This is a genomic window from Nocardia carnea NBRC 14403, assembly GCF_000308515.1.
Taxonomy (GTDB): domain Bacteria; phylum Actinomycetota; class Actinomycetes; order Mycobacteriales; family Mycobacteriaceae; genus Nocardia; species Nocardia carnea.
The window spans coordinates 55,762-113,432 of sequence record NZ_BAFV01000125.1; the positions used below are offsets into that span (position 1 = coordinate 55,762).

General features: G+C 68.6%; 41 protein-coding genes and 1 tRNA gene (2 of these 42 only partly in view). 18 read left to right on the forward strand and 24 right to left on the reverse strand.

From position 1 onward, the window contains the following. Positions 1 to 314 carry the start of a helix-turn-helix domain-containing protein gene (locus ON22_RS38295; RefSeq protein WP_033241956.1) on the reverse strand. The gene continues 484 nt to the left of window position 1, outside the view, so only the first 314 of its 798 coding nucleotides appear in the window; its start codon is at positions 312 to 314; its stop codon lies beyond the left edge, outside the window. 122 nt (positions 315 to 436) lie between these two features. Here ON22_RS38295 and ON22_RS33105 point away from each other — a divergent pair, with 122 nt between their 5' ends. The 3 genes from ON22_RS33105 (at position 437) to ON22_RS33115 (ending at position 2,302) form a co-directional block, all read left to right on the forward strand. Beyond that, the gene (locus ON22_RS33105; protein WP_033241957.1) at positions 437 to 793 is read left to right on the forward strand and encodes a VOC family protein; all 357 of its coding nucleotides are present in this window, start codon (positions 437 to 439) and stop codon (positions 791 to 793) included. A gap of 13 nt (positions 794 to 806) precedes the next feature. Next, positions 807 to 1,226 (forward strand): SRPBCC family protein, encoded by a 420-nt coding sequence (locus tag ON22_RS33110; protein WP_033241958.1) that lies wholly within the window; start codon positions 807 to 809, stop codon positions 1,224 to 1,226. A 242-nt stretch (positions 1,227 to 1,468) separates the two neighbouring features. After that, positions 1,469 to 2,302: a class I SAM-dependent methyltransferase gene (locus tag ON22_RS33115; RefSeq protein WP_033241959.1), complete on the forward strand. Its 834-nt coding sequence runs from the start codon at positions 1,469 to 1,471 to the stop codon at positions 2,300 to 2,302. A 63-nt stretch (positions 2,303 to 2,365) separates the two neighbouring features. Here the strand turns inward: ON22_RS33115 and ON22_RS33120 are convergent, their stop codons facing one another. Next, the gene (locus ON22_RS33120; RefSeq protein ID WP_033241960.1) at positions 2,366 to 2,551 is read right to left on the reverse strand and encodes a hypothetical protein; all 186 of its coding nucleotides are present in this window, start codon (positions 2,549 to 2,551) and stop codon (positions 2,366 to 2,368) included. A 295-nt stretch (positions 2,552 to 2,846) separates the two neighbouring features. Next, positions 2,847 to 3,194: a hypothetical protein gene (locus ON22_RS37065; protein WP_156052207.1), complete on the reverse strand. Its 348-nt coding sequence runs from the start codon at positions 3,192 to 3,194 to the stop codon at positions 2,847 to 2,849. Positions 3,195 to 3,881: 687 nt separating this feature from the next. On the opposite strand from ON22_RS37065, the gene ON22_RS37070 reads away from it, so the two are divergent. Both ON22_RS37070 and ON22_RS33130 read left to right on the forward strand, forming a co-directional pair. Continuing rightward, complete coding sequence (locus tag ON22_RS37070) at positions 3,882 to 4,661, forward strand: hypothetical protein (RefSeq protein ID WP_156052208.1); 780 nt, start codon at positions 3,882 to 3,884, stop codon at positions 4,659 to 4,661. Between the two features lie 9 nt (positions 4,662 to 4,670). Beyond that, positions 4,671 to 20,621, forward strand: coding sequence for a zeta toxin family protein (locus ON22_RS33130; protein ID WP_156052209.1), 15,951 nt, complete (start codon positions 4,671 to 4,673; stop codon positions 20,619 to 20,621). A 92-nt stretch (positions 20,622 to 20,713) separates the two neighbouring features. On the opposite strand, the gene ON22_RS37445 is transcribed toward ON22_RS33130, so the two are convergent. Further along, positions 20,714 to 21,118: a transposase gene (locus ON22_RS37445; protein WP_174375649.1), complete on the reverse strand. Its 405-nt coding sequence runs from the start codon at positions 21,116 to 21,118 to the stop codon at positions 20,714 to 20,716. A gap of 146 nt (positions 21,119 to 21,264) precedes the next feature. Between ON22_RS37445 and ON22_RS36200 the strand changes: the two genes are divergently transcribed. Continuing rightward, a complete protein-coding gene (locus ON22_RS36200) occupies positions 21,265 to 21,579 on the forward strand; it encodes a tyrosine-type recombinase/integrase (RefSeq protein ID WP_231508025.1) in 315 nt (104 codons plus the stop codon). Here the strand turns inward: ON22_RS36200 and ON22_RS33140 are convergent. Further along, positions 21,545 to 21,618, reverse strand: a tRNA-Pro gene (locus ON22_RS33140). The two genes, ON22_RS36200 and ON22_RS33140, sit on opposite strands and share 35 nt — an antisense overlap. A 355-nt stretch (positions 21,619 to 21,973) precedes the next feature. Between ON22_RS33140 and ON22_RS33145 the strand changes: the two genes are divergently transcribed. The 4 genes from ON22_RS33145 (at position 21,974) to ON22_RS33160 (ending at position 24,367) form a co-directional block, all read left to right on the forward strand. Then, complete coding sequence (locus ON22_RS33145) at positions 21,974 to 22,438, forward strand: MarR family winged helix-turn-helix transcriptional regulator (RefSeq protein ID WP_086007846.1); 465 nt, start codon at positions 21,974 to 21,976, stop codon at positions 22,436 to 22,438. Between the two features lie 59 nt (positions 22,439 to 22,497). Next, positions 22,498 to 22,875 (forward strand): DUF5313 family protein, encoded by a 378-nt coding sequence (locus tag ON22_RS33150; RefSeq protein WP_033241963.1) that lies wholly within the window; start codon positions 22,498 to 22,500, stop codon positions 22,873 to 22,875. Between the two features lie 283 nt (positions 22,876 to 23,158). Further along, positions 23,159 to 23,788 (forward strand): hypothetical protein, encoded by a 630-nt coding sequence (locus tag ON22_RS33155; RefSeq protein WP_051158398.1) that lies wholly within the window; start codon positions 23,159 to 23,161, stop codon positions 23,786 to 23,788. A gap of 120 nt (positions 23,789 to 23,908) precedes the next feature. After that, the gene (locus tag ON22_RS33160) at positions 23,909 to 24,367 is read left to right on the forward strand and encodes a hypothetical protein (protein ID WP_033241964.1); all 459 of its coding nucleotides are present in this window, start codon (positions 23,909 to 23,911) and stop codon (positions 24,365 to 24,367) included. 16 nt (positions 24,368 to 24,383) lie between these two features. Here ON22_RS33160 and ON22_RS33165 read toward each other — a convergent pair whose 3' ends face one another. The 6 genes from ON22_RS33165 to ON22_RS37075 form a co-directional block, all read right to left on the reverse strand. Next, positions 24,384 to 25,349, reverse strand: coding sequence for a hypothetical protein (locus tag ON22_RS33165; protein ID WP_033241965.1), 966 nt, complete (start codon positions 25,347 to 25,349; stop codon positions 24,384 to 24,386). 205 nt (positions 25,350 to 25,554) lie between these two features. Further along, positions 25,555 to 28,014, reverse strand: coding sequence for an ATP-dependent helicase HrpB (gene hrpB, locus ON22_RS33170; RefSeq protein WP_033241966.1), 2,460 nt, complete (start codon positions 28,012 to 28,014; stop codon positions 25,555 to 25,557). A 184-nt stretch (positions 28,015 to 28,198) separates the two neighbouring features. Beyond that, positions 28,199 to 28,741, reverse strand: a complete 543-nt coding sequence (locus ON22_RS33175) for an STAS domain-containing protein (RefSeq protein ID WP_157170456.1) — start codon at positions 28,739 to 28,741, stop codon at positions 28,199 to 28,201. Positions 28,742 to 29,174: 433 nt separating this feature from the next. Further along, on the reverse strand, positions 29,175 to 31,163 hold the full coding sequence (locus ON22_RS33185; protein WP_033241969.1) for an erythromycin esterase family protein: 1,989 nt from the start codon (positions 31,161 to 31,163) through the stop codon (positions 29,175 to 29,177). A gap of 69 nt (positions 31,164 to 31,232) precedes the next feature. Next, the gene (locus tag ON22_RS33190; RefSeq protein WP_051158399.1) at positions 31,233 to 31,952 is read right to left on the reverse strand and encodes a PAS and ANTAR domain-containing protein; all 720 of its coding nucleotides are present in this window, start codon (positions 31,950 to 31,952) and stop codon (positions 31,233 to 31,235) included. Positions 31,953 to 32,041: 89 nt separating this feature from the next. Beyond that, complete coding sequence (locus ON22_RS37075) at positions 32,042 to 32,203, reverse strand: hypothetical protein (protein WP_156052210.1); 162 nt, start codon at positions 32,201 to 32,203, stop codon at positions 32,042 to 32,044. A 259-nt stretch (positions 32,204 to 32,462) separates the two neighbouring features. Here ON22_RS37075 and ON22_RS33195 point away from each other — a divergent pair, with 259 nt between their 5' ends. Continuing rightward, positions 32,463 to 34,502, forward strand: coding sequence for a catalase (locus ON22_RS33195; RefSeq protein WP_051158409.1), 2,040 nt, complete (start codon positions 32,463 to 32,465; stop codon positions 34,500 to 34,502). A gap of 402 nt (positions 34,503 to 34,904) precedes the next feature. Here ON22_RS33195 and ON22_RS33200 read toward each other — a convergent pair whose 3' ends face one another. The 11 genes from ON22_RS33200 to ON22_RS33250 all read right to left on the reverse strand — a co-directional run bounded on the left by ON22_RS33200 (position 34,905) and on the right by ON22_RS33250 (position 47,439). Further along, entirely contained in the window at positions 34,905 to 36,221 is a 1,317-nt protein-coding gene (locus ON22_RS33200) for a UDP-glucose dehydrogenase family protein (RefSeq protein ID WP_033241970.1), read from the reverse strand. Beyond that, the gene (locus ON22_RS33205) at positions 36,214 to 37,164 is read right to left on the reverse strand and encodes a glycosyltransferase family 9 protein (protein ID WP_033241971.1); all 951 of its coding nucleotides are present in this window, start codon (positions 37,162 to 37,164) and stop codon (positions 36,214 to 36,216) included. The genes ON22_RS33200 and ON22_RS33205 overlap by 8 nt, the downstream gene beginning before the upstream one ends. Beyond that, the gene (locus tag ON22_RS33210) at positions 37,155 to 37,844 is read right to left on the reverse strand and encodes an SDR family oxidoreductase (protein WP_033241972.1); all 690 of its coding nucleotides are present in this window, start codon (positions 37,842 to 37,844) and stop codon (positions 37,155 to 37,157) included. The genes ON22_RS33205 and ON22_RS33210 overlap by 10 nt, the downstream gene beginning before the upstream one ends. Before the next feature lie 20 nt (positions 37,845 to 37,864). Then, positions 37,865 to 39,241 (reverse strand): PfkB family carbohydrate kinase, encoded by a 1,377-nt coding sequence (locus ON22_RS38390; protein WP_033241973.1) that lies wholly within the window; start codon positions 39,239 to 39,241, stop codon positions 37,865 to 37,867. Further along, positions 39,238 to 39,801, reverse strand: coding sequence for a D-sedoheptulose-7-phosphate isomerase (locus tag ON22_RS33220; protein WP_033241974.1), 564 nt, complete (start codon positions 39,799 to 39,801; stop codon positions 39,238 to 39,240). The genes ON22_RS38390 and ON22_RS33220 overlap by 4 nt, the downstream gene beginning before the upstream one ends. Further along, on the reverse strand, positions 39,798 to 40,841 hold the full coding sequence (locus tag ON22_RS33225) for a glycosyltransferase family 9 protein (RefSeq protein WP_033241975.1): 1,044 nt from the start codon (positions 40,839 to 40,841) through the stop codon (positions 39,798 to 39,800). Before ON22_RS33225 ends, ON22_RS33220 begins: the two co-directional genes overlap by 4 nt. Further along, a complete protein-coding gene (locus tag ON22_RS38395; protein WP_033241976.1) occupies positions 40,838 to 42,337 on the reverse strand; it encodes an HAD-IIIA family hydrolase in 1,500 nt (499 codons plus the stop codon). Before ON22_RS38395 ends, ON22_RS33225 begins: the two co-directional genes overlap by 4 nt. Next, positions 42,334 to 43,956, reverse strand: a complete 1,623-nt coding sequence (locus ON22_RS33235) for a carbamoyltransferase family protein (RefSeq protein ID WP_033242457.1) — start codon at positions 43,954 to 43,956, stop codon at positions 42,334 to 42,336. The genes ON22_RS38395 and ON22_RS33235 overlap by 4 nt, the downstream gene beginning before the upstream one ends. A gap of 170 nt (positions 43,957 to 44,126) precedes the next feature. Then, positions 44,127 to 45,119 carry a UDP-glucuronic acid decarboxylase family protein gene (locus tag ON22_RS33240; protein WP_051158410.1) on the reverse strand — a complete coding sequence of 331 codons (993 nt, stop codon included), beginning with the start codon at positions 45,117 to 45,119 and terminating at the stop codon, positions 44,127 to 44,129. A gap of 84 nt (positions 45,120 to 45,203) precedes the next feature. Beyond that, the gene (locus tag ON22_RS33245) at positions 45,204 to 46,424 is read right to left on the reverse strand and encodes a glycosyltransferase (RefSeq protein WP_033241977.1); all 1,221 of its coding nucleotides are present in this window, start codon (positions 46,422 to 46,424) and stop codon (positions 45,204 to 45,206) included. Between the two features lie 43 nt (positions 46,425 to 46,467). Next, positions 46,468 to 47,439 carry a glycosyltransferase gene (locus ON22_RS33250; protein ID WP_033242459.1) on the reverse strand — a complete coding sequence of 324 codons (972 nt, stop codon included), beginning with the start codon at positions 47,437 to 47,439 and terminating at the stop codon, positions 46,468 to 46,470. Between the two features lie 124 nt (positions 47,440 to 47,563). On the opposite strand from ON22_RS33250, the gene ON22_RS33255 reads away from it, so the two are divergent. The 5 genes from ON22_RS33255 (at position 47,564) to ON22_RS33275 (ending at position 54,048) form a co-directional block, all read left to right on the forward strand. Further along, complete coding sequence (locus ON22_RS33255) at positions 47,564 to 48,955, forward strand: aldehyde dehydrogenase family protein (RefSeq protein WP_051158400.1); 1,392 nt, start codon at positions 47,564 to 47,566, stop codon at positions 48,953 to 48,955. 289 nt (positions 48,956 to 49,244) lie between these two features. Then, positions 49,245 to 50,132, forward strand: a complete 888-nt coding sequence (locus ON22_RS33260; RefSeq protein ID WP_033242461.1) for a polysaccharide pyruvyl transferase family protein — start codon at positions 49,245 to 49,247, stop codon at positions 50,130 to 50,132. 281 nt (positions 50,133 to 50,413) lie between these two features. Further along, positions 50,414 to 51,550 carry a glycosyltransferase family 2 protein gene (locus ON22_RS33265; protein ID WP_231508027.1) on the forward strand — a complete coding sequence of 379 codons (1,137 nt, stop codon included), beginning with the start codon at positions 50,414 to 50,416 and terminating at the stop codon, positions 51,548 to 51,550. Positions 51,551 to 51,554: 4 nt separating this feature from the next. After that, entirely contained in the window at positions 51,555 to 52,451 is an 897-nt protein-coding gene (locus ON22_RS33270) for a glycosyltransferase family 2 protein (protein ID WP_033241978.1), read from the forward strand. Between the two features lie 64 nt (positions 52,452 to 52,515). Then, entirely contained in the window at positions 52,516 to 54,048 is a 1,533-nt protein-coding gene (locus ON22_RS33275; RefSeq protein WP_033241979.1) for an FAD-dependent oxidoreductase, read from the forward strand. An 87-nt stretch (positions 54,049 to 54,135) separates the two neighbouring features. Here the strand turns inward: ON22_RS33275 and ON22_RS38320 are convergent, their stop codons facing one another. Beyond that, positions 54,136 to 54,897, reverse strand: a complete 762-nt coding sequence (locus ON22_RS38320; protein ID WP_231508029.1) for a cytochrome P450 — start codon at positions 54,895 to 54,897, stop codon at positions 54,136 to 54,138. 124 nt (positions 54,898 to 55,021) lie between these two features. On the opposite strand from ON22_RS38320, the gene ON22_RS38325 reads away from it, so the two are divergent. Continuing rightward, entirely contained in the window at positions 55,022 to 55,759 is a 738-nt protein-coding gene (locus ON22_RS38325) for a hypothetical protein (RefSeq protein WP_231508032.1), read from the forward strand. Here ON22_RS38325 and ON22_RS33285 read toward each other — a convergent pair. After that, positions 55,708 to 56,547, reverse strand: coding sequence for a glucose 1-dehydrogenase (locus tag ON22_RS33285; RefSeq protein ID WP_033242463.1), 840 nt, complete (start codon positions 56,545 to 56,547; stop codon positions 55,708 to 55,710). The genes ON22_RS38325 and ON22_RS33285 overlap by 52 nt on opposite strands. Positions 56,548 to 56,780: 233 nt before the next feature. Between ON22_RS33285 and ON22_RS33290 the strand changes: the two genes are divergently transcribed. Then, on the forward strand, positions 56,781 to 57,671 hold the 5' portion of the coding sequence (locus ON22_RS33290) for a hypothetical protein (RefSeq protein WP_156052211.1). The gene runs 216 nt beyond the window's last position; 891 of the gene's 1,107 nt are visible here — the first part of the coding sequence; its start codon is at positions 56,781 to 56,783; its stop codon lies off the right edge, out of view.

The window sequence follows — 57,671 nt, forward strand, 5'->3', positions numbered from 1 at the left end:
GCATCGACGTAGACAGCCCGGGGGCCGACCTCACCTTCTAGAAGGCTGGGCTCGATGGTCACCGCGGTGCAGACGTCACCGCCGGCGGGGTGCGAGAATCCTTCCTCCTCACTCGGTGCGCCGAGGTAGCCGACAGTGCGGTCCAGATCGGCGAGTGCACCGTCGGCCTGGCGCCGGAACCGGCCTCGGCGCACGAGCACGAGCCGATGGTCGTCGCGGACTTCCGGAGCCGAGAAGTGGGTGTGGTCGGAGCGGCAGTTCACGGTGGTGACGGTGAACTCCGGCCGGGTGGCGAGGGTCGTGGCGGACAGCACTCACGAGAAAGTACGCCCTGGGTACGACAAGAAACTGCCCGCAAAAATCTTCAAGACCTACGCGGGGTCGGGCACGGATGCTGAGACGGCAACACCGACTACGTCAGGGAGATAAACGAAATATGACCGTCCACGCGAACCCAGTCGCGATCATCCTCGATTGTGCCTCACCGAAGGTGATGGCGGAGTTCTACCGCGAGGTCACCGGCTGGAAGATCACCCATCTGGACGACGATTCGGCCTACTTGGGTGAGGGCCCGATCCAGCTCGCGTTCCAGCGAGTCGAGGGATATCAGGGTCCCGGCTGGCCCGATACCGGCAAGCATGCCCACCTCGACTTCACGGTCGCGGATGTGGAAACCGCTACCGAGCGGCTGCGCACGTTGGGCGCGACCGTTCCCGAGTTCCAGCCGGGACAAGGGCAGTGGACGGTTCTCGCCGATCCCGAAGGCCATCTGTTCTGCCTCGCCGCTGCCTGATCAGGAGGATCCCATGGCATCCATTCACAAAGAATTCGTCGTCGACGCCACCCCTGAGCAAGTCTGGGATGTGCTCGCCGATTTCGGCGCGGTGCACGAGCGCCTCGCCCCGGGTTTCGTCACCGATACCCGCGTAGACGCCGACACCCGCACAGTCACCTTCGCCGACGGCACCATCGTCGCCGAACGACTCATCGATCTCGACCCGGTGAGCAAACGGGTCGCCTACTCGGTGGTCGGCGGGCATCTTCACCCCGCCCATCACCATGCCTCGATGCAGGCCCTGCCCGCCGAGAACGGCAAAACCCTGTTCGTCTGGCACACCGATGTCCTGCCCGAGGCCCTCGCCACACCGATCGCCGAATCCGTCGACCAGGGATCGACCGTCATACAACGGGCACTGGAGACGGCAGCAACCGCAGACCAGCGATAGTGGCGTAGCCACCGGCCGAGAGGTGCGGGCGGCAATCCGGGTCAGCTTTCCACCGCTATGGCGTCCATCTTCGCTGAGGCCGACAACGAAAGGGACCGAGATGCTCGAACAACCCAGTGCAGCACCCGAGGGGGCGCCGGGCGCGTGGCCTAGTGCGGCGAGCAGCGCCGGCGCCCTTGAACCGATATAGCCATTCGGGCAACCACTCGCAGAGTTCAGTTTGTGCACGGAGAATCGACCGTATGACTGGTCTCGTGCTCACGCCCGAACGACGAAACGAACTGGCTGCGTTGCTCGATGACGGGGAGCGGTTGAAGGACGAGTATCCGAAGGTCGCGGAGTATCTGGATACGGCTCCGATGCTTTCGGGTACTGAGAATCCGGAGGCCGATGCGGCGTTCGATCTGCGGTTCGTGCATTACCTGGCCGGTGGTGAGTCGGCGTCGGGGAATCCGTACTGGGATGTCGTCGGGCCTTCGACCGGGGTGGAGGGTGACCGCCGGGTGGTGAACGGTGGTAGCGCCAACGGCAGCGTTCGGCTGGGGTTCGCGCAGACGATCTTGCAGGCTGCCTATGCCTACGCGGTCCCGTCGCCGGAGACGATCGAGTGGATTGCGGCCTTCAGCGGCGGGCAGACGGTTGTCGAGCTCGGAGCGGGACGTGGTTACTGGGCTCGACTGTTGGCGGATCAGGGATCGACGGTCCGGGCGTTCGACTCCGAACCGCCGGATTCGATCGCGAACCCGTCGTTTCCCGGGGCCAGTGGGCAACGGGATGTCTGGTTCCCGGTGGAGGGCTTGGAAGGGTTCGATTCCGCGTTGGATGGCGACTCGGTTCTGTTTCTGTGCTGGCCGCCTGGATGGGGTGATCCGATGGCGTCCGAAGCGTTGAAGTTGTTCGAGTCGCGTGGTGGCCGGCGCGTGGTCTACGTCGGGGAGCCGAAGGGTGGTAAGACCGGCGATGACGCATTCTTCGATCGGCTGTCCGATGCTTGGATGATCGAATCGGAAGATTCACAGTATGTTTCGTGGTGGAACCTCGGAGATGTGGCTCGAGGCTGGGTGTTGCGGGGATAGGGCGGACAATATGAAGTATGGCCCGGTCGAACGCCAGAGCGCCCGCCGATGGCGCCGGGCCGCCTAACCGTTCGACAGTGCGGTGATCGCGGATTGCAGGCCGCGTGCGAGCGCGGTGATAGTCGTGGCCTCCCACAGCGGTGCGGCGTAGCGGATCTCGCCGTGGATGCCGGCCGGTCGCTCGTACGCCGCGACGGCCTGCTCGAAGCTGTCGAACTCGATCAGGATGGTGCGCTGTCCGCTGCGCAATCAGCGCTGGCCAGCGATGACTACGCGTCCCCATCGCTGGAAATATCGGGGGCGACGCAGGCACTGGCGCGGACCGATACTGTCATGCCGAATCGGCCTACTGTCGTTCGGTGGGCCGACGGTGATGCGGAACGTGCTGTGGAACTTTGGATGGGCACCGGTGTCGTGGTGGCCCACCTGTCGACAAGGGGTGCGGGATGGCCCGAAACGGCGGGGAGATTACGGGCGTGGTCGACGAGATCGCGCGAGGCTGCCGGCCCTCGCGCCGGCAGCGGCTGCCGGTGTGGCCGTTGGCCTACCTTCGGCGCGGCGCCGGACCGGCCCGGACCCAGGAGTCAGCGGCGGCGGGCCGGCCTGGCGGACTCGGGCGAGTAGCGGTATGACCGGCGAAATCGAGCTGGATCCAGATGAACTGCTGCGGCAGTCTGCCCGGCTGGCGGAACTCGGCGAGCGCGTCGGCCGCGCCGGCGCCGACCTGCGCTATTCGCTGGATCTCGCCCACGGGTGCTGGGGTGACGACTATATGGGCGACGCGTTCGCGAAAGACTTCACCCCCAATGCCGATAAGTTGCTGGCCGGCCAGCAGGCCATGGCGGACGGCTTGCGCGATACCGCCGAGGCGATCCGCAGTGCCGCTGATCAATTCGCGACCTACGACCGGGATGCCGGTCGGCGCATGACGCGGGCGCCCGGCCCCGGCGACGAGACGCGTTTCGCATCGGCTGACGCTGCCGACCCTTTCGTGTCCCGGCCGGTGGCCGAGTCCCAGGCAGCTCCGGACCGCCGAGCGATGGCGGAATCGCCAATCCTGTCGTGGACGGAGCCCGGTATCGGTGGCGCGCCCCCGGGAACAGCGCCGACCGAGGTGTCGAATTCCCGCGCCGCTGAGGCGCCGCCGCAGAGTGGGAGGCCGTCGGCTTCCGCTACCCCGGCTTCCGTTACCCCGGCTTCCGCTACCTCGGCCTCGGCTCAGGCCCGTGGAACCGGCCCCGTGGAGGCGTCGAGTCGTGGCAACCCATCCCGCTCGGTGCCGGTTCGCACGGCGACCGGTCTCCCGCTGCCACGGAACCCCGCGCCGGCGGGGCCGAACCGAGTCGACACCGGACCCCGTGCGGAGTCCGCCCGTCCGACTCTTCTCGGTTCCGGAGGGAGCCCCTGGAACGGACGTTTCCCGAATACGCCGGGCCGGCAGCCGCCGGTCGGTGCGAATCCGCAAAGCGGTTCGCCCCCACAGGGATCCCAGCCGCCGCGCGGTAACGGCCGCCGTTCCACACATGAGCGACCTACAGAGAACCCCGGTCGTTCGCACGTGTTGCCTTGGCTGGCGCAGATGCTCGCGCGGTCGCACGGTGTCGAGGTCGTCGGGTTCGACTTGCCGGACCTGGCGGAGCAGCCGATGCGGGAGTTCGCAGCGGCGGTCGACCGAGTGCTGACGGACTATCCGATGATCGTTGTCGATCGCGTCGCAGTGGCCGAGCTGGGCGACGATTCGGAGCCGGTGCAGTGGCGGCAGGAACGACGACTATCAGCGACGATCCGGTCGATAATCCTCGACGGCCGTGCGGCGCGCAGACCGGGCGGCCCGGAGACCGCAGTGTCGAGCGAGTTCGCCGCCGCGCAACCGGACAACACCGACGACACAGCCGACGTGCCATCGAGTGATTCTGCTCGTCCGCGATCGGCGCGCCCGACTCGGGAGCAATCAGGTGGCATTGCTGCCGGGGAATCGTATGGCACGGCCCCCGTCGCGATGGATGATCCGGCAGCAGGATCCGGTGGTGCGGGGATCTACGCGGAAACTGTTCGTGCCCTCGGTCCGGCGCTGGACAGCGCCGGTGGTGGCGCCGCCGGGGCCGGTGCGCGGCGGGCGCTGGTGGCCGACTACATGAAAGCAGTCGCGGGCCGCTACACGACGCTGGCCGAGCTGGTGCAGGGATTTCGCCGGTGGCGTGCCGAATTGGCCTGCGCGACAGACGAGTCGGGCCGATTCGACTTACAGCGGGCCATGCGTGCCGGGTTCGCCGAGGTCGTACTGCGGGGCGGCGAGGCGAGTGCGCCGGCCCGGACACTGCACGCGCTGCTGGTTGACGCCGCACACGGGCGGGACTAGGTGGCGCGGGTGTTCGATTCGACATTACTGAACCCCGTCGTCGCGCTGCGGGATGCGTTCGATGGGCTACCGGATTTCGTGCGGTTGCCGATCGAAATGGTGGTTTTCGGGGGGATGCTGCCGACTACGGACATCTCGCAGATGCGGTGGATGGCCGAGGAACTGCGCACCGATGCCGCCGCGCTCGGCGAATATGCCGAGGACGTGAAAAGTATGCTCGCGCAAGAGCATTCCATCGGCAGATTCGGTGACGGGTTTCGCGATGCGTTGGATCAGCAGCAGGACGGTGCGGGTTCGCTGCGTGAGCAGGCCGCGGCGTTGGCCGATCAGGCCGATGCGGCCGCCAACGAGGCGGAGAAACATCTGTGCGTGATGTTCGTCTTCGCAATCGATCTCGCGGTGCGCCTGGTCGGGATGCTGATGGCGGCGTCCGCGTCCGGTCCGGCCGGAGCGATGGCGGCGGCGCCCGCGGCGCAGGCCAGTCTGCTGGCCGGGCGGGCGCGGGTCACGGCCATGCGGGCGGCGTGGAAACAGGCGTATGAGCGCATCGCGGCAGATACCGCGGCGCGGATGCCGAAGGTAGGGCCGGGGCGGTTCGCGGTGGTGGGGGCAGTCCAGGCGGCGGGGTTGACCGCCGGGGTGGATGCTGGTGTGCAGGGGCTACAGGTGGCGGCCGGGCATCGCGATCCGCTCCTGATGGGCGCGGACGGTACCAACCCGACCGGGATCGACCTGAGGTCGATCGGATTGGCCGGCTTTGCCGGTGTGGCCGGTGCGGCGGGCGGTATGCTCGCGGCCCGATACGTGCCCACGGTATTCCCGGCGGTGGGCTCCAGCCCGATGCTGACGGGTCTGGTGCACGGCACCGCGGGTGCGGTGTCCGGTCTGGGTGCCACGGCGCTCGTCGCCGGCTGGCCGGAGCATTACACAGAGATATTGGGCGCCCTGGTCAACGGCGGATTCTCCGGGTCGATGTTTGCCCGCGCCGGCATGCAGGGGCCGGGGGGCACTCCACAGGCCGTGGACGGCAGCGGCGGTTTCGTTCACCCGGACGCCGGCACGGCCTGGGACGGGGGGCCCTCGGTGGCACGCGGGATTTCCCAGCAAGCCCGGGCGGAGTGGGCAGGTGCGGAAGCGGCGTGGAGCTCCGGGGAACGAGCCGGTGCGACGGTGCCGGATTCGGTGGTCTCGGCAGGCGGCAGGTCCGGTGTGCCCGCAGAGCCTTCGGCCGGCATGACCGCCTCCGCGGCCGCGGGTTCGGCTCCGGGAAGCGAGCCGGGATATGCCGAGAGGGCCGAGTCGGCCGGTCGTTCCGATCAGCCTGCGGCGGGCCGTCCCGAGTTCGCGTCTGCGGCAGCCCAGCCGTCGGAATCGGTCCCTGGTGCGGCGGAGCGCGCGGAACCGGTAGCCGCCCACGGCCCATCCGGACCCGAGGCCGTGGCCGACCGGATGTGGGTGTCGCCGGATGTGGGGGGAACCGAACCGGGTGCGGTTGCCGAACAACCGAATCCAGCCGCGGTGACAGCTGGTCCGGAGTCCGTAGCCGGTCGGGTCGAATCATCGGGTGCCGCGGTAGGTGCAGATGCTGCCGGGGCCGGGGGCCGTCCCGAGACCACTGGTGCTCCGGGCCGTCCCGCGACGGCGATGCCGGCCGGCCGGATCGACGCGCCGGCACTCGATGGTGCTCAGCGCAATCCTGTGGGGGGCCGGATACCGGGGGAAGCGACCCGGACGGTTTCGGCGGCCGGCGAAACGGCGCCACCACCGAGAGGCACGGACACCGCCGCGAACCGTCCGCACGCCTCGACCGCTGCTGCCTCGACCTCGACCTCGACCGAGCTTGCTTCGGCCGGCCCGGCGGCCGAAGCAGGCGATCGCCCGGTGCCGCAGGGCGCGGCCGGCGGTGCCGAGGCCGGCCGGAACGGGACGGGTACCGATGCTGCCGGGTTTCGCTCGTCCGGCGACGGACGCGCCACCAGCGCACAGGCGGAGACCGACGGCGGCGGAAACAAGCGTGCTACGGCAGGTGGGGAGAATACTTCCGGTGAGCGTGTGGGTGGAGCCGCCGCTCCAGTCGAAACCACAGGTGAGCCGGGTGTGTCCGGTGACCGCGCGGTCCCGGGTGAGTCCGATGCTTCCGGTCACCGTGCGCCCGCCGCGGAGGCCGAGTCGACGGGGGCGTCGGACGGTCGAGTCCCGGAAGGGCCGACGTCGCGCGAACGCGCCGAGGAGATCCTGGCCGATTTCCATGCCCGCTCGGCCGAGCACCTTCCGGCGAATCTGCGTTTGTCCAAGCTGTCCGACGAAGCGGTGGCCGCGGGGCTTTTCCACGGTGATGAGCGGGATTCGCTGATCGCGGGGATGGAGATCATTCGGCGCCAGACCGTGAGCGAGCAGATTCCCGGCGGCATGGTGGTGCGGCATACGCAGCTCGAGGGTGCGCTCGAGCTGGCGGCGGGGCGGCCGGTGGAGATGCTGCCGGGGCAGGGCAAGACGCTGATGTTCATGCTGCATTCGATGCGGCAGGCGGTCAGCGAGGGCTCGGTGCTGCTGGTCACGACCGCCGACGGGCTGGCGCATCGTGAGTTCACCGCGTACCGGCGGGTGCTCGAGCCCTTCGGTATCGACGTGGTGCGTGCCGATCAGGAGTCCGGGTTCGGGCACAAGCCCGGTCGCCCGTCGATCGTGGTGGCCACTGGCGAGACGGTCGGACATCTGTGCAATTCCGGTCAGCAGGCGCCGCCGCGCAGCGTGGTGATCGACGAGATGGACGCCGTCGTCGACCGCGGCGAGAAGACGTTCATCCGTTCGGAGAGCCAGTCGGAGGCGGCGGCACAGCCGACTGCCCAGGAGGTGTTCGACGCTCATGATTTCCTGGCCGGCGCGCTGGCGAAGGGGCAGTTGTCCCATGAAGATTTCGGTCTGAAACGCCTCGTCGAAGAAGTCGATATCGAACTGCCCGACGGAAGCTTCGAGATCGGGGCCGACTACTGGTACGACGGGCAGGCGAGTCTCACCTCTGCTGGGGTGGAGAAGGTACGGGCGCTACCAGGCGGGCAGCGCTGGCTGCAGGACATGGGGCGCTCGCGGCTGGAGATGGCTGCCGCCGCAGAGTTCACCACCCGCAACAAGACCCACTACGTGATGGATCAGGGCAAGATCGTCCTCATCGATCAGGGCGAACACGGTCTGCAGCGCAATCCGAAGACCTCGAGCGAAACCCGGTGGAGCGCCGAGGAGGGCAAGGCCGGTCTCGCCCAGGCCGTGGAGGCCAAGGAAATCCGCGCCGCCGAGACGATCGGGATGAGCGCCGAACAGCACGGGATCGTGGTTCGCGCCGACACCGACTCCGCCAGAAGTATCACCGCCGCCGAGATCTACGGCACCGATCGCTTCTTCGACCACGTCACGGGGGCCTCGGGTACCCTAGCCGACCTCGGTGGCGTCCTGAAAACCGTCTACCACCTCGACCCACCGCACCGGGTTGACCCCTACACCCCCTCGCGGCTGGTCGAGGGTGCCCCCGAGGTGCACGAGAACACCCGGGCAAAACTTCACGGACTCGCCGAATCCGCCCACGCCATGTGGGACGGCGGCCAGGGCCGGTTCCAGGAAATCCTCTGCCACCGTAACGATCTGGTGGAGAAGCAGGTGAACGCACTGGTGCGGGCCGGCGTGCCGCGCGAGGCGATCGAAGCCGTCGACGCCACCCGGATCGCGAAGTGGGGTGCGGAATGGGAAACTCGGCTGCAGAACGTTTTCGACGCCGCCGGTGCGCAGGGCAAGATCCTGGTGATCAATCGGCAGGGCCAGCGCGGCGTCGATATCTCCCCCTCTGACGAAGTGCTCGCCCAGGGCGGCATGCACGTCTGGATGACCGAGGTCCCCGAACAGTCCTACATCTACGAGCAGGGCAAGAACCGTACCGCACGCAACGGTGCCCCCGGCAGCACGCAGGCATTCATGTCCCCACAGGACGGGATCATCCGCAACGCTATGCACCTGAGCGGGGTCCGCGAAACCGTGGTGTCCTACGAACAGGCCGTCGGTGCACATCGCGCGAACCCGACCCGCGAAACACACCACGCTGTCGTCGAGTCCGCGGACGCGCTGGCCTCGCGCGTGCCCGGGCTGCAGGAACGCGCCCACCATCAGCAGACCGCGCAGTTTCTGCTCCGCTACGCCCCCATCTCCGAACCCGAGGCGCTCCTCGAGGCCGTCACACCGTGGCATCCGGACAACGCCGACATCGCAGGGCCCGATACCCTCGCCGACCGCTCGACCAGGCTGGCCGGCCTGCTCGGTGTTCCACCTTCCGCACTTGCCGCTGCAGCAGCGTCCACGCCCGAGAACGGCGCGATCCCCGGGGACGACTCCTACACCGAAGGGACGCCCGCCGGCAGCACCGACATCGTCGGCGCAGATCGTGGCTCCGCCCCTGTTACCGATACTGCTCGGGACACCGGCGCTGCCACCGACGAAACGACCCGCATTGCCGAAACTCGTACCGCCGAGGAGGCTGATCCGCTTCGCGAACTCCTGCGCCGTGCCGCCGTCCCTCCCGCAGCGGTCGAAGCTCTGCACCAGTACATCGATGCCACCGCACCCGGCCGTGCCGTCCGGTACGGGCTGCTCACCGACGAACAGGCCCTCGAACACCTCACCGTGCGCCGTGCACAGCTCGCCGCAGCCCTCGGCTGGGATGCTGTGGATATCGAAGGTGCCGAGGGACTTCGCCAGGTGGGCAACGCTGCAGCCGCCGCCCAGCGCGAACTGGCCCGGGCGCTGACGGCGGCGGCCGATCCCGGCCCTTCCTCCGAGCGCGACCCCGGCCCTTCCACCGACGTGTCTCCCGCACTCGCCGAGGTCAGCACTGCCATGGCCCGCGACATCCTCGGCGAAGCCCTCATGGGTGAGGCAGCCGGCAGTGCAGCGAACCGACAGTACGACCAGGAAACCGAAGTGGCAATCGTCCGCGCCGACCGTACTGTTCCCAGCGCGGAGGTCGTCGAAGGAGCCGCGCACTATCTCGCCACCACCGCCCTGCTCGACCTGGTCACCGAGATCCACCGCCGCAGCCCCAACAATTGCGTCGACAACGGTGTCACCGGTATGCGCGTGCTCTTCCCCGACAAAGCCGACCACTTCACCATGCCACCGGGCGGACTCGCTTTGCGGGGACGCGACTGGGCCACCACTCGACAATCGTTCCGCAACGGGGCACCGCAAGAGGCCCGCTCGCTCGACGACGCCGTCGCCTCGCTGAAACGACGCCCGGGAGGCGCCCAAGTCCTGGTCTACCGATGGAAGAACTCCGAGGGTCGCAGCACCGACGCCGAGAACCATCTCGTCGTACTGGTCAACGACAGCACCGACCCCGCCCGGCCGAATCTGAAAGCGGTCGACCTCGCCGCATCGCCGGACGGCGACTACACCAACGATTTCGGCCCCGAGCACCTCGCCGACCGCCGCGCCTTGCTCAACCGGGCCGTCCCCCTGGCCACCTGGCAGCGTGAGCAAGAGCGCTACCTCGGCAGGCTGCCGGCGGCCGACCGCCGCTTCTGGACCATCAACTTCGACACGGCCGGCGAACTCGTGCCCACCAGCCTGCCCGGCACCGCAGCCATGACCGAACGGCCGGATGTGAGTCCGGGACAGGATCGGCCAGTCGACGAAACGCCGGCGCCCGTGACCGAGGCACGGACACCACAGCAACCGGCCCGGCCACCCGGTTCGCGTATCGACGCTTCGAACTCCGTCCGCGGCGCAGAGCCCGCCCATGTCGGTGCCCGTCCATCCGAGGACGCTGTTGTAGCCCCTGCCGATCCCGCGACAACCGCACGGCGATCGCCGCCTGCGGACACCGGGATCAGTGCCGGGGCCGATGCAGGTGAGCCGAACTGGCGGGTGCGCCGTCTGCGGGACGAGCTCGAGCTGACGCGGTACCTATATCACAAGGAGGAGACGAAGCAGGCCGCGCGGGCGATGATCGTTCGCATGCGTGAGGTGCTCACCGTATTGCACCCGGATGCCACCGAGGACCAGATCGAACGCGCATTCCTCGCACCAGAGCGAGTCCTGGACGGAATGGTGCCGCGCTCGGTGTCGTTGGATGAGCTGCTGGCGGACGGAAACCTCCGACAACTGATGCAGGCGTTGTACAACCCGATCGTGCGCCGGGGTGATCTGGTGCCGGAGTTCGCCGGCACCGAGTACACCGTGCCGATGCTGTATGCCGGTCTCGCGCGTTTGATGAATGAACGCGGTAAGCAACAGAGCTGGGAAGGGAGAGCCCGGGATCTGGGACTCGATGATATCGCCCTGAAGGAGGTCCGAGACCGGATCACCGGTGGCGACCCACAGCGTGATGTCGGCGAAGGGGAGCTGAAGGACATTGTGAATCAGGCTCACGATGCCCCCGATCTCGACGATATCGTGGCCGAACGTACTTGGAGCAGCGCGGAGGAGCGCGAGTTCGGCCTGCGGCAGCAGGTGCGCCGGGGAATCACCGTCCAGGACTGGGCGCTGCTGGGAATGCCCTTGTCACGCTGGGAAATCCAGGCGATACCCGGGGAACTGGTCGCACTGCGCAAGAGCCGGCTCGACCCCCGCCGGGAACTGCGCCGCGACGAGCACGGACTCGTCCGCGAGGATATCCTCGAAGACCTCCTCCGCTTCGAAGATCAGCTCCGCAGTGGCAGCGGAATCACCGATGCCGTCGGGCCCGTGCGCTTTGTCATTGCCGCGTACGCCTATGACGACAACGGTCGCCGGATGCGGGACGAATCGGGCGATGCAGTGGTCACCGATGTCTTCGTCTACCGCGACGCCGGAGTGGTCGATGCCGAAACCGCCCTGGCGCTCGACCCTGGCGAGTTCGCCGTTCCGCTCCCCTGGGGGACCGGTTCCTCGACGGTGACGTTCGACAAGGAAGGCCGATTGTTCCGTGAGCTCGCTGTCGAACAGGGCATCCCGCTGCTGGCCGGGATCTCGGGCAGTGCCGCCCGGCTGGCTTCCGCCTTCCGGTGGCTGAGACCAGTGGACGTCGACCCCGTGGATTTCGCCGGGGCGATTCTGGCCAAGCTGTCACCGATCCACCATTCGATGTACGAGCAGCTCCGCGGTATGCAGTTGACCGGTCTGCGGCTGCCGCTGGTCGACGAAGCCGTATCACGGGCCCGCTACGGTGCCGTGAACGAGATGTTCGCGGCCCTGTCCGAACAATTCGACCGCCCCCCGCTACACCATGCCCCCGACATCGCCCCGGTCACTCTGCCCGATGATGGCGACACACCGCGAGTGATGACCGAACGCGATAATGCCGGGCCCTCTGGAGGTGCACTGTACGAGCCGGGTGGGGGCGATGCCGGGTCATCTGGGTGGATCGGGAGCAGACCCTCCGATTCCGGTGGTCTTGTACCACCCCGGCCGCATACCTCCCTTATCGACGCGGCGGCCGATCACGGTGCGCGGCAACTCGATCCGCCACCAGAGCTGATCGGCCGACGGCGAAGCCGGCAGGCTCCGGTCACCGACACCGCGAGCGAACTGTCCGGGCGGACACTGACGCCGTGGAGCAGGCCGCGACTCGGGGGTGATCGGTCCCCGGGAACAACGCTGGACGAGGGTCTGGTCGCACCGCTGCATCAACCCGGCTGGAGGGTTCGGGCACCGCAGCTCGGGGTCGATGCCGAGGCATTGGGGGCGGTGCGTGACCAGATCACCGGTGGGCCTGCCGGCGCGATCGGCCGGCGACCGGGTTCGGAGCCGGGCCCGGCGCAGGCGGTGGCGGAGGACTTCCTCCGGAATATGGCCGATGTGCTGTCCGGGCGGTGGGCCGCCGATGTTCGGTCCGGGAGGCGGAGCCCGGATCCTCAGGTTCTGGGGGTATTCGAAGCGGTGATCGAAAAGCTGGGGCTGGCCGGTCATCCGGATGTCAGTTATGAGCAGTGGTTGACGGAGTTGCCGGGGTACAGCCGTGCCGCGACGGGGGGCTCGCTGCGGCCGGGAGAGGCATTGGCCGAGGCCGGGATCCGGCATCAGCGAGCGGCGGAGCGCGATGAGATCGCGAGGCTGCCGACACCGGTTCTGCTGCTGAACCATCTGTTGACGGAGTCGGCGCGCAACCCTGAGTCGCCTCTGGTGAATCCGGCGACCTACCGATCCGCCGACGCGTGCCGGCCGGATACCTCGCCGGCGGAGCGGTTCGACCGAGTGCATGAAGTATTCGGCGACCCGGGACGGTCGGATGCCGGCGTAAAGGCCGAAGACTTCCCGTTGCCCGGGCGATTGGACCGGAAAACCCGCCCGCACACCGCCGAGGCCGCCGCCGAACTCGACCGGCTCGCCGAGTTCGCCCAGGACCAGGCCGACTGGGCCAACACCGTGGTCGCAGGTCTTCGTGGGCTCGAGCGTCCTCCCGGCCCCGCCGATTGGGAGCAAGAGTTCTGGAAGATCACCGATCAGCGCACCACGACAACGGCCTCGGAGGCCGGGCAGGACGCGCTGTCCGAAGCGATCGACCGACCCCGCCGTACCAGACTCGGAGAGATTCCCCGCTACGGTGACGGCCCGATCTGGATTCCGGGGAGGCAAAACCCGGTGGGATTGCCGACCTGGGCCCGGGAGACTTTCGCCGCCGCCGGTGCACGGGCCCCGCGGCGATTCACCGCCGAAGGCGTCACCGGAGACATCCTCGAAATCCGCATTCGCCTCACCGACGGCACGACCGCCCTCGGGCGAAGGCTCATCCGTGGCGAAACCGCCGAAAACCTCGCGCGAGAAATCCGGCAGCGCCGCGCCGAACGGACGGGGAAACTCCCATTCGGTGGACCGGCCTTGGGCCCTGGGCAGGTGTTCTCCGAAACATCCCGTGAGGAAGAGCGCACGCGAATCCTCAACGACGCATTCACCCAGCTGGCCGCGCCCGGCGAATTCACCGCTGCCACCTGGGCCGAGATCGCCTACAAACTGTTCCACGCACCACAGCGAAAATCCGGCTCCGACGCTGTCATCCGGTCCTTCATGGCTGCTGCCGGCGTTCACCGCCTCGGCCGGGTCCCCGATTTCCCCCACGATATCGATCTACTCGCCATGGTGACGAGCCAGGACGAGTTCATCGCCCTCATCGTCGAATACGGCAACATCACCGGAGGAATAGGCAGCCACCCGAACACCGAGCCGGTCGGCGACGCCACTGCACCCGGCGGCGCTATCGGCCGGAGACCGAGCGAGGATGCCGCGGGTGGAGCGGATGCCGGGCGGGGGTGGGCGGCGGTCGAGAGCCTGCGGCGCGATGTGTTCGCGGGGCATACCACGATTGCCGATATCGGTGTCGCTCTGCAGGCGGAGTTGCGGGCGTTGCCCGGCGGCGAGGACCACAGCGTGCTCGGATTCGATCGGGTCGATGCGGAGGTGGATATCGGCGAGTTGCGGGTGTATGCGCAGGCGGTGCTGGATATCTGCACAGTCTTCCCCGCGCATACGAAGCGCTCGATCGTGCTCGGTCGACACGATTTCCCGCGACACATCAGGACCTACGACTCTTCTTATCCCGGAGAGCGGCAGCGGCAGATCATCCTGGATCTCCGGACCGGTCGATTGAGAGGCCAACCCGAGCCACTCCCCATGGAGATCTCCCCGGTGGGGGAGCGCCGCGGTGATTCCGCGGACCGCGCGAGAAATCGGTGGGCGGTGCGTGATCTGTTGCCCCATCTCGGTATTCCGGGTTGGGAGTACGCCGGCCAGTTGGTGCTGCCGACGCTGATGGAATCCTTCGAGCAGGACTTCGCGGCGACTGCGCGGCCGGTCGAGAGGCAGCGCGGTCCGCATTGGGACGCATTCGATGATTGGCAGGTCCTGCAGGGTCTCGGCAGGGGCGACTTGATGCACGCGCTCGGCCGGGAGTACACGGTGGCCGTCGGGGTGGCCGCGGCAATCACCGAGGGTCGTGCCATGGCGGACAGCCCCGCCGGGCGGCTATACGAATTACTGGCAGCTCAGGACGGGATCGAGAAGCGTCCGATCACCGGGCACGCACCGATGGGTGAGCTGCGGGAGGCGACGAATGCCGAGAAGCTCGGGGTGCCGGCGGATCTGGTGGATGAATTCTCCGTCATCGGCGCCGATGCGGACCTCGGTGATCCGAATGCCGTCGCGCGGGTCAACGAGGCAGTGGGGGATAGGTTACGGGGACTCCTGCGTGGTGTCCCGGGACACGAGAACATCAAAGTTGTCGGTTTCGATTCGCCACATCTCGACACCGACGTGGTGAAAGAAGTCGCCAGGGGGATGGTCTGGCTGATGCAGACGTATCCGGAGACCGATATTCGCGAGGTCGGTTTCGGCAATCTCAGCTATACAGATGGAGCCAAAGCCGCGACCCTCCCGGCGCACGGTGCCGTCCGGTGCTACACCAAATCGATCGTTTTCGACACCATATGGGCCGAGAACGCCGGCGAAGTGCGCAAGCAGGTCCGGCGCACGGTCGCCTCAGGTTTGCATCCCGAGAGTTTCCTGCTGCGGCCGGTCATCGCCTACACCGCACACGAATACATGCACGCACTCGGCGTAGCGGGCAGTAACGACGGTGAAATGGCCGCCCTCGAAGCCTTGGCCGATCTGTACCTCGCAGAGGAGCGCGGCGAACCGACGCCGGCCGGCTGGCTGGCCTGGCTGCGCACCGCGATCCCCGCCTACGGCTTCGACGAGGCCGGTCGGTTCATAGCCGAAGAATCGGTGGCCGACGGCGGGGCCGATGTAGCCGTCCGCCGCTATGTGCTCGGGCCGCACGCCGAGGTCCGAGCACCGAGCCTGGTCCAGCACGATCTCCTCGTCGAGGCCGCGGCCCGCAACGCGCAGCACGGCCGGTGGGAGTCGATGCTCGACGCACACAGGTTCCGGCGCAATGAGTCCCTCCTGCAGCGCTACCGCCAATACGACACAAGGATCGGTGTCGCCGGTCGGGCGTTCGAAGCCGCCAGGGCGCGGGTTCTCGGTGCGGTGGATACCTCCGGTAGTGACGCGTATTCTGATCGGCCCGAAAGCCCGCGGTCCTCGAATGCCGGTAACGGGGACGGTTCCCGGTCCGAGGAGTCGCGGGGAGGCATGGGCGACGGTCTCATCGGCAGTCGTCCCTCGGCCGTGCCCCCCGCGCAGCGGTATGGGCCGGGAATCTCCGATGAATGGTCGGAGTTGATCGAAGCGGGGACCTCGCGGCTGGGGCGTAACCGTACGATCGGTGCCCGGTTGCAGTCGGTTCTGCGTGCCCTTCCCGGTCATGACGGTGTGGTCGTGAAATTCGACGATTCCCGGTTGACGCCGGAGGTGCTTGCGGAGTTCGCGCGGGCGTGGGTGACGCTGTTCACCAGATACCCGGACGTGGATGTTCCGGTCATCGAGCCGTCTGTTCTGTGGGAAGGTGAGGCGGTCTCGGCATTCGCCTCCGATGATCCGCGGCGTACGCGGGTGGCCGGTTCGCCGGCAGAGCAGGGATCGCCGAAGGTGCCGGCGCTGTATGTGAATCGCCGATTCTTTGTGAAACCGGACGTTTTCCGAGCGGAGACGGGGAGGACCGGCACACCGGATGATCCGTACGGTGATTACTTCCTGGAGCACGTGCACGGAGCCGTGGCCGCGGGTGAGCTGCCGGCGATGGTGCCGGATCGGCCGGCCTATGCGGTCGCCGTGCTGGCATTCGCTGTAGCGCTGGATATTTCGCGTGACCGGCGAGCTCACCCGGCCGTGGACGAATTGTTACGCGAGGCATTCGCCGGTACGGGTCGCCCACAGCACGGGCCGGAGTTCCGGCGGTGGCAGCTCGAGATGCTGCCGGATGCGTTCGAATGGTCCACGGGTGTGCTGGACAAGTCGAAGGCGCTGGCGCTGGGGCTACTGAGTACGGAGTTGCCGGAACGGGAGGAAGGACTGCTGACCGGGTTGGCCGGACTGCAGGATGCAGACGACGAGTCGGCGCCGCGCAGCGTGGCCGCAACCGATACCGACCCCGTGCCCCTGCCCGAACCAGGAAACGCGGCATTGATGCCCGCCATGGTGACCGATGACGAGTGGGCGGCCCTGTCGACTGGGCACGATATCGCGACCCATCTGCGCGAGGCGCTGTATGCCGAAACCGGGCGGCATTTCGAGGTGACCGGGTTCGATTCGGAACTGGACTTGGACGTGTTGCGGGAATACGCGCGGACCGCCTTCGAATTCCGTGACGATCTCGCGGTCTACAACGTCCCCGAAATTGCCGTCATCGACACGAAGAAAGTCAGCGGCACCAGGTCATTGGGGTACGCCGAACGAGCCTACGACGAAAAGGCGACTCCGCGGCGATATGAATTCGAGCACCCCGACGGTCGCCCGGTCCGGCTCCACGCCATGCGACTGGTGCTGGATCGCAACTATGCCGAGAATGCCGAGAATTTCTGGCGTGCTATGACTATCGCGGCGGACAGTGGCTACCACCCCGATAGTGTCCGGCATCGTCCTGTGCGAGCGGTAGTGTTGCACGAGCTGGGGCATGCAGCCGACTACGCAGGGCATGGTGTGGCTCGCACGCTGATCGCAAATGCGCTGCTGAACCATTACATCGCCAAACGCCTGGGCCCGGCCACGGAAGCCGGCTACCAGCAGTGGCTGCAGAGCCGGCTCTGCGGATACAGCTTCCACGCCGGAGGGCAGCTGAACATGGGTGAAGCGATTGCGGCAGCGTTTTCCGACGTCCGGTCGCGGGGCTACGACAACGTCGGGGACGCGACGCGGATCATCTACGACCTGACGGTCAACGCCGCTGATAGTTCACCGGCCGGGCGGGCGCGTCGATTCCTCGACCGCCAGCGATTCGGTGCCGCGCGGTATCACCGCGGAACCGGCGGCATGATCACCCGGCGGACTTCCCGGTCCTCCACGCCTCTGGTCGAGGACACTGATCCGCACGGAACAGGCGATACGATCCGGTCTTCGGGAGCCGGGCGTGATGCGTCGACCGAATTGATCGGGAGCAGACCCTCCGAGCCCGACAAGCACTCGGTGGGGCCGGCGCCAGGTGATGGTCCGCGGCCGACACCGTGGGCGCTCGAGCGCCCCGGTTCCACTGGTTCCCTGTGCAATCCTTCCGAAGCGCCACTTGATATTCCGTGGACACCCACCGCCGAACGCCCGGCCGCCCCACCCCTACCCGCGACACCCATGCCTACCGGCATTCCCGTCGTGTCCGGACGCCGCCTTCCCTCGCCACACCTCCGAACCGTCGACACCGCCGCCACTCCAGCTCATACCGGCCGCCCCTCGGCTCCACCCGACGTCACCACCACACCGGACGATGTCCCACGCCAGGCCATCGGCGCCCCGATCACCACGCCGCCCCGCCTCGCCAGTCCCTGGCACTCGCCCGGTACGAGCCCGCCCCCGGCCGTCCTCACCGGATCAGGGAGTTCCATCGACGACGGTCCCGGGACCGGGCAGTCGATGGTAGTCCCCGACGACTCCGATCCCCGGAGATCTGGTGGCGCTCCGGCCGAACCGGCGAACCCGGCGAGGGAACGTGATGGCGGTAACCCGCTCTTCGCGCAGGAACCAGTTCGTGTGCAGAGGATCAGGGATATCGACGAGCCGCCCATCGCGCGCCGGGAGGGCGAAATGCGCCCTCCGATGCCCGGCGAAAGGCCGCCGGCCGACGAGCGAGGCTGGCGGGACCGGCGTACCCAGGACGAGTCCGAGCTGGCGCGGGTGCTTTATCACCGGCCGGAAACCAGACAATCCGTCATCTCCGTGATCGACCGGCTGCGTGAGGTCCTGTCGGCCCTGCACCCGCAAGCGACTCGAGAACAGATCGACAATGCCTTCTACACGCCCGAGGAGACCATCTCGGGCGGAATGGTATTACGGTCTGTGCCGTTGGACGAGTTGAAGCGAGACGGCAACGTCCGTGAGCTGATGGCTGCGGTGCAGAATGCGATGTGGCGAAGCCGGGAGCTGCCGAACCCGTCGGGCACGACGCTGGACGACGGTCTGGTGAGATTGCTCAACCAACCGGACTGGAACGAGCGAGCGCACCGGCTGGGCCTGAATGTCGACGCGCTGAACCGGCTGTGCGAAACGATTACCGGCGGCGACCCGGACGTGCCGATCGTCGCGGCAGAACTCCGCCAGGGGCGCAATGCTATGAGCGACCCCGGGTTCATCTCAATACGTGAGGAGATCACCCGCAGCGGCGCGCACAGAACTCTGCGGGAAATACCTGATCAAGTACGTCTGAGCCTCACCGTTCAGGACTGGGCCCTGCTCGGTATGCCGTTGTCGATCCGGGAATTGGAAGCGATTCCCGGCGGCTTGGTCGCGCACCGGAAGACCCGGCTCGATCCAGAGCTGCCGTTACCGCGTGACACTCGGGGACACGTCGATGTGAAAACGCTGGAAGCTCGGCTCGCCGCCGAAGGGGGCGCGTTTCGTAATATCATTCCGCTCTACCGGTACGACGAGCACGGCCGCCGGATAAGAGACGAATCAGGGCACGCCGTAGTGGACAGGGTAATTGCATACCGCGAAGAAGGGCCAGTGGATGCGGCCACTGCATTGCGGCTCGACCCGCACCAGTTCGCTGTTCCGCTGCCGTGGCGGCCGGGTGCGGGACGATTCGAATTCGAAACAGATGATGAATGGTTCCGGCAGACAGCGGTCGAGCGCGGAGTTCCCGTTGTCTCCGGGGTGTCTGGAACTGCGGCGAGAATTGCATCGAAATTCATTTGGATCATGCCTCCGGATATTTCGACGCTCGATTTCGCGGGAGCAATCCTGTCCATCCTGCTGCCGGCGCATCACTCGCTCTACGAAACGGTCGGGGGCTTGGCGCTGGTCGGATTGATGGATGCAGCGATTTTTCGAGCATCCGACAGTACGGTCGGAGATCTGTACGAGGCGGTTTTCGACCAGTTCGGACTTTCGGGGCGGCGTGGGTTGTCAGAGAGCGGTCGCGAGTACGGACCGGGACGAGGTCCGTACTCGCACAGCGGTACGCATTATGCGATCACGGAGCCCGAGCTGCTGCCCCGTACCGGCGAATACGACCTACCTGATCGCCGAATCCGGTCGATTTTCGACGAGGAAGTAAGGCCTGCTCTCCTCATCGGCCGGCCGAGGCGCCCCCTGGAACAGGTGGAAGAACCTGTACTCTACGTGGTCGGCGGGCAGCCGGGTGCCGGAAAATCGACACTGGTGGACAGGGTTTGCGATCGCCTGGCCGACCGGGGTGGTGCCGCGTTGATTCAGGCCGACGAGCTGGAAAAATTTCATCCAGCATATTCACGCCTCTATCGGGAAAACGACTTCACCGCCCACGATTACCTGGTCCCGACGGCGCAGAAGTTACGCAACATGTTCGAGGAATTTCTGATACCGTTGCGATACAATGTTCTTCTGGAGGGTGGCAATTCAGATCCCCGGAGGACGCTCGCTCGAATTCAGCGGATAGCGGAAAGCCGCAGCCGGGCAATTATGGAGGTAATAGCTCTGCCGAGGGAGCAGAGTGACCTAGCTCGGTTGGAGCGTTTTGTGTACGGTCGTGAAACCGAGGGATTCGGCCGCTATCTCACACGCCGAACTCACAACAGGCTGTATCTCGGCTCTTCGGAGTTGGTCCGACTGGTCGAATCCGCAAGGCCGATCTCGGTGGATACATTGCGAATAAGCACCCGCACCGGCCTCCTCTACGAGAACCATCGGAGCTCCGATGGGCAGTGGCGCGATCCGCCGCGTGCTCGGGCGGCGTTGGAGGCCGAAAGAGATCGGGCGTGGACACCAGAAGAGTGCTGGACATTCGAGGAACGGATCGCCGGATTGAGTGAGCTCGTGCGGGCGAAGGTAGCGCAACACCCTGCCCGCTGGGCGCCACTTGTGCACGAGATCGACGAGTTACGAGTCCTCGCGGAGCCCAAGTTGTCCCGGCCTGCGCGGTAGGCCGACGACCGGCTGCCCAGGTTCGGCTGCGGTACGAAGGCGTAGGGCTCTACCAGCGTTGGCGGCGGTTTCCGGATTTCGGCGCTGCCATCTCACGGATTACCCATGACCACACAGATCTCGGCGAAATGCGCCGAGATCTCGCCAGTGGTCCGGTCTTCGGATGCCGCGCGGGTGGTTTCGACGTCGAGCCCGCTGATCACGGGCTCGGACGGTCTCGTGGTTTGTTCGCGCTGCCAGCGGCGAAACAACCCGTACACGGTCTGCCACGGCCCATACGTCGGCGGGATGTCACGCCAGGGCTGCCGGCGCGGATCCGCCACCGGATCCCGCCGATCAAGTACCGTTTCGACTACCGCGGCGGTCGGCCGGCTTTCATGCCGGCAGGTAGTAGTGGTTTCGGCATCGCCCATTGGACATCGGTCAAATCCGCACGGCAGGACGCCGTTACGCTGTTCACGAGGTCTCCGGTGTTCAGTTGGATCGTGGTCGATCAACCAATTACCGCAGACTTCGCCACATCAACAACTTCTCCACCCGGACAACGGGTTCCGATCCCCACCTCACGGGCTCATGAAACACGGCCGGGTAGGTGGTATTCAGCCAGGGCGTGCTGCGGGATGCGACTCATTGGGACGGGGTTGTGAGGAAGCTCGGATATGAACATCTGCGGCGTCACGATCTCCGGCATACCGGGCTGACATGGTTTGCGGATGCTGTGGTTCCGTGGCATCGGCTTCAGCGGATCGCCGGGCACATCGATCCCAGGATCACGCAGCGGTATCTACCCCCGGATATCGCGGCAGAAGGACGGCAATCAACTGTCGCGGCACGGGCGGGCCCGGCCCAGATCGGCCCCAACTCTGCGAGCGGCCCAATAAGAAAAAATCCCCTCCGACGCACGTCAGAGGGGATTTTCTGTGTCGGGCTGACAGGATTTGAACCTGCGACCACTTGACCCCCAGTCAAGTGCGCTACCAAACTGCGCCACAGCCCGTCGCGCCCCGTCGGGGTGCTCGATGAGATTACCTCAGAGTCGTTTGTGACTACTAATCGGCAGGTCATAGTGGGTGAATTGGCTGCCGATGGGTCGCGTATCCCGGTGTGGCCGAGTCCGCGTCGCGGTCCCATGGTTTCGACTGGTGCAACTTTCGCTTGCGGCGAGCCGGGCCGCGGCCGGGGTGTTCGAAGCTGTGTGGGGAGATCCTGCCGATCCTTGGCCGGTTACCTTTCGCGTCGGAAATCAGGTCGTCGGCAACGGCGCTTCCGGTATTGAATGACGCGCTAATAGTTTGTGTATTAACTATTCGCGGGTTATGGTGGGGAACCGGGTCGATGGAGGCGTGATGACTATGGAGATCGATGACCCGCTGCGGTTGGAGCGGCAGGTGTGTTTCGCGCTTGCCGTAGCCAACCGCTCGGTGCTCGCTGTGTATCGCCCACTGCTGGAGCCGCTCGGATTGACGCATCCGCAGTATCTCGTCATGTTGGCGCTGTGGGGGGAAGCGCCGATGTCGGTCAAGGCGATCGCGGAGGCGATTCAACTCGATTCGCCCACGTTGTCGCCGCTGCTCAAACGTTTGGAGGGCGCCGGTCTCGTCACCCGGCGGCGTGACCCCGGGGACGAGCGAACTCTGGTGGTCGACCTCACGGAGGCCGGGCGTTCGCTTCGGCGCGAAGCCGAACGGATACCGCCCGCCGTTGTCGAACGACTGGGAGTCGGGCTGGGTGACCTCGAGGAGTTGCGTGAAGTGCTCGGCCGAGTCAATGAGGCGGCCCGCCGGGCGGCGCTCGCGTATCCGGAGAACAAATCATGAATGCGCCCGTGAGTCGCCGCAGTGCAGCGCCGCTTTCGGGCCGCCGGCAGGAGGACCTTGTGACCGATCGGACTCCCACACCGATCCAGCGCATCCGCTACATTTTCGGCCGGCCCCTGCCGTCCTCGATGCAGGAATGGGTTGTTCGGGACCAGACCGGCCCGGGTGCCACCCGGCGGTACCTGCAGCGTTTCCTGTTGCCGCCGATTCCGTTGTTGTGCCTGTTCGCACTGGTGCCGGGGCCGTGGTGGATGGGCGTTTCGATGGCCGCGCTGGTGTTCCTGCCGCTCGCCTTCTTCGCGGTCGCTCTGGTCTATGTGCATCGGCGTCATGTGCTGGTCAAGCATGGACTCGATCCCGTATTGGCCGACCCGGAACGGGATCGCCGTGCCGCTGAGGAACGCGCAAGCTACGAGAGGCGCTTCAACCGCGGCTGACGCCTTGTTTCCCGGTCCTGGCGACGAAGCATCCGCCGACCACGGCCGGTGAACCGCTCGGAGTGGTCTCGTCGGCGGTATACCGCTGTGTCCGCAGCTGCGACGGGGTGGGAATGCGACCCCGGAAACCCTCCTGGTGCAGTCGGAAGCGCCACGCCCTCGAGCGGGTACGCGGCACCGGGGGCTTGCACGAGATCGATGGCTTTCCGGCGCCGAGACCTGCGTAGATCTGTTCGGTCGGGGTACTGCGTGGTCGGCATTACTGTCGATGATTGGAGGCGTCATGAGAGACGTCGACGAAAATGTTGCCGGTGGGCGCGGAGGGCGTCTGCATATCCCGCGTAGCCGTGGTGCCCTGGGCGGTCTGGCCGTCTTGCTGCTGGGTATCTGGGGTGCGCTCATCCCGTTCATCGGGCCGTATTTCAGTTTTGCCTATACGCCCGACGAGCCCTGGGTGTGGTCCGCGGCGCGCGGCTGGCTGCAGGTGCTGCCGGGGGTGGTGGCGATAATCGGCGGGCTGCTCATGCTGATGAGCCGGAATCGGATCGTGGCGAGTGCGGGTGCGTGGCTGGCCACCGCAGCCGGTGCGTGGTTCGTGATCGGCCCGCTGCTGGCAGGCCCGTTAGGTCTCGGCGATATCGGTGAACCGGTTGCGGGATCCGACTGGAAGCAGGCCTTTGTGCAGCTGACATTCTTCTACGGGCTCGGCGCGTTGATCCTGTTCTTCGCCGCGACCTCGCTCGGACGGCTGTCGGTGCGCAGTGTCCGCGATATTGCCTTCAACCGGCGTGAGGTCGATGCAGTCGAGGGTCGCCGGGTAGCAGATGAGCCGGCGCCCGCCGCAGCCGCCGATCCCCGCATCGGCCGGCCCGGCTTCCGCGGGACACCGGGTCTGCACGGTGGTTCGGCCTGAGAACCGGCCGGTCCGCGGAGGCTTTTGCTGTTGGGCGTTGTCCGTGAATGAGTGAGCGGTTACTGTTGGCCGCGTCGAACCGGGGCGGGGATATGGACTCGACTGGAATGGGGCATTCCGATGAAATCAACAGCTCGAAGCCCGCTTATCGTTTCTCGGATCGCCGGTGCGGTTCTCGGCGCGGCCGCGATATTCGCGGCCGCCGGGGCACCGGCGGTGGCCGCGCCCGACAGCGCACCGCCCGGGCCGCTCGTGGTGCTGAACGAATACTGCGAGGAGTCGGGAGCGGTCGCGCATGTGGAGGACGGCCGCACTGTCTATTGCACGCAGGTGGAGGCGACCGATGCGTTCGTCTGGTCGTACTCGCCGGACCCGATACCCAGGGATCCCAACACTCGTGAGTACACGTGTGCCGAGGACGGCTGTCGCTATCCCGATGGTTCTGAGGTTCCGGGATATCAGCGGTGCGGGATTCTGTGCGGTGAACCGCCTACATCCGGCGATGTGCAGAGCGGTCTGGCCGAATGCTTCAACTCCGGTACGCCGTTCGAGGAGTGTGAACGACGGCTGCCCGAGTGATGCGCTTCAGGCGTTTTCACTGCGGGAAGAGTGTCAGAACCTGCGACATCACCTGGCGGGCGACGTCGTCGGTGGCCGAGGTGACTTCGACGGCCGGTACGCGGGGGACGAAAGCTGTGCTTTCGGCAGGTAGTTCGGGGCCGACGACGGCGGAGTAGATCGGGATACTGCTGTCGTAGAGCGAGGTCGTGCGGAAGACGGTGCGGTTGTCGATCTTCTCTTCGGTGGCGCGGGCGCGCACCTGGTCGGTGACGCGGTAGTCGTAGGCCACGGTGACGGTTTCGTCGCGGTACCGGAACAGGCATTGGGTCAGCCGGCGTTCGTCGGTATCGGCGGTGCCGTCGAGTTTCGCGCGGACAGCGCACGGGTCGGCGCCGAGCAGGACGGTGTCGACGGTATCGGGGGAGGTGCCCTGGGGCGGCGACTGCCGCCAGCGGTCGATCATACCGGGCAGCAAACCGTCAGCGACCGCACATGAATCGCGGTTCGGGACGGAGAGACCGAGGTAGAACGCGGCGCCCGACGGGAAGCGGGCGGTCGCGCCGCAGGCGCGCGCGCCGGGGTCGCGGTCCGGGACCAGCAGGACGTGCACGTCGCCGAGATGTTTGTCGATACCGAGCCGCGGAGCCAGCGGGGGCAGCAGGGTCGAATGCCAGGTGAGGGTGGCGGCTTCGGCCGGGGCCGGATCGCCGAGGACGGCGCGGCACGAGTCCAGGCCGATCGTCACGTCCCGGATTTCGCCGAGGTCCAGGTCATCGAGGGTATCGCGGGGGAGCAGGGCACAGACGTCGACCTGGCGGGTCGCCTGGGCGACGGCGGACTGCTGCTGCGGGGTATCGGCGGGCGCCGACCAGAACTGCGGCGGCGGGGCGGGGATCGCCGGTGACCGGGTGGCGCCTTCTCCGGTGTTCGGGTCGTCGCCGCAACCCGCCACGGCGAGTAACACGGCTGCGACAAGTGTGAGCGTGCGATAAACCGTCACCCGTGACCTCCCGGTGCGAGCTGAGCGGGACCGTTGCCCGCATCGAGTCTGCGGCACGGGCAACCTCGGCGCAAATATTCGACGATATCGGCCGTTTCACGGTGTCATCTGCGTGTTACGTGCGAACCTCTTCCACCGCACTCGGCTCGGAACCAGGTCCGAGTGCGGGCGGAGGCCTACCTGCCCGGTCGACCGGAGTGAAAGCTCAGCGTGGTGCCGCAGGCCGGTTACGACCTGCGTTGCGGGCCGTGCCCCGGTGGGCGGGCACGGTGGTCGGGTCTTCCGGCCAGGCGTGCTTGGGATAGCGGCCGCGGAGATCGGCGCGGACCTGCGGCCAGCCGGTATGCCAGAAGGACGCCAGATCCGCGGTCACCGCGACCGGGCGCTGGGCGGGGGAGAGCAGGTGCAGCACGATCGGGACCCGCCCCCGGGCCAGGCGCGGCGTCTCTTTCCAGCCGAAAACTTCCTGCACTTTGACGGCCAGCACCGGTTGGTCGGCCGCGTAGTCGAGGCGGAGGCGGCTGCCGGAGGGGACTTCGAGGCGGTCCGGTGCCAGCTCGTCCATCCGGGCGGCGTCCGGCCAGGGCAGGAGACGCTGCAGCGCCTGCCCGGCGTCGATACCTTCGAGATCGGCGCGGCGGCGGGCGTTGGCGAGTTCGGGACCCAGCCAGGTGTCGGCGGCGGCGAGTAATGATTCGTCGTCGACCGGTGGCCACGGGGCGCCGAGGGTGCGGTGCAGGAAATCGAGGCGTTGCCGCAGGGCGACGGCGTCCGCGTCCCAGGACAGCAGGCCGATGCCGGTCGAGGTCAGTCCGCGCCGCACCGCCGCGGCGAGCATTGCGCGATCGGGGTCGCGCAGCGGCCGTTCGGACAAAATGATCGCGCCCAGGCGTTCGATCCGCCGCGCGACCACATCGCCGTCGACCCATTCGATTTCGTCGGCAGTGGTGATCAGGTTCGCCGCGGCGCGGCGCGCGAGCTGTTCATCGGCGACCGCCGCCAGCCGGATATATCCCTCGGACCGGCCGGGGTCACGCGTCGCGATACCGACCGCGAGCCATTCCGCGTCGCCGGTCCCGGCGCCGGCGGGCAGTGTGACGGCGGTGCCGCCGGCCATGAGGTAGCTCGCGGAACCGGGGCCGCGGCGGCGGGCCAGCCGTTCGGGATGGGCCAGCGCAACGACGTAGGCGGGATCGTCGACTCCCTCCGGTCCGTCGACCGTCCGGGTCAGCCGCTCGACCTCGCGTCGCCAGCGCGCCGGCTGCTCGCGTCGCAGTGCCCGCAGACCGGCCGCCAGATCGACCCCGGACGTGTGGGTGTCGTCGTCGAGGACGGTGACCACTTCCGCGGCCGTGCGTGCCCCCACCACGTCCGCACCGTCGAGCAGTGCGCGTGCCAGCCGCGGATGCAACCCGATACGTGCCATCCGGCGCCCGCGGTCGGTGACCGCGCCGTCTTCGTTCACGGCACCGAGTACTCGCAGTACTTCGTGCCCGGCCGCCAGTCCGCCGGCCGGCGGGGCGTCCCACCAGGTGAGGCCGTACCCGTCGGCGGTGCCCCAGGACGCCAGTTCCAATGCCAGCCGGGTCAGGTCGGCGGTGCGGATCTCCGGCTCGGGATAGGCGGGCAGGGTGGCATGCTCGAATTCGGGCCAGCAGCGCCACACCCGGCCAGGGGCCTCGCGGCCGGCCCGCCCCGCGCGCTGGCCGGCGACCGCCGCCGAAACCCGGACCGTCGCCAGTCCGGACAATCCCCGCGATCGATCGATCCGCGGCACCCGGGCGAGTCCCGAGTCCACGACGGCCCGGACACCGGGCACGGTCAGACTGGACTCCGCTACCGCCGTGGACAGCACCACGCGCCGTCGTGGGCCGGGCCGCAGCGCCGTGTCCTGGTGGGCTGCCGACAGCCGGCCGTGCAGCGGAACGATATCGACGTCGTCGAGGTCGGCGAGAAGTGCTGTTGTCTTCCGGATCTCGGCTGCCCCGGGGAGAAAAGCCAGGATGTCGCCGTCGGTTCCGGCGAGCGCGGCCCGGATGGCGCGGGCGACCTGTGCTTCCTTGCGCTCACGCGGCAACGGCGGAAGGTAGGTCGTGCTCACCGGGTGAGCGCGGCCCTCGACCTGCACCACCGGGGCCGGACCGGCGTCACCGAGCAGCATCGCCAGACGGTCGGCGGCAACGGTCGCCGAAGTGGCGAGCACGCGCAGGTCCGGTCGTAATCCTGCCCGGGCGTCCAGGAGCAGCGCCAGCAGCAGGTCCGCGTCGAGATGCCGCTCATGACATTCGTCGAGAACGACGGTATCGACGCCCGCCAGCTCGGGGTCGTCCTGTAACCGCCGGACCAGCAGGCCGGAGGTCACGACCTCGATCCGGGTCCGCCGCCCGACCTGGCGATCTCCCCGGACGGAGTAGCCGACGGTTTCACCCACCTGTTCGCCCAGCAGCGCGGCCATCCGACCGGCCGCGGCCCGCGCCGCAAGCCGTCGTGGCTCGGCCACGATCACCCGGCCGGTTCCTCCCGCAGCCAGCGCCAACGGGACGAGGGTCGTTTTACCGGTCCCCGGCGGCGCCACCAGGACGGCCGTCTCGTGGTCGGTCAGCGTCTCGACAATATGATCGAGAACGTCACGGATCGGTAGATCGGGAAGCTCGGGCAGTTTCATCACCGAACAGTGTGATACCTCGGCTCCGAGTCGCCACATCCACCGCTCGACCTGTGCGACAGACGGGTATCAGTGCCGCCGTCCGGCACCAGGCCGCGCGCAGGCATGCCCGCCCTGCAGGGCGCGGAGCGGCCGCCGGCTCGCGCTATATGGATCAGTTCCGCCGTGCGAGCTGCTATATGGATCAGTTCCGCCGTGCGAGCTCACGAAGTAGGCGGTCGTGCTCGGTGTCCGGTTCTTCGCGGGTGATCTGCGGGGTCCGGTACGGCCGCGGGCGGGCGGGCCGGAGATCGGTCTGCCGGCGAAGTTGCAGAGAGGTCAATGCGCCGACCACCGTCGTGCAGACCGGTAGGTGGACGATCCGCGGATCGTCGCCCGCGAGACGGGCGATACGGGGGTTCGGGGTGACCAGGCATATCTCGACGCCGTCGCCCCGATAACGTTGCGCGTCCTGGGCCAGCGCCGCGAGAGTGCGCAGCGAGAGGAACTCGAGCCTGGTGGTGTCGACGATCAGGGCGCCGCGCCCGGCCGCCGCTGTCTCGACGGCCTTTCCTACCTCCTGCCGCCACAGCGGCAGCGTGTACGCGTCGGCTTGACCCCGAGCCGACAGGACGACGATCTCGCCGCGGCGCCGGACCCGGAAGAGGAGTTGCTGCTCGGGCGAGCGCGTATACGACGACGCGGCATGGGCCGAAGCGAAGGACGAGGAGTTGATATCGGAATTCATACTGCACCCGACTCGGCTCAGGATGCGTTCCCGCATCGCGGTCACGCCGACCCTGCATGTCTCAAGGTGAATCCGTGACTATGTCCCACCCTAGCCCACACGACCGGCCACGGGCGCGGGCGGTGCGATCTCGGTGCCCTCGTTCCGATGCGGGTTTGCCCGGTTCGCCGCCGGGCGGTGACGCCGACAGCTGTGCGCGGCCGAGCCGACCCTCCGTTGCACTGTCCGCGATACCCGCCGAGGGGCGTGCGGGGCGGACCGGCGTACCGAGGTCACCACGCACACAATGTTCGGGCGAGTTCATCGTCGGCGCCGAATTCGGTACGTGCGAACCCGACGATCCCGCCCCGACCCGCGTATGGCAGAAGCCGGTGAACTCACAGAACTGGCATCGCCGGATCCCCCGCGACCTGGTGTAGCGCCGGCCCGCAGGTCAGACGGCGTGGGGGTAGGTGTCCCCGGGTTCGTCCGGCCCGCGATGCGCGATGAGGTCCAGCGGTGTCAGGGCGCTGGTTTCGTCGATATGCAGCAGGGCATCGAACCGGTCCGCGGGGCGCGCATGGAAGTAGTGGCTGCGCCGTTCGTTGTCTGGACGGTAGACCACGCCGATGGCGCGTTCGAGCTGCGGCGCGTCGAGCGCCGCGACCGGTTCGCGATCGAAACGCAACAGGAACCGTTCGATTCCGGTGCGGTGCAACAGATTCTCCACGCTTCCTGGCAGCGACGGCCGTACCCGCTTCACCCGCGGCGGTCCGTCCCATTCGTCGGCGGCCAGCACGGTGCCGGTGTGGGTGGTGAAACCGAGGATGCGGGATTCGCCGGGACAGTTCTGCCGGACCAGTTGGCCGAGATTCAACTCCCCGGCCGACCCGAGTTCCGTGGCGCGGGCGTCGCCGAGATGCGAGTTATGGGCCCACACCACGATTTTCGCGTCGGAATCGGTGCGCTGCCGCAGATGTCCGCGTAATGCCGTGAGGGTGGCGAACATATGCTCGTCGCGCAGATTCCACGACGATACGCGGGAACCGAACATCGCCCGGTAGTACTGTTCGGCCGCCGCGACCAAGCGGGCGTTCTGTTCGGCGTAGAACTGTTCGTCGGGGTCGCCCTGCCCGTCGGTGCGCAGCTCCCGGATGCTCATCCGCTGCAATTCCGCCAGCTGTGCGACCACCGCGTCCGCACAATCCTCGCCCGCGCCGAACGCGGCGGCGTAACCGTAGTGCTGTTCGTCGGTGTGCTGGTCGAAACAGGCGTACCGGTCGCGGGCGCGCCGTGCGGCTGCCGGGTCGACGCGGTCGAGATAGCCGATCACCTCGGCGGCGGAGCGACGCATGCTGTAGAGGTCGAGGCCGTAGAAGCCGACGGTGCGCGCCGGATCGCGCCGGTTGTATTCGCGCAGCCATTCCACGAAATCGCGGACCACGGTATTACGCCACATCCACATCGGGAAGCGCTGGAAACCGCGCAGCGCCTGCTCGGCATCGCCGTCGTCGCCGCGGCCGCGGATATAGCGGTTCGCGCGGTGGGCGTCGGGCCAGTCGGCCTCCACGGCAACCGCGTCGAAACCGGCGCGTTCGATGAGGGTGCGCGTCATCCGGGCCCGGGCGGCATAGAACTCCGAGGTGCCGTGGGTGGCCTCGCCGATCAGCACGTACCGGGCATCACCCACCAGGTCCAGCAGGACATCGTCGGACGGGACGCCGTCGGGCAGCAGGGTGGCGGCGGACCTGACGCCCACCTCCGGGCCGGTGGCGGCGGCCTGCTGTTCGCCGGCCGGAAGCTGCGCGGCACGGTCGAGCAGATCGCGGATCTCCTCGTCGGAGCTCTGGGTGAAGTCCTGGTACTCCGCGCTCACCCCGGCGAACCCGGCGGGTACGCGCGCGCAGACCATCTCGTCCACCCGTCCCCGCAACCCGGCGCAGGTGGCTTCGAGGGCGACGGGTACCGCGACGACAACACGCGCCGGATGCATCCGGTACACCGTGCGGACCGCCGCATCCATGGTCGCGCCGGTCGCCAGGCCGTCGTCCACCAGGATCACCGTGCGGCCCGTGACATCGAGCAGCGGCCGCCCACCCCGGTAGACCTGTTCCCGCCGGCGCAGTTCGCGGCCCTCGGCGCGGGCTATCCGTTCCAGGACATCGGGGCCGACCCGTTCCGCGGCCAGGACGTCACCGTTGGTGACAAGAACCCCGCCGCTGGCGATCGCGCCCAGCGTCAGCTCGGAGTTACCCGGGGATCCGAGCCTACGGACGACCAGGACGTCGAGGGGCGCCTGCAGGGCCTGCGCCACCTCGTAGGCCACCGGCACTCCGCCCGGGGGCAGACCCAGGACGACGGTATCCGGGTCTCGGAAACGGTCGAGTAGCGTCGCGAGTGTCCGGCCGGCCTCGCGGCGGTCACGGTAAGCGCTTGTCGCCATGAGGGCGCGCTACCCGATGCGGTCCTGGGCAAACAGGACAGGTCTGCGCGCGCCGGGCAGGACGGCCGGTCAGCGTTGCCGGGTAGGCGCCGCGGCCGCACTGCCGTCGGTGTTTCCCGCGCCGATATCGTGGTGCAGCGTCAGCAGCACATGGTCCAGGCGGGTGCGCAGCCGGACCTCCTCGTCGGCGATACCCGGAAGTGCCGCGACCATCCGTTCGGCGACCGTGCGCAATTTGATATTCGTTTCCTGCGACCGCCAGCGCAACACATGGAAAGCCTGGTCGGCGTTGATCCCGTAGGCGAGCATCAGCGCGCCCTTGGCCTGCTCGATGGCCATCCGGGCATCCAGCACCTGCGGCAGGGTGTCGTCGAGGGCCTCGCGGCGGAACTCGTCCGCAGCGGCGGACAGATCGATATAGAAGCCCTCGGTACCGATCGCTGCGCCGGCCTCGTCCAGCATGGGCTCGGAGACCACGAGCACCTCCTTGACATCGCCCGCCGTATCGATGATGCGGTGGCGGCTGGAGAACGGGCCCCCGTCCTCGACCGACAGGATCATGGCCTCGAGGCGGTCGCGATCGTCGGGGTGCTTATGGGAGAGCAGCAGCTCGGTGGTGGGGCGGACCTCCGGAGGGTGGCCGTGGATCCGGGCTGCTTCCGCAGACCATTCCCAGGTCCGGGTCGCGAAGTAGTACCGGAACCGTCCCACTTGCAAGGGGTCGCCGGCGCCGACCACCCGTTCCACGAGTTCGACTTCGGATTCCGGCAGCTCGTCCCGCGCGTTCATGGCTGTGATTATTCCCCGCGCCGCCCACGCGGCGGCGGCCGACCGGTGCCACGGCCGGCGGCGATCCGGTAGACGGCGGAAGAAAACGGTTACGAATCCATACCGCTGTGCCCCTTCGGGGTGGATTCGTCGGTTTCGAGCTGTTCGCCGGTGGGGTGTTCGTCGGCGTGGGTGGGTTCTGCGTGTTCCTCGGCGAAATCGGGTTCGTCCCGATCGGCCGTGGTCCGGGGATCGTGTTCCGGTGTGGTCATAGGCGGGCGGGTACCCGGCGGGCGCCCGGTGAACACAGCCCGATCGTGTTTACCGCCGGCGAATCCGGGAAGCCGCCGACCGGGAAACGACCATGTTCACAGGCCGGTACGGCACGGCCGCGCACGCCATCGAGGAGGACAACTCGTGGACCGAACACCGGATCAGGGATCCGCGACCCCCGCCGCGTCCGAGGCGGCGCAACGCCCGCTCGGCGAAGGCCGGGGCGATACCGACCCCAAACAGCAACAGCTCGATCCGCTGCGCCAGGACCGGGAGAGCGGGTACCTCACGACACAGCAGGGCGTCCGGGTGGACCACACCGACGATGCGCTGAGCGTCGGCGCGCGCGGGCCCACACTGCTCGAAGACTTCCATGCCCGGGAAAAGGTCACCCATTTCGACCACGAACGCATTCCGGAACGGGTGGTCCACGCGCGCGGCGCCGGTGCCTACGGTTATTTCCGGCCCTACGACGATTCGCTGGCGGAATACACGGCCGCGAAATTCCTGACCGACCCCGGTACGCGGACCCCGGTGTTCGTTCGTTTCTCCACTGTCGCCGGATCCCGCGGCTCGGCCGATACCGTGCGCGATGTTCGCGGTTTCGCCACGAAGTTCTACACCGAACAGGGAAATTACGATCTGGTCGGAAACAACTTCCCGGTGTTCTTCATCCAGGACGGCATAAAATTCCCGGATTTCGTGCATGCGGTGAAACCGGAACCGCACAACGAGATCCCGCAGGCGCAATCGGCGCACGATACGCTCTGGGATTTCGTGGCCGAACAGCCCGAAACCCTGCATGCGATCATGTGGCTGATGTCGGACCGCGCCCTGCCGCGCAGTTACCGGATGATGCAGGGATTCGGCGTCCATACGTTCCGATTCGTGAACGCAGAAGGCCGCGGAACCTTCGTGAAATTCCACTGGAAACCCGCCCTGGGTGTGCACTCCCTGGTATGGGACGAATGCCAGCAGGTCGCCGGGCGCGACCCCGACTACAACCGGCGCGACCTGTGGGACAGTATCGAAGCCGGTGATTTCCCGCGCTGGGAACTGGGCGTGCAGTTGGTACCGGAGGAGCAGGAATTCGATTTCGATTTCGACCTCCTCGATTCCACCAAGATAATCCCGGAGGAACAGGTTCCGGTGCGTCCGGTCGGTGAGATGGTGCTCGATCGCAACCCGGACAATTTCTTCGCCGAAACCGAACAGGTCGCCTTCCACACGGCCAACGTCGTACCCGGTATCGATTTCACGAACGATCCGCTGCTGCAACTACGGAACTTCTCCTACCTGGACACCCAGCTCATCCGCCTCGGCGGGCCGAACTTCGCGCATCTGCCGGTGAACCGGCCACTGGCCGATGTCCGCACCCACCAGCAGGACGGCTTCGGTCGCCACGATATTCCGCACGGCCAGGCGTTCTACACCAAGAACACCATCGGCGGCGGCTGCCCGGCACTCGCCGACGAAGATGTCTTCCGCCACTACACCCGGCGCGAAGAAGGCGATACGCTGCGGATCCGCAGCGAAAGCTTCAAGGAGTACTACCGGCAGCCCCGGATGTTCTGGCGCAGTATGACCGCAACGGAGGCCGAGCACATCGTCTCCGCGTTTGCGTTCGAACTCGGCAAATGCAAACGTGTGGAGATCCGCTCGCATGCGCTCGAACAGCTGGTCCGGATCGACCCGGATCTGGCGAGCCGGGTCGCCGACCAGCTCGGACTGCCCACCCCCGAGGCCGGCCCGGTGGAGGATGTGCCGTTGTCACCGGCGCTGTCGCAGGTGAAGGATCCGCCGGCCACCATCGCCACCCGCAAGATCGCCGTCTTGGCGGCCGACGGGGTCGATGTGGCGGGCGTCGAACGGCTGCGCACGGCACTGCGCGAACGCGGCGCCGAAACCGAGGTGCTGGCCGAACACGGCGGCCAACTGAGCGGTGCCACCGACGGGGCCCTGACCGTGGACAAAACCCTGGCGACCATGGCGTCGGTGCTCTACGACGCGGTGGTCGTGGCCGGCGGTGATACCTCCGCCCGCACCCTCGCCGCCGCGGGTCCCGCGGTGCACTTCGTGACCGAGGCGTACAAGCACTTCAAACCGGTGGCAGTGCTCGGCGCGGGCGCCGAGGTGCTGCGGGCCGGCGGTATCGCGGTCCCACCCGAATCGGACACTCCGGTCGACGGTGTACTCCAGACCGGCGACGCGGTCTCCGACGGCTTCGTGGAAACCTTCGCCACGGTGCTCGCGGGCCACCGCATCTGGGAGCGCGACACCACGGCGATACCCGCCTGAACCGGGGCGTCGCACACGAAGAGCAGGGCCCGGCCGACGCGATGCAACGCGTCGGCCGGGCCTGGTGCCACGAAGTGAGCGGCGCCGGGGCCGCCGGCGCGAAAACGCAGCCGCCGCCCAGGGCGGCAGAGTCCTGGCGGGCCGAGAGTGCGCGTGTGAACAGTTGGCCGGCACCTGGACGGGCCGCCTGCCGTTCGACAGACGCCGAAACCGCGGCGGCGAAACCGGGGCGGCGGTGCGGAAGCGGGCCGAGAGATCAGGTCCGCGTACGCCGGTAGGCGGTGCGTGCCCGGACGACACGGTGTGGGTCCGCGAGTCGGGTGGGCAGCGTTCTGGACCGGCGCGCGGGTGTCCGGCGTATGGTGTGCTCGCCGGGTGCCTGCGTGCCCGCAGAGCGGAGCCTCAGGCGTGTGTTCCCGGCTCGCCGGTGCCGATACCGATTATTCGGAAAGCGGTGTGGCCGAGGGCGGTTTCGTCGAGGAGGTTGCGGGTGTCGACGATGATCGCCTGGGCGGTCTCGGCCTCCAGCCGCTGCCAGTTCAGGGTCAGGAACTCCGGCCATTCGGTGAGGACGACGAGTGCGGAGGCGTCCTTCGCCACCAGGTAGGGGTCGTCGACCACTTGCACCGGATCCAGCCCCGGTGTCCCGGCGGGTACGCAGGGATCGTGGGCGACGACGGTGACCCCGTGGCGGCACAGTTGCTGCGCGACCGCCACCGCGGGGGAGTCGCGGAGATCGCCGGTTCCGGCTTTGAACGCCAGGCCCAGCACACCGATTCGGGTGCCCGCGAGGGCCCCGTCTACCGCGCCGGTGACCGCATAGCGGATCTTGCGCATCACCATCGCCTGCTGGCGGTCGTTTGCCCGAACCGCGTCGCGCACGAGCGCGAAGTCCACGCCCTCGGCCTCGGCGGCACGCAGGAGCGCGTGGGTGTCCTTCGGCAGGCAGGAGCCGCCCCAGCCGGGGCCGGGGGCGAGGAAATCGGGGCCGATCCGGCCGTCCATACCCATGGTGTCGGTGACCCGCGTGATATCGGCGCCGACGCGTTCGCACAGGTCGGCCATCGTGTTCACGAAGGACAGCTTCACCGCGAGGAAGGCGTTGCTGGCGTATTTCGCGAGTTCCGCGCTGGCCGTATCGGAACGGACGACCGTGGCGCCGGTGCCGGCGTACAGTCCGGCGACCCGGTCGGCGGACTCGGTGTCCCCCTCGCCGGCGCCGACGAGGATGCGGTCCGGATGCAGGAAATCGTGCACCGCATGGCCTTCGCGCAGGAATTCGGGATTGCTGACCACGGCCCGGCCGGCGAGCGCGGATGATTCGGTGAGACGGGCCGCTGTCCCGACCGGAACAGTGGATTTGGTCACCAGCGTGCAATCCGGCCGCAGCACGGTGGCCAGCGTGTCCAGGGCACGGTCGAGTACTTCCAGGTCGGCCTCCCCGCCGTCTCCCATGGGCGTCGGCAGACACAGCAGCACCACTTCGGCCTCGGTCAGTGCGCCCGGATCGGTGGTGAAGGCGAGCCGCTCCTCGGCCAGGCCCTCGCCGACGAGTTCGGGCAGTCCCGGTTCGACAATCGATACCGAACCCGCCCGCAGCCGTTCGACCTTGGCTTCGTCGTTGTCCACACAGATCACGTGGTGCCCGAGATGGGCAAGGCATGCGGCGCTGGTGAGTCCTACGTATCCGGCGCCGACGACACCGACGCGACTACCCATGGTGTGCCCCCTTTCCGAGGACTTCGGCCGCAGCGGTGAGCACCCGTTCGGGCCGCACCATGAGAAGTCCGGAATCCGGGCGGTCGGCGTGCGGATCACCGGTTCTGCCCGCCCACAACGCGATATGGTGCCGTGCGGTGACCGGCGGGCCCCAGGTATGGGGTGGGGTGGGGCCGAACAACAGTACCGAGGGTGTCCCGTAGGCGGTGGCCAGATGGCCCACGCCGGTATCGCCGCAGATCACCAGTTCCGCCTCGGCCACCATTGCGGCCAATTCGAGCAGATCGGTACGGCCCGCATACACCGCCGAGCGCGGGAGCCCCGCCTGCGCGGCAACGGTATTCGCCAGCGGAACCTCCGCGCGTGACCCGGTGATCACCACGGGCCGTCCGTCGGCGCTCAAGGCCCGCGCCACCCGTGCGAATCGCTCGGGCGGCCAGCAGCGTGCGGGAGAGGCGGCACCGGGATGGATCACGACCGCCCGCGATACCGGCGCCGGCACCGGCGGGGCAGGCAACCACAGCGCGTCACGATCGGTCGCCATCCCGCGGTACTCCAGCAGTCGGCACCAGCGATCCACCTCGTGCAGATCCGCCCGCCACTCCGGGCCGGCCAGTTCCGGGTAGTCCGGATGACGGTGTGTCAGCAGCGATTCCGGGCCGGTTGCGAGTAGATCGCGGATACTCTCCGGACCCCTGCCGTGCAGGTTGACCGCCAATCGGGGCGGTGCACCCGGCCATCGCAGCGCTCCCAGCCCGGGGGTCGGCAGTAGTTCGTCGACCGCCTCGATCGACGCCACCAGCCCGCGCAGCGGTTCGGGCGCGGCGAGTACCAGCCGGTCGTCCGGGTGGGCAGCGCGCAGCGCACGTAAGGCGGGCACCGCGGTCAGCAGATCGCCGAGGCCGAGTGCCCGCAGTACGAGTATCGATCCGCTCAGGGCCACGACCCCTCTTCCGAGGTGCAGACGACGAGTTCGCGGACCTCGCAGCCCGGCGGTTGGTTCAGCGCGAACAGGACGGATTGTGCGACATCGGCGGGCTGGTTGAGTTTCGCGTCCGGCGGGGGTTTGTACTGTTCGGCGCGCCCGTCGAAGAACGCCGTATGCATACCGCCGGGAATCAGCAAGGTCACGCCGACGTCACCGGCGGTTTCGGCGGCCAGCGCGCGGGTGAACCCGACCACCCCGAATTTCGAGGCGCAGTACGCGGTCGCGTCGCTGACCGCCTTGATCCCCAGCGTGGACGCACAGGTCACCACGGTGCCCCGGTGGGCCCGCAGTGCCGGCAGCGCGGCGCGCACCACCGCGACCGTACCCAGCAGGTTCACCTGGACCACCCGTTCCCAATCCTTGGCCGGCACATCGTCCAACCGCCCGCAGGCATCGGTGCCCGCGGCGGTGAACACGCCGTCGATCCGGCCGTCCGCGCGGTCGGACAGTTCCTGTACCGCGTTCTCCGCCGCCGCGGTATCGGCGAGATCGGCCCGCACGAAATCGACGGTGGTCTCGGGTTGTTCGCGGTCGATCACCAGGGGGCGGCCTCCGCGTTCGAGGACCGCCGCGGTCACCGCCGCGCCGAGCCCGGAAGCGCCGCCGGTGATCAGGATATTGCCGAGTGTTCGCATCGCACTCCTTCGTGGTCGGGTCAGCCGCGAGACCGGCTGACCAGCTGAGTCGTCGAATAACCGCGGACCGTGGGGATCAGCGCTATTTCGCCGCCGTGCCGGCGCACCACCTCGGCTTCGGGCAGTTCCGCCTCGGCGTAGTCGCCGCCCTTGACCCAGATATCGGGCCGCAACCGATCCAGCAGCGCGCTCGGCGCGGATTCGTCGAATATCGCGACGGCATCGACCGAGGACAGTTCGAGCAGCAGCCGGGCGCGGTCGCGGTCGGCGACGATCGGCCGGCTCGGGCCCTTCAACCGGCGCACCGAATCATCGGAGTTCAGGCAGACGATCAACGCGTCGCCCATGGCCCGCGCCTGGCGCAGCAGGCTCACATGGCCGGGATGGAGCAGATCGAAACAGCCGCCGGTGGCCACCAGCCGTCCGCCCCTGCCCCGGACCGCCGCGGCCAGTTCGAATGCCGACCCGGCGGTATCGGATTCCCCAGTGGCGGTCGCCGCGGGGGCGTCGCAGGTCGACAGGGTGGTGGCGGCGCCGGTGGCGACGAACCTGGCGGCCGTGGCCACGGCATGGGTCACCGCCTCGGCCACCGTCGATCCGTCCAGCAGCGCCGCCGTCGCAGCGGACGCGAACCGGTCGCCGGCACCGCAGGTATCGGGCGCGATACGGTCCGCGCTGCGGATCGACGCGGGGACGGGAACCGTCGCCAGCCGTTTACCGTTGGCCAGGACGGCGCCGGACGAACCGAGCGTAACCGCAACCGAATCGGCGGACCATTCGTCACGCAAGACCTTCGCCAGTTCGTCGGGTTCCGCGTAGCCGGGCGCGAACTGCCGGGCCTCGTTCAGATTCGGTGAGACCAGCGATACGCCCGCTGTCGGCGCCGGTCCGCGCGGATGCGGGTCCCATACCACCGGCACGGCCCGGGCGAGCTCGGTGAGCAGGCGCCGGATCCGCGGATGCGCGGCCACCCCGCGGCCGTAATCAGCGACCAGGATCGCCCCGGCCGACCGCAGCGTCCGCACCACTGCCGAACTCACCGGCCCGGCATCGGCGGTACCGTCGCCGGTGTCCAGCCGCACCAGCGACTGGCCGCCCGCCCGCACCCGCGTCTTACGCACCGTTTCCCCGCGCAACACCATCGGCACGACATCGACCTCTTCGCCGAGCAGCCGTAGGAGATTGCGCCCGCCGTCGTCCTCGGTGAGGGCCGTGATCAGCGTGACCTCGGCCACGGACCGGGCGGCCAGCAGGGCGGCCAGCCCGGCGCCACCGGGGCGCAGCCAGCGGCGTTCCACATCCACCACGGGTACCGGCGCCTCGGGGCAGAGCCGGTCGGCGGCGCCTTCGATATCGACGTCGAGCAGGGTATCGCCGAGGACGACCAGCGGTTTCATGCCGGAATCCCCAATGCCTCGTCGAGCGCCGCGCACAAGGCGTGCACCAGCGCCAGATGCACTTCCTGCACCGTGGCGGTGGTTGCGGCTTCCACCGCGATCGCGTCGTCGCACAGCGCCGCCAGCGGATTCGGCATCGGCCCGGTCATCGCCCAGGTACTGACACCGAGCTCCTGGGCGGTTTTCGCGGCGGCCACCACATTCTGGCTGGTACCGCTGGTGGACAACAGGACCAGGACGTCACCGGGCCGGCCGTGCGCGCGGACCTGACGGGCGAACAGTTCGTGCCCGCCGTAGTCGTTCACGATCGCGGTACCCGCCGACGTATCGGCGTGCAGGGCGATCGCCGACAGCGGTTGCCGTTCGTGGTGGAACCGGCCGACCAGTTCGCCGGTCAGGTGCTGGGCTTCCGCCGCGCTGCCGCCGTTACCGCAGGCGAGCAACCGGCCACCGTTGTCGAGCACGGCGGCCAGCTCACGCCCCCATCCGCTGATCTTCGGAGCGAAGGAACTGGTGCGCTGCAGCGCTGTGCACAGCGCCGCGAAATGTTCCTCGATCACGACACACCTCCTGTCTGCAGACCCCCACCCCGGTCCGCGCTGAGTTCTTCCGCCGCCTGCACCACCCGATCCGGGGTGATCGATTCCAGGCACGGATGCCCCGCGGTCGGGCAGTCCCGGGCCCGGCTGTCGCGGCACGGTGCCGCCTGGTCGCCGAGGACGATCACCGGAACGCCGTAGGGCGCCCACCGTGCGGCGGGCACGACCGGTGCGAACAGTGAGACCACCGGCGTACCGACGGCCGCGGCGAGATGCGCGGGGCCGGTATTCGGTGCCACCACCACGGTCGCGTCGCGGAGCACGGCGGCGAGTTCGGGCAGGCCGGTCCGCCCGCCGAGATCGACGGCATGGTTTCCCGCGACCGCGGCGGTGAGCGCCCGGTCGCCGGGACCTCCGGTCACGACCACCCGGTGACCGGCCCTGATGAGCGCGGTCACCATCGCCGCCGACCGCAAGGGCGACGGTTGCCGGGCCGGTACCGACGCGGCGGGATGCACCACCACATAACCGGGCCTGCCGGTGAGCGCGCGGGTATCCGGGAGCGGTTGGCGGACGGCGAGTTTCCCGTCGTCACCGGGCGGTAACCGGAACCCGGCCGCCGTCGCAAGGGACAGTGCGCGCTCGGCCTCGGGGGGATCGCCCTCGACCCGGTGCCGCAGATCCAGCAGCGAACCCGGATAGTCCTCGGAGATCGCGCCGACCCACGGGACCCCCGCCATTCGGAGCAGCAGTGCGAGCGGTAGCGGCGACTGATGGAACGAGGTGAGGATCAGCGCGCGATCCAGTTCGAGGGCACGCAGCCGATCGACGAAGGCACCGGTATCGGCCGGTGAGACCGGCGCCGGTTCCGGGTCGATCCACGGTGCGCACCAGGTGAGGATCCGGTCGACACCGGGTAGCAGTTCCGCTCCGGCGCGGCCGCGGGGTCCGGCGAGCAGGGTGACATGGCCGGCGCCCGCGGCGACCGCACGGACACACGGACCTGCCAGCAGGACATCGCCGACGTTGTCCATCCGCGCCACCAGTACTCGGCCTGTCATGACGCACCTGCCAAGGCCAATCGGACCGCCTCGGTGAGATCGTGCGCGACCTGCGCCTCGGCCCGCGCCCGCTGCACCTCTTCGGGACGTGTGCGCGCGGTGGGCACCAGAATGGCCCGCGCCCCGGCCGATAACGCGGCGGCGATATCGGCCCCCGTATCACCGATGAGCACGCACCGGCCCACCTCGACACCGAGATCGGCCGCGGCGCGGCGCACCATGGCAGGCGCCGGTTTACGGCAGGCGCAGCCGTCGTGCTCGCCGTGCACACAGACCTGCCAGGTCGCGAACGGGCCGAGTAGTTCCTCGACCCGCCGATTCACCGCTGCCAGCTGCCCCGGGGTGATCAGCCCTTTGGCGACGCCGGACTGGTTGCTCACGACGCCGAGCTGGATGCCGGCCGCGCGCAACATCCCGAGTGCGTCCGCGGCGCCCGGGACCGGCTGCACACCGGTCGGGTCGGCGAGATAGGGGATATCGACGATCAAGGTGTCGTCGCGGTCGAACAGCAGCGCATGCGGTGCGGGATGGGTCGCGTGGCGGTGCCGCAGTTCACCGCGCAGCCGATGCCAGCACGCGGCCGGGGGAATGAGTGCACTGGTCACGGTCATCCGGGCGATCTCGCCGGGCGTGCGGGGTCCGGGCAGGATTCGGCGTATCGCGAACTGGGCGGTGAGCGCGGCCCAGGCCGCGGCGAATCCCAGTGCGGGACGGCGCCGTCCGGCCATACCCGCACCCACGGCCGCCGCACCCAGCGCGGTGGTGAGGGCGTGCCGGGGGAGCAGGCTGGAACCTTCGCCGATGCGCCGGCGCCAGTGGGCGCCGAATTTGCGCCGCATCAGCGCATTGTCGGCGTTCCCGCGCTGCGCGCGGAGGCTGGCCAGCGGCCCCGAGTTCCGCGCGGGGTGGACGGTGACCCGCTCGCCCTCCGCGATGGCGTAACCGGCCAGGCAGACCCGGAGCGCGAGATCGGCGTCCTCGCGGTAGGCGCGGGGGAACCGTTCGTCGAATCCGCCCACCGCGTCGAGGGCCGATCGGCGGTAGGCCATATCCGCGGTGATCCAGCGCGCGGTCGCCAGGCCCGCGGTACCGCGTTCGTCGTCGGTCGGCCGGCGATCGGGCGGCAGCGGGACCTCGATGCGTGCCGTGGACGCCCCCGTGGTGTCGTCGAGTCCGAGCAGATCACCGGCCAGCCGCGCCGGCCAATCGGGGGCGACGAGTACATCGTCGTCGAGGAAAGCGATCCAGGTTCCCGTGGCATGCCGCCATCCCGCATTGCGCGCGGCGGCCGGGCCCCGGCCACCGGAGCGGATCACCTGCGCGGGTGGAAGGTCTTGCGGCAGTGTGAGTTCCGCACTCTCGCGGCGGTCGTCCACCACGATGATCTCCCGCGGTGCGGGGCCGGTGGCGGTGGCGAGCGCTTCCAGCAGCAGCCAGAGGCTGTCCCGGCCCATGGTCGGGATGACGATGCTGTAGTCCAGCTCCGGGCCCTTCATCGGCGACGCACCAGGAACGGGCCGAGAGCCAGGAGGTCGATCGGCGCGGAACCGAAACATTCGAGGGCATCGCGCGGCGAATCGACCATCGGCCGTCCGGCGGTGTTGAGGCTGGTGTTGACCACGACGGGCAGTCCGGTGCGGCGCTCGAATTCCGTGAGCATCCGCGCCGTCAGCGGGCTGTCCGCGGGATCGACGGTCTGGACTCGCGCCGTGTGGTCCACATGGGTCACGGCCGGGATCCGTTCCCGCCAGGCCGGATCCACATCGTGGACGAACAACATGTACGGGCTGGGCAGGGGGCCGCGATGGAAGATTTCGGCGGCACGCTCGGCGAGCACCATCGGCGCGACGGGCCGGAACTGCTCGCGGCCCTTCACATCGTTGAGGCGTTCCAGGTTGGCCGCCCGGCCGGGATGCGCCAGCAGAGACCGGTGCCCGAGCGCGCGCGGACCGAATTCGGCCCGGCCCTGGAACCAGGCCACCACCTGATCCGCCGCCAGCGCCTCCGCCACCTCGTCCGCGATATCCGCGGGCCGGGTGTAGCGGACCTGTGCCGTGCGCAGTACGGATTCGAGCTCCGCGGCGGACCATTCGCGCCCGAGATCGGCCCCGCGCATCGCGGCACCGCGTTCCCCGAATTCGGCGGCCAGCTGCAGTGCCGCGCCGAGTGCGGTACCCGCATCACCCGCCGCGGGCTGTACCCAGATCCGGTCGTAGGGACCTTCGGCGTGCAGCCGGGTATTCGCCACACAGTTGAGTGCGATACCGCCGGCCAGCGTCAGATTCGGCTGGCCGGTCTGCCGGTGCAGCCACGAGGTGAGCTCCAGCAGTACTTCCTCGAGCCGTTGCTGCACACTCGCCGTCAGATCGGCGTGGTCACGGCCGAGTTCTCCGCCGGTGACGGCGGGCGCGAAATCGTCCCAGCGCACCGGCTCGGTGCGGAAACCGCCGTCGGCGGTGGTGTAGATCAGTTCCCGGAAGCGATCGAGGAACCGCGGCGTACCGTAGGACGCCAAGGCCATCACCTTGTACTCGTCGCTGGAGCGGGCGAAACCCAGATGTTCGGTGAGATCCTCGTACAGCAGGCCCAGCGAATGCGGCAGCCGCTGGGCGGCGAGTTCGACGAACTTGCCGTCCCGGTACTCGCCGGCCAGATACGACTGGCTCTCACCTCGGCCGTCGGCCACCAGTACGGCCGAATCGTCGAACGGAGCGGCGAGTGCGGCCGAGGCCGCATGCGCGACATGGTGGCGGACGAAACGTACGATCGCCGGGTCGAGGCCGGGCAGCGCGGTGCGCAGGAAAGCGGGCGCCCGGCGCGCGTAATCGGTGCGGGTCTCCTCACTCGACGCATCGAGACCACCCAGCGAATGATCGACCAGGCCCGGGTCGTAGGAGTAGCCGACCGCGTCGAGCTGCTCGGGCCGCAGGCCGGCCCGCTCCAGGCACCAGGCCGCGGCCTGTTCGGGCATCTCCCACGCCGAGAACGGCACGGGCCGCTTACCGTGCTTACGACGGCTGAACCGTTCCTCTTCGGCGGCGGCGACGATTTCACCGTCCACGACCACCGCGGCCGCGGGATCGTGGAACACTGCGTTCACACCTAATATGCGCACCGGCTGCCTTTCCACTCGGAACGCGGGCTCGGCCCGCCGATTCGTTCTAGGCGCTACCCGGCGTGGTGAGCACCAAACCGGGACGCCTCGCTCGTTACTCAGTGGCGACTGCGCGGATCGCTCAGCGTCGCGATTACGCCGGTCTGCGGCGGCGCGCAGGCACCGGAGGTTCACTGCGGCGAACGGCCGGCCACCGGGCTCAGCGCGTGCGTCGGTGGCAGGGTGCGCCCGGCGAACCAGTCGATCGTGCGGCGCAGCCCCTCGGCACGGTCGACCCGCGGCTCCCAGCCGAGTTCACGTCGTGCCAAGGTGATATCCGGACACCGGCGTTGCGGGTCGTCGACTGCGCCGTCGATGTACTCCAATGCGGACCGGCTCCCGAGCGCCGCGCGGATCTGTTCGGCCAGCGATCGCACGGACAGTTCGTGCGGGTTGCCGATGTTCACCGGACCGGGATGCCCGGAGTTCGCCAGCGCGTGCAGCCCGCGCACCGTGTCCTCGACATAACAGAGCGACCGCGTCTGCTCGCCGGTCCCGGCGACGGTCAGCGGTGCCCCCGCCAACGCCTGGGCGATGAAGGTGGGCACCATCCGGCCGTCGTCGGCCCGCATCCTGGGCCCGTAGGTGTTGAAGATCCGGGCGATCGCCGTGTTCGCGCCGCGCTCGCGGCGGTAGGCCATGGTCAGCGCCTCGGCGTACCGTTTCGCTTCGTCGTAGACACTGCGCGGGCCCACCGGATTCACATGACCCCAATAGCTCTCGGGCTGCGGATGGACACCCGGATCGCCGTACACCTCGCTCGTGGAGGCCAGCACGAACCGGGCACAGTGGCGTTCCGCGAGCTCGAGCGCATTGGCCGTGCCCAGCGATCCCGCCCGCAGCGTCTCGAGCGGCAGACGGAGGTAATCCGGCGGGGAAGCGGCGGACGCGAGATGGAAGACGATATCGACGCAACCGATCTCGGGAAACGGCTCGGTCACATCGTGGCGGACGAATTCGAAGCCCGGCCGGTCCAGCAGGGCGGCGATATTGTCCGGTGCCGAGGTCGCGAAATTATCGAGCGCGAGGGCGGCCGTACCGGTATCGAGCAGATGCGCGCACAGATGCGAACCGACGAAACCGGCACCGCCGGTCACCAGCGCACGTTCACGGTCTCGGGCCATATCCACTCCTACCCGGGCAGCGGGGCCGCCGATCGGTCGGCGGGATCCTGTTGTCTGCCCTGACTCGTCACGGGTGTGCGGTTGTTATTGGGCCTGTTCCCGCTCTGCTCCGGCAGTCGCGGTGGCAGCGGCCACCCGGTGGTAAGCGCGGAGGGTCTCCACGGTGATCCGATCCCACGAATAGCGTGTCCGGACACGATCACGCCCGGCACGGCCGAACCGCTGCCTGGTCGCCGGCGAATCCAGCAGTTCGCGTACCGCGTCGGCCAGCTCGTCGGGTGCCTGCGGGGTGACCAGCGTTCCGGTGACACCGTCGACCACCGTGTCGGTCAGGCCGCCCACCGCCGCCGCCACCACGGGGACTCCGCAGGCCATGGCCTCGAGCGGGGTGATGCCGAACGGTTCGTACCACGGGGTGCAGGCAGCCACATCCGCCGAGCGCAGCAGCGGGGCCATATCCTCCCGCGGCACCTGACCGAGCAGCCGCACCCGGTCGCGGACGCCGAGCTCGTCCGCCAGGGCCAGCAGCCGGATCGCCTCCGGATCGTCGGCGAGATTGCCGTCGTCCGGTCCGCCGACGAGCAGCAGCTCGGTATCGTGCAGCCCGGTGAGCGCGGTGATCGCGATATCGAAACCCTTCCGCGGCACCAGCCGCCCGACACTGACCATGCGATACCGTCCCGACCGGGGCGCGCGCGGACCGTCCGGAGTGAACCGCTCGAGGTCGACACCGCAGGGGATCACCGAGGTCCGGGTCCGCGGCAGGCCCAGACGGGCCAGTTCGAACACCTCGTCGGTGCAGGTCGCGATCACCCGGTCGGCCTGTTCGGCGATACGCCGTTCGAGTTCGACCCGGCCGGCCGGACTGGTGTCCTTCGAGCCCTGGTAGCGGCGCTTCACCACCCCGAGCGCGTGGAATGTCTGCAGCATCGGGATACCGAGCGGCCGGCTGGCGGCGAGGGTGGCAAGCCCGGACATCCAGAAATGCGCATGCGCCACATCGGGTGGCCGGTGCTGCCATTCGGCGCGCAGATACGCACCGAACTCGTCCATATGCGGGAGGAGTTCATCCTTGGGCAGCGGCTGCGGCGGGCCCGCCGGGACCCGGGTCACCCGGTATCCCTGTGCGGTCGTCACGGTGCGCGGCTCATCGGGCTGTTCGCGACGGGTGTAGACGGTGACGTCGTACCCTCGCCGGGAAAGACCCGCGGCCAGTTCGGCGACATGGACGTTCTGCCCGCCGGCGTCGACACCGCCCAGCGCGGCGAGGGGGCTGGCGTGTTCGGATACCATCGCGATCTTCATCGGTACGCCCTTTCCGACCCGGCTCGAGGCCTCGAGTATTCGGCTAGGTGACTTCGGCGAGCAGCACATCCCACCGGCGCAGGAAGGCGCCGAGCCCGTAGTGCTCCAGAGCGAACTGCCGGCCCGACTTACCCGCCAGGACCGCCAGATCGGGTTCATGCAGAAATTCGTGGAACTTCGCAGTGAGGGCCGCGATATCGGTGGAGGTCGCACCGGCCTCCGGCGGTACCGCGGCGACCGCCTCGGTGGTGGCGAGGGCGACCACCGGCATACCCAGGTGCATGGCTTCGAGCAGCGACAGGCCCAGGGAGGTCCACCGCGCGGTGTGCAGATAGACCCGCCGCCGCGCCATCTCGGCATGCAGTTCGGTCTGGGCGAAATCGCCGATACCGCGCACCGGATGCAGGGTGGGCGCCGCCGGGGTGAACTCGCCGGCGCCGATCCCGTACAGATCGACCGGCCCGGCCCGGGCGAAATCGGCCAGCAGATCGCTACCGGTGACCCGCGCGCGGCGCCGGGCCTCGTTGATCAGCGCGACCCCGTGCGGTAACTCCCCGGTGTAGAGCGCGCCGGGGTCCACGATGCCGTGCGGTACCACGCTGGTCGGCGCGCGTCCGCTGTCCCACATCAGCTCGTTGAAATGGGTGACGTGCACGAGCGGGATATCGGTGCGGTCGGCCAGCGGATGCCGACTGGTGGCCGCCCCGTCGCGGGGAGCATTGTGCTCGACATAGATCGCCGGGATATCGACACCCGGCCGGCGGCCCAGCCAGCGTTCGGTGAGGTCGATTTCCTCGGGCCGCTGCAGCACGACCACGTCGGGTTCGGCCATGCGAAGTGCGTCCGCGGGGACCTCTTCGGCGGCCGGCCAGTCGCGGCCGCACCGGCCCCGGCCCCACGGTCCGCCGCCCGCCACCACCGGCAGCAGATATCGGTGCCGGCCTCGGACGAACGATGTGGTCCACGAGCCGTGGACATGCCAGAGCAGAACCCTGAGCTGCCTCGTCTCGATCATGTCGGTAGCTCTTGCCGGTTCTCGCCGGTTCAAACCTTCCGCTATCCAGCGGCAGATACCGATCGTTTCCCGCGCGGCCGGGCAGCGGTGTTTGAACCGGCCGTTCTCGGCAAAGCCGGGAGGCATGAGCGGACCGAGCACTGTCACAGAACCCATCCGGTACCCGGTAACCGACACGATCGAGATCATCGACCCGGCCACGGGCGGCGCCGTGGGCATGATCCCCATGACCGGAATCGCGGAAGTGGATCAGCGGGTCGCCGTCGCCCGCCGCGCGCAATCGCACTGGGCGCGCACCCCGGCGGCCGAACGTGCCGCGGCGCTACGTGCGGGTGCGGGCCGGCTCCGGGCACGCGCCGACGAGATCGCCGCGCTCGCCGAATCCGAAACCGGTCGCCCGCGGGCCGAGGGCGCCGAGGGAATTGCCGCCGGTGCGGCGACCTTGGAACAGTACGCCGAACTCGGCCCGGTCCACCGGGGCCGCAGCCTGCAGGGCGATATCGACGCCACCGATCTGATGGTGTGGGAACCGCGCGGCGTGGTCGTGGCGCTGACACCGTGGAACGATCCCGTCGCGGTGTCCTGCGGTCTGCTCGGCGCCGCCCTGGTCACCGGTAACACGGTGCTGTACAAGCCGAGCGAACGCGCCCCGCATACCGGCGCCGTGCTGGGTGAACTCCTCGCGGACATGCTGCCGGACGGGGTACTGCAGATATTGCAGGGCGACGGCACCGTCGGCGCGGCCCTGGCCGCTCATCACGATATCGACCTCATCGCACATGTCGGCAGTACCGCTGCGGGCCGGTCGATCGCCCGGAGCGCAGCCGCGACCGGCGCGCATGTGCTGCTGGAGAACGGCGGTAACGATGCGTTCGTCGTCGACGCCGATGTGGATCCGGAATGGGCCGCGGAACAGGCCGCGCTCGGCGCCTTCGCCAACTCCGGGCAGATCTGCGTTGCCGTGGAACGAATTTTCGTCCACGAGGCGATCGCCGAACCCTTCCTGGCAGCGCTGGCCGGCGCCGCCCGCTCCTGGACCCCGGCCCCACTGGTCGATCGCCGCCATCGCGAGCAGGTACACGCTCAGGTGCGTGCAGCGGTGGCCGACGGCGCCCGGGCGTTGACGGGCGGGACCGTGCCGGACGGACCCGGTGCCCACTACCCGGCGACAGTTCTGACCGGCTGCACCCCCGCGATGCGGGTCATGCGCGAGGAAACCTTCGGTCCGGTCGCATCCGTACGGGTCGTCCCGACATTCGACCAGGGGCTCGCCGAAGCCGCACGAGACGACTACGGGCTCGCGGCGACCGTTCTCACCTCCTCGATGGCCAACGCCCAAACCGCGTGGCGGCAGCTGCCGGTCGGCACGGTGAAGATCAACGCGGTGTTCGGTGGCGCGCCCGGCGGCGCCGCCCACCCCCGCGGCGCCAGCGGGAGCGGCTACGGCTACGGCCCCGAACTACTCGACGAGATGACCCTGACGAAGGTTGTCCACCTGCAACCGCCACCCCGGTGATCGGTCCGGTGCCGGACTGTTGCAGCGGCGCTCTGCCGCCGGTGCCAGCGGGCTGCACCGGGCCCGGTCACGTGGGCCTCGTCCGGCGTGAACAAATCGCAGACTCGGTGGTCGATCGGGCACACATGCGCGGCCCGCGGCCCACTGCCGGGCGGGCAGCGCCCCGAAACCGACAACACTCGACCGTGATGCGATCGCCGCTCGCGGCAGACGTCGTGCGGCAGGGGCCGGATCACTGTGCTGCACCGGTGGCCGGATTGGCGCGGGGCGAACCGGGTAAGTGCGCACCATGCGCGTACTGGTGACCGGATGGTCCAGCTTTGTGCACGGGGAAGCGACGGCCGGGGATGTGCTGAGCATGCGCCGCGTCGGCGAGACCTTGGCCGGGGCCGGGATTCCGTACGAGACAGCGTGGAGTCCCGGGTTCCGGCCCGAGGCACTGCACCTCGACGATGCCGACTCCGGCCGCTACTCGCATCTCGTATTCGTCTGCGGCCCGGCGCACGGCGAACAGGTCCGTACCCTGCACGAACGATATGCGAGCTGCCGCCGCATCGCCGTCGGTGTCACGGTAGTCGACCCCGCCGATGCGACGGTCACCGGATTCCACCGCGTGCTGCCGCGCGACGACCCGGGCACTGCGCGGCCGGATATGTCGGTATCGGCGAGCACCGGCACCGTTCCGGTGATCGGCGTGGTCTTCGCCCCCGGACAGGCGGAATACGGGCCGGCGCGTCGGCACCGATCGGTGCACGAGGCATTGGAGCGCTGGTTGAACGGTCTGGACTGCGCCCGATTACCGCTGGACACCCGGCTCGCCGGCGACGATTGGCGCCACTGCCGCACCCCCGACCAGCTCGCCTCGGTTTTCGCGCGTCTGGACGCGGTGGTCACCACCCGGCTTCACGGTCTCGTGTTCGCCTTGCGGGCCGGTGTCCCCGTTCTGGCAGTGGACCCGGTAGCCGGTGGCGGAAAGGTGACCGCGCAGGCGGCTGCCCTGGGCTGGCCCGCCCTGATTCCCGCAGAACAAGCTCTCGACACCGATGTGGTCGACCACTGGTGGGAATGGTGCCTATCGGCCGCGGGTCGCAAACACGCCCGCCGCAACGAGTTCCCGGCCGCCGATTCCCTGGCGTCCGCTCTGCTCGACGAACTACTGCCGGGACGTTCCGCATGAGCCAGCCCGGCAACACGACGCAAGGCCACCCACCACGGCCCACCACCGACAGCGCTGCCGAAACCGTGGCCGGCACCGGCGCAGGGGCGGGCCGAAAGGACTCTGCGCCGGTAAGGGCCGATGGCGGTCCGGAGACCCCTGCCGGTGACGGATCGCAAGCTGCCGTTGCCGAAAGCCCGGACATCGCCGTCGGCCGCGCGACCAGGACCACGGTTGGTTCCGAGGGCAGTGGACATGCCGCCGAGGCAGGGACATCCGGTGGTGTCTGGGCGGAGAAGTCCATGCGCGACAGCGAGACAGCCGCGAAAGACGACCGAACAGCGGCCGCTATCGGCCGGGGACAAGAAGCAGCAGCCTGCGGAAACGCGGCGAGGGAGGTGGGTGTCGGCCTCGAAGACACAGGCAGCGACGAATCCGGTTCCGCGATCGGCTCCGAACCAGAACCCCGGCTCGGCGGCACCTCCGGGCCTGTTGTCGCCGAGGGGATGGGTACCGTGGCGGACAGGGCGATGACCGCGGCCGGCGAGTCAGGTCGTGTCGCCGGTGGACGAGCGCGCACCACGGTGGTGATCGCGACCCGGAACCGAGCCCCCGAACTGGCGCGCACCCTGACCGAGCTCCGGACGCTGCGGCCGTGTCCGGAGATCATGGTGCTGGACAATGCGTCCGACGACGACACCGCTGCCGTGGCCGCAGCATTCCCCGGCGTGACGGTGATCCGCCTGCCGCGCAATCTCGGTGCGGCGGCTCGCAATCTCGGCGTCGAAAAAGCTCACACACCGTATGTCGCGTTCAGCGACGATGACTCATGGTGGGCCGGTGAGGCATTGACCCGCGCGGAAAAGCTGTTCGACGCCTGCCCGAGGCTCGGTCTGGTCGCGGGCCGCACCCTCGTCGGTGCCGCCGACCGGGACGATCCCGTCAACGAATTGATGGCGAACAGCCCGCTGGGGCCTTCCGCCGACCTGCCGGGACCCTCGATTCTCGGGTTTCTCGCCTGCGCGGCGATCGTGCGCAAGGAGGCCTACCTGGGAGTCGGCGGGTTCAGCCCGCTGCTGCATTTCGGCGCCGAGGAAAAACTGCTGGCGCTCGATCTGGCCGCGTCCGGTTGGCAGCTCTGCTATGTGGCCGATATCCGCGCCCACCATCACCCTTCGGCGCAGCGGCCGCCGTCGCAGTGGCGCCGGCGCGCCGAACAGCGCAACAACGCGTTGATCACCTGGATGCGCCGCCCGCTGCGGAGGTGTGCGGCGGAAACGGCCCGCCTGCTCGCACGCGCCGTCCGGGAGCCACGGACGGCCCCGGTGGTGGCCGGAGTTCTGCGTCGGTTGCCGTGGGCGCTGGCGCAGCGGCGCCGGCTGCCACCGGAGGTCGAGCGGGGTGCCGCAACGCTGGAACTCGCCGAGGAAAGGAAGTGATCGGATGGGCACGGACCGCATCACCGTGGTGATCATGACCCGCGACCGCCGGGAACAACTGCTCGAAACACTCGCCGAGATGACCACCCTCCCCGACGCGGCGCCGATCATTCTGGTGGACAACGCGTCCACCGATGGAACAGCCGACGCGGTATCCGCGGCGTTCCCGTCGGTGGAGGTGATCCGGGCATGCGAGAACCTGGGCGCACTCGCCCGCAATCTCGCCGTGGAGCGAGTGCGCACCCCGTATGTCGCGTTCTGCGACGACGACACCCAGTGGCAGCCGGGGGCCCTCACCCGTGCCGCCGATCTGCTCGACCGGTATCCGGGTCTCGGTTCGGTGACCGGGCGCTGCCTGGTCGCCCCCGGCCTGCACGAGGATCCGATCACGCCGGAGTTGCGCGACTCCCCGGTGCCCGGCCCCGAGTGGCTGCCGGGCCCGGCGCTGCTCGGCGTGATGGCCGCCCTGTCCGCGTTCCGGGTGAGCGCGTTCCGCGAGGTCGGCGGGTTCTCCCGGCGGCTGTGGTTCGGTGGCGAAGAAGAACTGCTGGCACTCGACCTGGCAGCACACGGCTGGTGGATGTGCTGGATCGAGGACATGGTGATCCACCACGCCCCCTCGGTACTCCGGGATTCGACCGGCCGCCGCGGTCTCGGTATCCGGAACACCCTGTGGACGCTGTGGTTACGCCGCCCGGTGCGCAGCGCGGCCCGCCGGACGGCCGCCGTACTGCGCTCCGCACCTGCCGATGCCGCAACGGCCCGCGCCGTGCTGGCGGCACTGCGCGGAATGCCGTGGGTGGTGCGCGAACGCGAGGTGGTGCCGGCCGAGGTGGAGGCCGGTCTGGTACTGCTGGAGGAATCCCAGGCGCGTTCACCGGCCCGGCGTTACGTCGGCTGAACCGGGTCTGCCGGAGCTGTTCCGGGCGAAGTGTCGAAGCCCGGGTCCCGGGTATCCGCGCCGCATGAACGCACCAACCGGAATGGCCGAGTCGTACTGGATGCATTCGACCGGGCCGACCGCGTATCCACGCGTCACCGAGGACCTCGCCACCGATGTCGCCGTGATCGGCGGCGGTATCGCCGGACTGTGTTGCGCCTGGGAGATCGCGGGCACCGGCCGGTCGGTCACCGTGCTGGAGGCGGACCGTATCGTCAGCGGCACAACCGGCTACACCACCGCAAAGGTCAGCGCGCAGCACACTCTGGTGTACGACTCGCTGCGCTCGTCGTTCGACGCCGATACCGCGCATCTGTACGCCCGCTCCCAGCAGGACGCCGTGGAACATCTGGTGCGTACGGCCGCCGATCTGGGAATCGACTGCGAACTCGAACGGGCACCGTCCTACACCTATGCCACCGGCGTGGACGAAGTCGCGACCATCCGGGCCGAGGTCGCGGCGGCGGCAGCGGCCGGGCTGCCGGCATCGCTGGTCACCGAGACCGGACTACCGTTCCCGGTGGCCGCCGCGATCCGGGTGGACGATCAGGTCCAGTTCCATCCGCGGCGATATCTGCTCGGCCTCGCCGAGCATCTGATCCGGTCCGGGGGAGCGATCTACGAACGGACCCGGGTGGTCGGGTTGGACGAGGGCGACCCCTGCCGGCTGACCACCGAGCACGGTGCCACAGTGCGCGCCCGCGACGTAGTGGTCGCGACGCACTACCCGATATTCGACCGGGCACTGCTTTTCACGCGATTGCAGCCCCGGCGAGAACTGGCGGTCGCCGGTCCGCTGGCCGCCGGCGCCGACCCGAACGGTATGTACATCACACCCGAGGAGAACACCCGCTCCGTCCGCACCGCCCCCTACGGTGACGGCCGCAGGCTGCTCATCGTCACCGGCGAACATATGCGGCCCGGCGTGGGATCGACCGCGGCCGCCGTGGACCGGCTGGCCGGCTGGGCGCGGACACATTTCCCGGTGGACTCCCTGGACTACCACTGGGGCGCACAGGACAACACCACCACTGACGACCTTCCCTATATCGGCCGCTTCCATCCCGGAACCCGGCACGTCTATGTGAGCACCGGATTCGGCGGCTGGGGGATGACACACGCGATCATGGGCAGCCGGCTGCTCGCGGCCGAACTGGCCGGTGAATCACTACCGTGGGCCGCAATCTACGATCCACGCCGCCTGCATCCCCGCGTCGAAACCGGCACACTGCTGAAATCCGGTCTCGAGGTGGGCCGCCATCTGATCGGCGACCGTCTCGCCCCGAGTACCTTCGTCGATTCCGCCGCCGACCTCGCCCCGGGCAGCGGTGCGGTGATGCGCCGCTCCGGCCGGCGCAGCGCGGTCTACCGGGACCACGACGGCCGGTTGCACGCCGTATCGGCGGTCTGCACCCATCTCGGCTGCGTGGTCGCGTTCAACGATGCCGAAACCAGCTGGGACTGCCCGTGCCACGGGTCGCGGTTCGATATCGACGGCAATGTCCTGGAAGGCCCGGCCACCACCGCGCTGGACCCGATCGATCCGGACCACGACTGATCGGCGCATATCCCGCAGTACAACTCGGCGCGGGAATACCGGCCCCGAACTCGCGCCGCGGTGAATACGGCGGCGCGGAAAACAGCCTCAACGCGGTGGAGCGACGCTCCGTAACCCCGCCGGTTCGATCCCGAACTCCAGCCCGAAATTGTTGAGGGTGGCCGGAAGGGGAGTGCCCGGGGCGAGATCGTGCGAGCGTAACCGCAATTCCGGTCCGGACAGCAGATGGGCGAGCAGTGAGCTGGTGACGAACAGCACCAGGTTCCGGCCGGGGCATTCGGCCGGACCCGCACTGAAAGGCACCAGCTGGGGGTATTGTTCCGCGCGACCGTCGATCCATATCTCCGGTGCGAAGCTGTCGGCGAACGGCAGTAGCTGCCGGTCGCGGTGGAACGCCGGGGCCAGGATCAACAGCGCCGCGCCGGGTTCGAGCGCGAACTGTTCGGAACCCGTGCGCCACCTGGTCCACTCGGTGGTATCGCGCAGGATCACCGGGGTGGTGGGCCACAATCGGATCGATTCCAGGACACACGCCCGCAGATACGGCCGCAGCCGCGCATGCTCCGGCTCTTCGGCATCGGCCCGGGCCCGGGCGTACTGGTCGGGATGCTCGGTGAGCAAGGCCAGCGCCCGCGACAGCGCGATTCCCGCCGCATCGAAGGCGAACAGCCACTGCGGCATCTGGCCCACCGGATCGATCGCACCGCCCGCAGGGATATCGGCCAGTGCGCCGGCCAGGCTGCCGCGCTCGGGGCGCTCGGCGTAGTCGTACAGCCGGGCCAGGAATCGATCCCGCCGTTTCCGCAACGGTGGCGCCGCGAACGACCAGTTCGCCGCCCCACAGCTCATCGGTGATCGCATCGTCGGTGCGGGCCCGTTCACCCAGCACCACCCGGCGCACCAGCCGCCACCACGCGGCCGTGAAATCCGCTGCGTCCATGACGCCGCGCCGACCGGCCTGTCCGAGCAGGTCATGGGCTTCGTCGGCCACCTTCGCCGCGAACGGTTCTGCCAGCTGGTGCAGCGGTACGCCGGTATCGAGAGCCGCCTCGTTCACGGCCCGTCGCCGTTCACGGATGGGCCCCCGCGATACCAGCACGCCGTGCGGCTGGAACTGTTCGAGCGCAGCCCGTTTCTCCCGGTTCGCCGGATCGAACGGGGCGGGCGCGCCCGCCAGCACCCGGCCGACATCGTCGGGGTCGAGTATCACGATCACCCGGCGCCCGGGCACGACCAGTTCCACCGGCCCCCGGCCGAACTCCGCGCGCAACTTCTCCCACCGCCGCGCCGCGCGCTCGTCGGCCTGGATCCGTTCCAGCATTCCCAGCACGGGCCGGCGCCGCGCGATCACGCCGGAGCTGATTGCAGGGAAACCGAGGTCCACCAACGTGGCTGCCGCTCGGAGCCCGGTCAATCGGTGCGCATGCACATCGGCCATTCCCTCTCCTTCTGTTGCCGTCGCCGCCTTGCCGATTGTGGACCTGTCGGCTTGCGAACTTGCGAGCCTGCAGATCAGCCGGACCTGCCTGCCTGCCTGCCTGCCTGCCTGCCGGTCCGGGGCGCGTACCCGGACCGCCCCCGCCGAAACAATGACGGTTTCGAGTGGCGCCGTTCCGGTCCGCCGTCCGGCGTGGCTGCTCTACAGAATCGCCCCCCGCTCTACAAGATCGGCCGACCGCCGGTCACGGCAATCCGCGCGCCGGAAACGTAGCTGCCGTCGTCGGAGGCGAGCATCACGTAGACGGGCGCCAGTTCGGCGGGCCGGCCGGCGCGACCGAGCGGTGTGTCGTCGCCGAACGCGCTGACCTTCTCGTTGGGCATGGTCGACGGGATCAACGGTGTCCAGATCGGCCCGGGCGCGACACTGTTGACCCGGATCCCCTTGTCGCCGAGCAGCTGCGCCAGGCTGGCGGAGAAGTTGGCGATCGCGGCCTTGGTGGCGGCGTACGGCGCCAATGTGGGGGAGGGGGTATCGGAGTTCACCGAGGAACTGCCGATGATCGACCCGCCGGCGGGCATATGCGGCAGGACGGCCTTCACCAGGTGGAAGTAGGCGTGGATGTTCACTTTGAACGTGTAATCGAACTCCTCGTCGCTGATCTCCTCGAGGGTGGTGTGCGTCATCTGGTAGGCCGCGTTGCTGACCAGGATGTCGATCCGGCCGAAGGCCTCCACCGCGCGGTCCATCACCGCCCGGCAGTGCGCCGGATCGGACAGATCGCCGGGCACCAGTACCGCCCGGCGCCCCGCCTCTTCGATCAGCGCGCCCACTTCGGCGGCGTCGTCGTGCTCGTCGAGGTAGGAGATCAGGACATCGGCGCCCTCGCGGGCGAAGGCTATGGCCACGGCCCGCCCGATCCCACTGTCGCCGCCGGTGATGACGGCCGTTTTACCGGTCAGCTTCCCGCTGCCCCGGTAACTCAGTTCGCCGCAATCCGGGATCGGTGTCATCCGCGACTGGACACCGGGCACCTCTTGCTGCTGTTCCTGGAACCCCATTGCTGTGCTCCTTCCGTGGCGAACGAGGACCGCCGTATCGATGCCGTACCGGTCGAGCACGGGATTGCCGCCGCGCCGCGTTCGAAACCGGTCCGCGTGATCCGGCAGTCAACGCGGTGTGCGGTTGCGTGGTCGCCGGCCGGGCCGGGTGTTTGGGTGCGCCCCGATCGGGAAGCGCGTCACTCGAGGAACGGCCCACCCGGCCGTCGATCACGCGTGAGCAGGAGGATGTGGTGACAGAAACTTCGGGTCCCGGCACTGTGGTCATCGGCGTGGTCGCGGATCCGGACCTCCCCGCGCGCCTCGCCCGCGATCTGGCGCACTCCCTGCCCGCGGCGCTGGCCCGGGAGGACGACCGAACCGAGTGGCGGGTGGAGGTTCTCGACGACCCTTTCGAGGCGATGTATCCGGATATCGAATACGTCATCGACAAGGCCGCGCGCCATGTCCGCAACACCTCCTGGGATCTCGCCCTGTGCCTGACCGATCTGCCGATGCGCAGTGACGGCCGCGTCGTGCTGGCGTCGCTGGACCTGCAGCACCGGGTCGCCCTCATACCGCTACCGGCGCTCGGTGGCCTCCGCTTGCGGTACCGGCTGCGGGAACTGGCGGCCGGAATCGTCGGGGCATTACGCGCCGGAGCCGGAACGTCCGCGCACCCCGGTCAGGAGGCCGCCACCCGGGCACCTTTCCGGAGCGTCCGGATCGTCGACGACGGTGCCGGCGCGATCCTCGTGGAGCGGGGCGGCGCGGCCCGTTTCGCCGGTCTGCTCGCCGGTATGGTGCGCGCGAACCGGCCCTGGCGGCTGTTCGTCGGACTGTCCTCGGCCCTGGCCGGATCATTGGCCGGTACCGCCTTCGGCGTGCTCTATTCGAGTATCTGGCAGTTGGCGACCGCGCTGGGCGGGTTCCGGCTCACCGGAGTGGTCCTCGTGGCGGTCACCGCGCTCGCGGTGTGGATCGTGGTGGGCCACAGTCTGTGGGAACGGCAGACTTTCCGGGACTCGATCCGGGTAGGCGATATCCGGCTCCGCAATACGGGAACAGCGGTCACGGTCGCCCTCGGCGCGGTGGTGTTCTACTCGGTACTCTTCCTGTTCACCTGCGCCGCAGTAGCTCTCATC

Coding starts and splice junctions, on each gene's coding strand:
- ON22_RS33105 (WP_033241957.1), top strand. CDS start 437: ATGACCGTCCACGCGAACCCAGTCGCGATCATCCTCGATTGTGCCTCA.
- ON22_RS33110 (WP_033241958.1), top strand. CDS start 807: ATGGCATCCATTCACAAAGAATTCGTCGTCGACGCCACCCCTGAGCAA.
- ON22_RS33115 (WP_033241959.1), top strand. CDS start 1,469: ATGACTGGTCTCGTGCTCACGCCCGAACGACGAAACGAACTGGCTGCG.
- ON22_RS37070 (WP_156052208.1), top strand. CDS start 3,882: ATGCTCGCGCGGTCGCACGGTGTCGAGGTCGTCGGGTTCGACTTGCCG.
- ON22_RS33145 (WP_086007846.1), top strand. CDS start 21,974: ATGGAGATCGATGACCCGCTGCGGTTGGAGCGGCAGGTGTGTTTCGCG.
- ON22_RS33155 (WP_051158398.1), top strand. CDS start 23,159: ATGAGAGACGTCGACGAAAATGTTGCCGGTGGGCGCGGAGGGCGTCTG.
- ON22_RS33160 (WP_033241964.1), top strand. CDS start 23,909: ATGAAATCAACAGCTCGAAGCCCGCTTATCGTTTCTCGGATCGCCGGT.
- hrpB (WP_033241966.1), bottom strand. CDS start 28,014: ATGAAACTGCCCGAGCTTCCCGATCTACCGATCCGTGACGTTCTCGAT.
- ON22_RS33175 (WP_157170456.1), bottom strand. CDS start 28,741: ATGAATTCCGATATCAACTCCTCGTCCTTCGCTTCGGCCCATGCCGCG.
- ON22_RS33185 (WP_033241969.1), bottom strand. CDS start 31,163: ATGGCGACAAGCGCTTACCGTGACCGCCGCGAGGCCGGCCGGACACTC.
- ON22_RS33190 (WP_051158399.1), bottom strand. CDS start 31,952: ATGAACGCGCGGGACGAGCTGCCGGAATCCGAAGTCGAACTCGTGGAA.
- ON22_RS37075 (WP_156052210.1), bottom strand. CDS start 32,203: ATGACCACACCGGAACACGATCCCCGGACCACGGCCGATCGGGACGAA.
- ON22_RS33200 (WP_033241970.1), bottom strand. CDS start 36,221: ATGGGTAGTCGCGTCGGTGTCGTCGGCGCCGGATACGTAGGACTCACC.
- ON22_RS33210 (WP_033241972.1), bottom strand. CDS start 37,844: ATGCGAACACTCGGCAATATCCTGATCACCGGCGGCGCTTCCGGGCTC.
- ON22_RS38390 (WP_033241973.1), bottom strand. CDS start 39,241: ATGAAACCGCTGGTCGTCCTCGGCGATACCCTGCTCGACGTCGATATC.
- ON22_RS33225 (WP_033241975.1), bottom strand. CDS start 40,841: ATGACAGGCCGAGTACTGGTGGCGCGGATGGACAACGTCGGCGATGTC.
- ON22_RS38395 (WP_033241976.1), bottom strand. CDS start 42,337: ATGAAGGGCCCGGAGCTGGACTACAGCATCGTCATCCCGACCATGGGC.
- ON22_RS33240 (WP_051158410.1), bottom strand. CDS start 45,119: ATGGCCCGAGACCGTGAACGTGCGCTGGTGACCGGCGGTGCCGGTTTC.
- ON22_RS33245 (WP_033241977.1), bottom strand. CDS start 46,424: ATGAAGATCGCGATGGTATCCGAACACGCCAGCCCCCTCGCCGCGCTG.
- ON22_RS33250 (WP_033242459.1), bottom strand. CDS start 47,439: ATGATCGAGACGAGGCAGCTCAGGGTTCTGCTCTGGCATGTCCACGGC.
- ON22_RS33255 (WP_051158400.1), top strand. CDS start 47,564: ATGAGCGGACCGAGCACTGTCACAGAACCCATCCGGTACCCGGTAACC.
- ON22_RS33260 (WP_033242461.1), top strand. CDS start 49,245: ATGCGCGTACTGGTGACCGGATGGTCCAGCTTTGTGCACGGGGAAGCG.
- ON22_RS33265 (WP_231508027.1), top strand. CDS start 50,414: ATGCGCGACAGCGAGACAGCCGCGAAAGACGACCGAACAGCGGCCGCT.
- ON22_RS33270 (WP_033241978.1), top strand. CDS start 51,555: ATGGGCACGGACCGCATCACCGTGGTGATCATGACCCGCGACCGCCGG.
- ON22_RS33275 (WP_033241979.1), top strand. CDS start 52,516: ATGAACGCACCAACCGGAATGGCCGAGTCGTACTGGATGCATTCGACC.
- ON22_RS38320 (WP_231508029.1), bottom strand. CDS start 54,897: ATGAGCTGTGGGGCGGCGAACTGGTCGTTCGCGGCGCCACCGTTGCGG.
- ON22_RS38325 (WP_231508032.1), top strand. CDS start 55,022: ATGGGCTTCGTCGGCCACCTTCGCCGCGAACGGTTCTGCCAGCTGGTG.
- ON22_RS33285 (WP_033242463.1), bottom strand. CDS start 56,547: ATGGGGTTCCAGGAACAGCAGCAAGAGGTGCCCGGTGTCCAGTCGCGG.